Here is a 55,820-nt window from a genome sequence, read left to right as displayed (position 1 = left end):
TTCCACGTCACCGTCGACCCGCCACAGGAGTTCAGCGTCGACATCTACCGCATCGGCCACTACAGCGGTGACGGCGCCAGCAAGATCACCACGAGCCCCCGGCTCTCCGGCATCGTGCAGCCCCCGCCGCTCACCGCCGACCGGACGGTCTCCTGCCATCACTGGTGGCTGTCCTGGCGCTTGCAGATCCCGTCGTTCTGGAGCATCGGCGCGTACGTCGCCGTCCTGACCACCGTCGACGGCTACCGCTCCCACGTCCCCTTCACCGTGCGCAACGACCAGACCGCCGACCTGCTCCTGCTGCTCCCGGACGTGACCTGGCAGGCGTACAACCTGTATCCGGAGGACGGCCGCACCGGCGCCAGCCTCTACCACGCCTGGGACGAGCACGGCCGGCTGCTCGGCGAGGCCGACGCCGCCACGACCGTCTCCTTCGACCGTCCCTACGCCGGCGCCGGCCTCCCCCTGCACGTCGGCCACGCCTACGACTTCATTCGCTGGGCCGAGCGCTACGGCTACGACCTCGCCTACGCCGACGCCCGCGACCTGCACGCCGGACGCGTCGACCCCACCCGCTACCGGGGCCTGGTCTTCCCGGGCCACGACGAGTACTGGTCGCCGCAGATGCGCCGCACCACCGAGCGCGCCCGAGAACACGGCACCTCGCTGGTCTTCCTCTCCGCCAACACCATGTACTGGCAGGTGGAGTTGGGCCCCTCCCCGTCCGGCGTCCCCGACCGGCTGCTGACCTGCCGCAAACGCCGTGGTCCTGGCAAGCCCGCCCTGTGGCGCGAGATCGACCGTCCCGAACAGCAGCTCATCGGCATCCAGTACGCGGGCCGCGTACCCGAACCGCACCCGCTGGTCGTCCGCAACGCCGACCACTGGCTGTGGGAGGCGACCGGCGCCCACGAGGGCGACGAGATCGCGGGCATGGTCGCGGGAGAGGCGGACCGCTACTTCCCGCGCACCCCGCTGCCCGACCACCAGGCCCGCATCCTGCTCGCCCACTCCCCGTACCCGGACAGCGAGGGCGTCCCCCGCCACCAGGAGACCTCGCTGTACCGCGCTCCGTCCGGCGCCCTCGTCTTCGCGTCCGGCACGTTCGCCTGGTCCCCGGCGCTCGACCGGCCCGGCCACGTGGACACTCGTATCCAGCGGGCCACCGCCAATCTCCTCGACCGCATCTGCAAACACGACTGAGGAAGCCCGCCGCCCCGCACGCCGGACATCCCCAGGCACTTCCAGCCACCACAAGCGCGCCAGGCACCCCGGGCACGCCAGCCACCCAAGCACGCCAGGCACCCCGGGCACTCCCGGTCGCCCCCTGTCGAAGCCGCTCGTCCCATACGGGAGAATCGAGCCACTGAGACAAAACCACGGGGAGGAACCGTGTCCGGATTCGTCGAAAAGCCCGAGCCCCTTCAGGTGCCGGGTCTGGTGCATCTGCACACCGGCAAGGTGCGCGATCTGTACCAGAACGAGGCGGGCGACCTCGTGATGGTCGCCAGCGACCGCATCTCCGCCTACGACTGGGTTCTCCCCACCGAGATCCCCGACAAGGGCCGTACGCTCACCCGGCTCTCGCTGTGGTGGTTCGACCAGCTCGCCGAACTGGCGCCCAACCACGTGCTGAGCACCGAACTCCCGCCCGGCGCCCCCGCCGACTGGGCCGGCCGCACCCTGATCTGCAAGTCCCTCCGGATGGCCCCGGTCGAGTGCGTCGCCCGCGGCTATCTGACCGGCTCGGGCCTGGTCGAGTACAACGAGTCCCGCACCGTCTGCGGCCTCGCCCTCCCCGAGGGCCTCGTCGACGGCTCGGAACTCCCCTCGCCGATCTTCACCCCGGCCACCAAGGCCGCCGTCGGCGACCACGACGAGAACGTCTCCTACGAGGAGGTCGCCCGCCAGGTCGGCGCCGACACCGCCGCCGAACTGCGCCAGGCCACCCTCGCCATCTACGGCCGCGCCCGCGACATCGCCCGTGAGCGGGGCATCATCCTCGCGGACACCAAGTTCGAGTTCGGCTACGACGGGGACACCCTCGTCCTCGCCGACGAGGTGCTCACCCCGGACTCCTCCCGCTTCTGGCCCGCCGACTCCTGGGAGCCGGGCCGCGCGCAGCCGTCCTTCGACAAGCAGTACGTCCGCGACTGGCTGACCTCCCCGGAGTCCGGCTGGGACCGCAAGAGCGAGCAGCCGCCGCCGGCTCTCCCCGAGCACGTCGTGGAAGCCACCCGCGCCAAGTACATCGAGGCCTACGAACGCCTCACCGGCACAAGCTGGACCTGACATACGAAGAAGCCACACGAAGAAGCCCCCGACCTGAGGTCGGGGGCTTCTTTCGCTGAGCGGACGACGAGGCTCGAACTCGCGACCTCAACCTTGGCAAGGTTGCGCTCTACCAACTGAGCTACGTCCGCACTGCGCCGTGGCGCGACAGCTACTATACCCAACCTCTCCGGCGCGCGAGACGCACTGCCGCATGACAGTTCTCCGCCCCCAGCTTCGCCGCGGCCGACGACAGATAGTTCCGCACAGTCCCCTGCGACAGTGCCGCCCGCTCCGCGATCTCCGCCACGGGCGCCCCGTCGGCGGCCAATTCGAGCACCTCGGCCTCCCGGACGGTCAGCGGCGAGTCCCCGGCGGAGATCGCGTCGGCCGCCAACTCCGGGTCCACATAACGGTTTCCCGCATGCACCGTGCGGATGATCTCCGCGAGCCGCTGCGCACTGACCGTCTTCGGCACGAACCCCCGCACACCCGCCGCCAGCGCCCGCTTCAGATGCCCGGGTCTGCCATGACTCGTCACGATCAGCACCTGGCAGCCCGGCAGTTCGGCCCGCAGTGATGTGGCCACCCTCACACCGTCCGCCCCCGGCATCTGAAGATCCAGGACCGCGACATCCGGCACATGGGCCCGGGCCATCGCCAGCGCCTCCGGTCCGCTCGCCGCCTCGGCGACCACCACGAGGTCGTCCTCCAGCCCGAGCAACGCGGCCAGCGCCCCTCGGATCAGATGCTCATCATCGGCCAGCAACAACCGCACCGGAGCCGCGCCCACCGACTCCGCCTCGGCCAAAGCCGCCGCCGACGTCACCTCCGACGGGGGCGGAAGGGGCGATGGGGATGCGGGCGGGTACGTGAGCTGGGACGGGGGCGGAGGCGGCGATGCGGGTACCGCCGCCGGCACATCCTCGGGTACGGACGTCACGGCGCGGCCTCCCCCACCTGACCCGGCACGGACGCGACGGGCGGGTCAACACCGCTCGGCACGGACGCGGCCGACCGGTCATGACTGCTCGGCGCAGGCGCAGGCGCAGGCGCAGGCGCAGACGCAACCGGCCGGCCCTGACTTCCCGGCACGGACGACACCGACCGGCCCCGACTTCCCGACCGGCCCTGACTTCCCGGCACGGACGACACCGGCCGGTCATGACTGACGGGCGGGGATGACACCGGCCCGGCATGAAGCGGGACCTCCGCCGTCAGGCGGAAGAGCCCACCGCTCGCCCCGGCCCGCAGCACCCCGTCCACCTCGTCCAGCCGCTCCCGCAGCCCCACCAGCCCGGACCCGCCGCGCGGTTGAGCGTCCTCGCCGGCGTGGGGGAACGAGCCCTCCGTGTCCGGTGCTCCGTCGTTCTCGACCGTCAGTGTCACCAGGCCGTCCGCCACCCGCAGGGACACCGCGCAGTTCTCGGCATCTCCGTGGCGCAGGACGTTCGTCGTCGCCTCCCGTACGACCCACGCGAGCGCCGACTGCACCGGTACCGGCAGTTCCGCGTCCGCGCCGGTGACCGAGCAGTCGATGCCGGCCGCCGTCAACACCCCCTGTGCGCCGGAGAGTTCGACTCTCAGGTCGGCCTCGCGGTACCCCCGTACGACGGCGCGCACCTCGCGCTGGGACTCCCGGGCTATCCGCTGCACCTCCGTCATCTGGTCCACGGCCTGGGGCCGGCCGCGGCGGGCCAGTTGCACGGCCAGCTCGCTCTTGAGCGCGATGACCGCGAGGTTGCGGCCCATCACGTCGTGGAGGTCGCGGCCGAAGCGCAGCCGTTCCTCCGCGACGGCGAGGCGGGCGCGGGTCTCGCGGGCCGCGTCGAGTTCATAGACGGCGTTCAGCAGCCAGACCGAGAAGGCGGCGGTGAAGGTGAGGAACCCGGCGGTCAGCAGGACCGCGACGGCGGTGATCAGCGCGGCGGGGCCGGGAAAGCCGAGCGGGAAGGAGAGCGCTCCGGCCCCCGCGGCGGCGCCGACCACGGCGGAGGTCATCCGCCGCCGGTCCCGGGTGCCGAGGGCGAGCGTGCCCGTGCCGAACGCTATGACGCCGATGAAGAGCGAGGACGCCACCCGCAGCTCGTCGTCGGTCGCCGGCTGCCAGGCGGTGCCGGACAGGGCGACCGCCGCGAACGCCACCACGGCGGTACCCACGCCCAGCGCGAGCATCATCCGGCCGGGCTGCTCGCGGGTGCCGCGCGTCCAGTCCAACGACTGGGACGCGGTCACCGCGCAGAGCACGGCGTGCGCGCAGACCAGCAGGAACAGCGGCCAGGCCAGGGCCGCCGAGACGTTGCCGAAGATCGGCAGACCGAACGTGGCGACCTCGATCAGGGCGAAGAAGTGGAACGACCAGCGCGTGTACGTCTCGACCTTGGCCGGTGTGCTCTTGCCGTGCCACCAGCCGGTCGGCTTCTTCATGCCGGCCCCCGTGTCCGTGGTCATCGTCGTGGCTCCCAGCGGAACCATCGCCGTACAGCAAACACCGCGATCGCGGCCCAGGCCACCGCCGTGACGAGGGCGCCCAGGGTGTCGTGCGCGGAGAGGTGCCCGCTCCAGCCGCCGCGTATCAGGGTGATCACCGGGGTCAGCGGCAGCAGCTCGCAGAACGACGCCAGCCCGTCGGGCAGCATCTCCAGCGGGATGAAGGTCCCGGAACCGGCCAGGGACAGTAGCGTCAGCGGCATAGCGGCGACCTGGGCGCCCTCGATGCTTCTGCTGAAGCTCGCGGTGACGGCCGCGAGCGCCGGCCAGGTGACGAAGCCCAACAGCAGCCCCAGCAGGACGAGATGGGGCGCCCGGGGTGCCCCGATGCCGAGGGTCGGCAGGCAGGCGCCGGTGAGGATCAGGCACTGGGCGAGGCCTATCGCCATCGAGGGCAGGGCGGCGCCGAGGAGGATCTCCACGTCCCGTGGCTCGCCCGTGCGCAGCCGCTTGAGGACCAGCTCCTCGCGGCGGGCCGCGTACACACTCACCAGCGAGCTGTAGACCGCGAAGAGCAGGGCGAACCCGATCGAGGCGGGGAGCAGGATCGACCCGACGCTGAGTCCGGTGCCCTTCAGATCCATCTGGTCGATGGTCGAGCGGAGGCTGAAGGGCATGACCAGCGGCACGAACACCGCCGCCGCGAGCGTCGCCTTCGTACGGCCGAGCAGGGTCAGCTCGGCGCGGGCCAGCGCTCCCATCCGTCCCACCGCCGTGGTCCGGGCCGGCTCCGCGCCCGCCATGACCGCTGTGCCGCTCATGCCGCCGCCCCCTTCGTCCGGGTGCGGGCGCCCGCACCCGCCGGCTCCTGCCGGTGTCCGCCGTGTGCCTGTGCCTCCCGCGCTATGCGCAGGAACGCCTCCTCCAGTGAGGCCGAGCGCACATCGAGTCCCCGCAGCTCGACCCGCGCCCGCTCCGCCCACACCAGCAGGGCGGTCGCCGTCCGCTGCGGCTCGTTCGTCCGGAGTCTGATCATCCGTCCCGCCGTCTCGTGGCCGCTCACGCCGAGTTCGGCCAGTGGGGGCAGGTCGCCCGGGAAGTAGCCCTCGGGCAGTTCGAAGGAGATGCGCGACGGCTGGGCCGCGGTGACCTCGGCCGGTGTGCCGAGGGCGGCGACGCGGCCTTCGTGGAGGATCGCCAGCCGGTCGGCGAGGCCCTCCGCCTCTTCCAGATAGTGGGTGGTCAGCAGGACGGTGGTTCCCGAGTCGCGCAGCTCGCGGACCAACTCCCAGGTGCTCTGGCGGCCTTCCACGTCGAGACCGGTGGTGGGTTCGTCGAGGAAGAGGACTTCGGGGCGGCCGAGGAGCGCGAGCGCGAGGTCCAGGCGCCGCTTCTCGCCGCCGGACAACTGCTTGACCCGCACCCCGCTCCGGCGGGTGAGGCCGACCAGGTCCAGCGCCTCCCCGAGGGGCCGCGCGCCGCTGGTGCAGCCGGCCCACATGCGCAGGGTCTCCGCGACCGTCAGCTCGGAGGGGAAGCCGCCCTCCTGGAGCATCACGCCGATCCGGGGGCGCACGGACGCCTGCTCCCGGTAAGGATCGCGTCCGAGGACCCGCACCCGTCCGCCGGCCGGGGGTGCGAGGCCCTCGATCAGCTCGACGGTGGATGTCTTGCCCGCGCCGTTCGTCCCCAGGAGGGCGAACAGCTCGCCGCGGGCCACCGAGAAGGTGACGCCGCGCACCGCCTCGAAGTCTCCGTCCTCGCCCCCGTACACCCGGCGCAGGTCGGTGACTTCGATCACGTCATCATGCCCGTTCGCGTTCATGCCTTCAGCCTCCCCGCGGACCCGGCACGCGAGCAGTGCGCAGTGTCATCACTCCTCATGACAAATGTCAGATGACAGAGGAAGAGATCCGGGGAAGAAGCGGGCGATCCAGGGGGGGGCGGGGCGGGAGGAGTGTTTCGGCGCACACGCCGAAGGCCCCGGGCACACGGCGAAGGCCCCGGTCGACTGACCGGGGCCTTCGCTTCTGAGCGGACGACCAGGTTCGAACTGGCGACCTCAACCTTGGCAAGGTTGCGCTCTACCAACTGAGCTACGTCCGCATTGCCTCCGACCGGCTTCCACCGATCGGCGCGAGCACCACCCTACCTGATCGACAACCGTGATCGGTAAGAGGTGCGGAGCGGGTGACAGGAATTGCACACTGCGCCTTCCCCCTGGAAGGGGGATGTTCTACTACTGAACTACACCCGCACGACTTCGGGGTTTCGGCTTTCGGCCTTGCCCCTCGGCGTGTTCCAGACTCTAGCTGATCAGCGGGGGGTCAGCGCAAGTCGGTTGTCCGCGGGGTCCGGTGGCGGGCCCGCGTGGGTGCCCCCGGGGCGGGGGCCGCCGCTTCAGTGGGCCTCGGCGAACGCCTCGTAGACCTTCTTGGGGATGCGGCCGCGCGGCGGGACGTCCAGCTTGTTGGAGCGGGCCCAGGCGCGTACGGCGGCGGGGTCGGGGGTCAGCGCGGTGTGCGTGTAGGCCTTCCCGGACCTCGACTGCTTGCGGCCGGCCTCGACGTAGGGCGCGAGCACCTTACGCAGTTTCTTCGCATTGGCTGGATTGAGGTCGATCTCGTACGACTTGCCGTCGAGTCCGAAGGCGATCGTCTCCGCCGCTTCCGAGCCGTCGATGTCGTCAAAGAGAGTGACCACGACACGCTGCGCCACGAATATCGGTCCCTTCGCGCGACAGCTCTGCGATCAACGGTCATGACGTGCGCAGACGTCACGGAGTTGTCGGGGAGATGTCGACTGTCCGGCTGTTATTGGGCAAAGTATCGGCTAATGCCATTTCCTTTGTACAGTGCCCGGCATTGCATTGTGAAGCCCGACTAAATCCTTCCGCGTGTCCGGAGGCAATGGGCTCCCGTCGTTCTTCTGCGGTTTTTCCCAGGATTTTCCGCCGGAGACGCCTTGTCGATGCGGGATCGTGATCGGGGTCACGTAGGATTCTACGAATCTACGCGAGTAGAAATTTTGTACGGGTAGTCTGAAGGGACCTGCTCAGCACCACACACCGGGAGTGCCAGTGGCACGCGTCGTAGTCGACGTCATGCTCAAGCCGGAGATCCTCGACCCCCAGGGCCAGGCGGTGCAGCGTGCACTGCCGCGCCTCGGTTTCGAAGGCGTCTCCGACGTACGTCAGGGAAAGCGATTCGAACTGGAAGTGGACGGACCGGTGGACGACGCCGCGCTCGCCCGCATCCACGAACTCGCGGAATCCTTCCTCGCCAACACCGTGATCGAGGACTTCACCGTCAAGGTCGAGGAAGTCGCGGAGGCCGGAAAGTGACCGCTCGTATTGGAGTCGTCACCTTTCCGGGCAGCCTCGACGACCGCGACACGCAGCGCGCGATCCGGCTGGCGGGTGCCGAACCCGTCGCTCTCTGGCACAAGGACAAGGACCTCAAGCAGGTCGACGCCGTGGTGCTGCCCGGCGGTTTCTCGTACGGCGACTATCTGCGGGCCGGTGCCATCTCGCGCTTCTCGCCGGTGATGGAGACCGTCATCGAGCAGGCGAAGTCCGGAATGCCGGTTCTCGGCATCTGCAACGGCTTCCAGGTCCTCACCGAGGCGCACCTCCTTCCCGGCGCGATGCTCGGCAACAACCACCTCCACTTCATCTGCCGCGACCAGAAGCTGCGGGTGGAGAACGCGGAGACCGCTTGGACCGCCGACTACGCGTCCGGCCAGGAGATCCACATCCCGCTGAAGAACATGGACGGGCGGTACGTCGCCGACGCGCGCACCCTCGACATGCTGGAGGCCGAGGGCCGGGTCGCGTTCCGCTACCTGGACGTCAACCCGAACGGCTCGCTGCGCGACATCGCCGGCATCACGAACGAGGCGGGCAACGTCGTCGGTCTGATGCCGCACCCGGAGCACGCCGTCGAGCCGCTCGTCGGCTCCGGCCGCACCGACGGCCTCCCCTTCTTCACCTCGATCCTCAAGAAGCTGGTCAACGCATGAGCCGCACGCCTCTGGACACGGTCGAGAACGCGGCCGCGACCCCCGACGTCGAGCTGCCCTGGGCCGAACTGGGCCTGAAGAAGGACGAGTACGAGCGGGTGGTGGAGATCCTCGGCCGCCGCCCGACCGGCGCCGAACTCGCCATGTACTCCGTCATGTGGTCCGAGCACTGCTCCTACAAGTCCTCCAAGGTCCACCTCCGCCAGTTCGGCGAGAAGGCCCCCCAGTCCGACGCGCTGCTCGTCGGCATCGGTGAGAACGCCGGCGTCGTCGACGTCGGCCAGGGCTACGCGGTCACCTTCAAGGTCGAGTCGCACAACCACCCGTCCTACGTCGAGCCCTACCAGGGCGCGGCCACCGGCGTCGGCGGCATCGTCCGCGACATCATCGCGATGGGCGCCCGCCCGGTCGCCGTCGTGGACCCGCTGCGCTTCGGCGCCGCCGGCCACCCCGACACCAAGCGCGTACTGCCGGGCGTCGTCGCGGGCATCGGCGGCTACGGCAACTGCCTGGGCCTGCCCAACATCGGCGGCGAGGTCGTCTTCGACGCCTGCTACCAGGGCAACCCGCTGGTCAACGCCGGTGCCATCGGCGTCATGCGGCACGAGGACATCCACCTCGCGAAGGCGTCCGGGGCCGGCAACAAGGTCATCCTGTACGGGGCCCGCACGGGCGGTGACGGCATCGGCGGCGCGTCGATCCTCGCCTCGGAGACCTTCGACGACGCCAAGCCCTCGAAGCGCCCCGCCGTCCAGGTCGGCGACCCCTTCCAGGAGAAGCTCCTCATCGAGTGCACCCTGGAGGCCTTCGCCGAGAAGCTCGTCGTCGGCATCCAGGACCTCGGCGCCGCCGGACTGTCCTGCGCCACCAGCGAGCTGGCCTCCAACGGCTCCGGCGGTATGCGGGTCACCCTGGACGACGTACCGCTGCGCGACTCCACGCTCTCGCCCGAGGAAATCCTCATGAGCGAGTCGCAGGAACGCATGTGCGCGGTCGTCGAGCCGGAGAAGGTCGACCGGTTCCTGGAGATCTGCGACAAGTGGGACGTCATCGCCACCGTCATCGGTGAGGTCACCGACGGCGACCGGCTGGAGATCTTCTGGCACGGCGGCAAGATCGTCGACGTCGACCCGCGCACGGTCGCGCACGACGGCCCGGTCTACGAACGCCCCTACGCCCGCCCCTCCTGGCAGGACGCGCTCCAGGCCGACGACGCGGGCAAGCTGCCCCGCCCCGCGACGAGCGCCGAGCTGAAGGAGCAGGTCCTGCGGCTCGTCTCCTCCCCGAACCAGGCCTCCAAGTCCTGGATCACCTCCCAGTACGACCACTTCGTGCAGGGCAACACCGTGCTGGCGCAGCCCGAGGACTCGGGCATGATCCGCATCGACGAGGAGACCGGGCTCGGTGTCGCCATCGCGACCGACGGCAACGGCCGCTACGCCAAGCTCGACCCGTACGCCGGCGCGCAGCTCGCGCTCGCCGAGGCGTACCGGAACGTCGCGACCACCGGTGCCAAGCCGCTCGCCGTCTCCGACTGCCTGAACTTCGGCTCGCCCGAGGACCCGGCGGTCATGTGGCAGTTCGCCGAGGCGATCCGCGGACTGGCCGACGCCTGCCTGCAGTTGGGCACTCCGGTGACCGGCGGCAACGTCTCGCTGTACAACCAGACCGGCGAGGCCGCCATCCACCCGACGCCCGTGGTGGCCGTGCTGGGCGTCATCGACGACGTCGCCCGCCGCACGCCGGTCGCCTTCCAGGAAGAGGGCCAGCTTCTCTACCTGCTCGGCGAGACCCGTGAGGAGTTCGGCGGCTCGGCCTGGTCCCAGGTTGTCCACGACCACCTGGGCGGTCTGCCCCCGCGGGTCGACCTGGAGCGCGAGCGGCTGCTCGCCGAGATCCTCATCTCCGCCTCGCGCGACGGGATGATCGACTCCGCGCACGACCTGTCCGACGGCGGTCTCATCCAGGCCGTGGTCGAGTCGGCGCTCCAGGGCGGCAAGGGGGCTCGGCTGATCGTCCCCGACGGTCTCGACGCGTTCACCTTCCTCTTCTCGGAGTCGGCGGGCCGCGCGGTCGTCGCCGTCCCGCGCTCCGAGGAGCTGCGCTTCAACGACATGTGCGGTGCCCGGGGTCTGCCCGTCACCCGTATCGGTGTCGTCGACGGTGACGCGGTCGACGTGCAGGGCGAGTTCGCGCTCTCCCTGGCCGAACTGCGCACGGCGCACGAGGACACGATCCCGGCGCTGTTCAAGTAGCCGGCCGATCCGCGCGAAGGCCCCGTCCGGAGTCCGGGCGGGGCCTTCGCCTGTCCGGCCCTGCGATGCCGCGCCGCACACCGGCCGCCGGGGGCTTGACCGGCCCCTGGCCTCCTGGTCCGCGGCGCCGCGCTCAGGCCGTGGCGGGCTGCTCCTCCCGGGGCTGCCCGGGTATGGAGCCGGTGCCGGGCCGACCGCCGCCGGACCCCGGCAGCCGCAGCGCCAGCGCCACGCCGACCGCCAGGAGCGCGGCGGCTCCCCAGAAGACCATGTCCATCGCGGAGACGAAGGCGCGCACCCCGTCGGTGTGGGCCTGTCCGGTGAGGCGGGCGAGGGAGCCGATGTCGCCGCCGGGTCCGTCGGCCGCGTACAGGCGGGCGAGGACGGTGCCGAAGACCGCGGTGCCGAGGGCGCTGCCCAGGGTCTGGAAGAAGCGGACGCCCGTGGTGGCGATGCCCAGTTGGCTGCGCGGTGCCGCGTCCTGTACGAGCAGGACGAGCTGGCCCACGAGCTGCCCGAACCCGGCGCCGAACAGCAGGAGTTCGGCGCGGATCAGCCAGAGGGAGGTGTCGGGGCCGATGCCGGACAGGGCGACGAAGGCGAGCAGGGTGGTGACCGTGCCGCTGATGGTGAAGGTGCGGGCCGACCAGCCGCGCTCGGTGAGGCGCCCGGAGAGGATGCCGACGGCTGTCATGCCGGCCGCCATGGGCAGCAGGTAGAGGCCGGCGGCGGAGGCGCCGATGCCCCGGGCCACCTGGAGATAGACCAGCACGTAGTAGATGGCGCACATCATCGAGGCGCCGACGATGCCCTGGATGGCGAAGCCGAGGCGCAGCTCCGGAACCCTGAACAGGGAGAGCGGCAGCACCGGTTCGGGCGCCCGGGTCTGGCGCCACAGGAACAGGGCGAGCGTCGCCGCGGAGGTGAGCAGCAGCCCCATGACGACGGGGGAGGTCCACGCGTACTCCTTGCCGCCCCAGTCGGTGACCAGCAGCAGGGAGCCGGCGAACGCGGCGGCCAGGGCGGCGCCCGCGTAGTCGATCGGGCGGCGGACGGGGCGCTCGGGGAGCTTGAGGACGAAGGCGGACGCGATCAGTACGGCGACGCCGATCGGCAGGTTGACGTAGAAGATCCAGCGCCAGCTCGCGTGGTCCGCGAGCAGGCCGCCCAGCCATGGGCCGACGGCCATGCCGCCGCCGGCGACGACCCCGCCCAGATTGCCCGCCTTGCCTCCGTCCTTCTCGCCGGGGCCCTTGAGGTGCGCGATCACCACCATGGTCACGCTCATCAGACCGCCGCCGCCGAGGCCCTGTACCGCGCGGGCCGCGATGAGCTGGCCCATCGACTGGGCGGCACCGCACAGCGCGGAGCCGACCAGGAAGGTGGCGACGGCGCCGGTGAAGACCCGCTTGGGGCCGAGGACGTCGCACAGCTTCCCGTAGAGCGGGAGCATCGCGGCGGAGGCCAGCGCGAACGAGCTGACCAGCCACGGGATCTTGTCGACACCGTGCTCCGGGTCGAGGTCGCGGACGATCGGGACGGTCGCCGCCGAGACGATCTGGAGGTCGAGGATGGCCAGCACGATCGTGACGAGGCAGACCAGGAAGCCGAGGGAGCGCTGCCGGTCCGTCATGCCGGGTCCGGGGCCCTCCGGCCGCCCGGCAGACGGAGGCGCCGGGACGCCGGTCTCAGCCCCGGCCCTCTCGGTCCCGGCCCCTTGCGTAGAGCCCCCCTGGGTCCCGGTCCCTTGCGTAGAGCCCCCCTGGCTCCCAGCCCCTTGCCCAGCGGCCCCCTCGGTCCCGGCGTCGGCCGGCTTGCCCTGCGCTGTTGTGGACATGCGTGACTCCCCCTCGACAGCGGCGGGTTCGGGCCCGCCGGTTGCGTTGGCACCACCATGCCCGAGATTTGTGTATCCGGTCAATGTTTTCTCCCGGATCAAATTTCATCCTGGTACAGTCATGACATGGCGGAGACGATGGGACTGCGGGAGCGCAAGAAGCGGCAGACGGCCATGCGGATATGGCAGACCGCCGTGGAGCTGTTCGTGGAGCGCGGGTTCGACGCCGTCTCCGTCGCGGAGATCGCCGAAGCCGCAGAGGTCTCCAAGATGACGGTGTTCAACTACTTCGGGACCAAGGAGGATTTGGTCTTCCGCCCCATGGAGGAGCACTTCGGGGACGCCGCCCGCGCGGTCCGCGAGCGCGACCGCGGAGAGTCCGCCGTGGACGCGGTGCGCCGCCAGTTCCTGGAGATGATCGAGGCCCGCGACCCGGCGATCGGGCTGAACCCGGAGCCGTTCGCCCGCACGTTGCGCACCCTCGTGGTCGAGACGCCCGCCCTGCGTGAGCGCGCTCTCATCGCCTCCCACCGGGGTGAGGAGGAGCTGATCAGGACCCTCGCCGAGGAGAGCGACGACCCCGTGCTCGCGGCCATCGCCGCGGCCCAACTGATGAGCGCCCGGAACGCGCTGATCGAGGCTCACCACCGCCGTATCAACGAGGGCGAGAGCCCCGAGTCGGTCGCCGAGGACGCCGCCGACCAGGCCAACCGCGCCTTCGACCTGATCGAGAGAGGCCTCGGCGGCTACGCGGTCCGGGAGTAGCCGCCGGCAACCGCCTCCCGCCCCGGCCGGACAGCCCTTCCCACGCGGGCTCGGAACCCCTCCCGCCCCGACCGGGAGAAACCCCGCTCCCCGGGCGCACCCGCCCGCCCCGCCCGGGAGAAACCCCGCCCACCCGGGCGCACCCTCCCGCCCCAGCCGGGAGAACCCCACGCCCCCGGGGGCGCACCCGCCCGCCGCCCCGACCGAAATCACCACCCGCCCCGACCGAAATCACCACCCGCCCCGACCGAAATCACCACCCGCCCCGACCGAAATCACCACCCGCCCCGACCGGAACAGCTTCCCGCCCCGACCGGAACCACCACCCACCCCCCGACCCCTCCCCGAAACCCCTCCCACCCCCCGAAATCCCCCCACCCCCTCCACCACCCCACCCCCCGGTCCTAGGGTGAGATTCATGCCCCCCGCCAAGAAGCGCGCCCGTGTCTACGACTCCGTCAAGATCCGCGCGGCCGTCCTCGCCCAGTTCGGGAACGTGCGCGACGGCGTACGCGCCCTCGGTGACGAGCGGTTGGCGCTGCCCACGCACCTCGGCGGCTGGACCGTGCGGGACCTCGCGGCGCACGTCACCTCGGCCGTCGAGAGCGTCAGCCGCGCCCTCGACCGGCCCGAACCCACCGCCCGGGAACTGTCGCCGCTCGACTGGCCGTTCGCCACCGCCGCCCGGGCCGCCGACATCGCCGACGACACCCGGGACCTCGCCGCGCGGACCCCCGACCTCGACGCGCTCTATGCCGACGCCGGGCGGCGGATCGCCGAACGCCTGGCCACCGCCACGGACGGCAGGCTGCTCGCCACACGCACCGGCGCGATGACCCTCGCCGACTACCTCGTCACCCGGACCGTCGAACTCGTCGTGCACACCGACGACCTGAACCGCGCGGTCCCCGGTCTCGACATCCCGTACGACCGCCAGGCCCTCGCCGCGTGCACCCGCCTCCTCGCCGACGCGCTCGCCGTGAAGGCGCCCGGCGCGTCCACGGAGGTGCGGGTTCCGCCGTACGCCGTCGTGCAGTGCGTGCAGGGGCCCCGGCACACCCGTGGCACCCCGCCGAACGTGGTGGAGACGGACCCGCTGACCTGGATCCGGCTCGCCACCGGACGTACGGAGTGGAAGACGGCGCTCGACGAGGCCAAGGTCAGCGCCAGCGGCGAACGAGCCGACCTCGCCGCCCTGCTGCCCCTCATGGGCTGAACCCCGGGCCCCCGACCCCCCCGGGGTACCCGGCCCCAAAAAAAGGGAACCCCGACCCCCACCTCTCCCGTCCCATCCCCATGGACAAGCAGCGAACGACCCTCGGTGTCCTGACCCTGCTTCCCCTCGCCGTGGCCTGCGGTGCCCAGACGGCGGGGAGCGGTTCCGTCGCGGCGGGGCCGCCGGTGACCGGGGTCCACTGGTCGGTCGACAGCCTCACCGTGGACGGAGAGACCGCGAAGGCACCGCCCGGCGCCTATCTGAAGATCGGCGAGGACGGCCGCGTCAGCGGCAGCCTCGGCTGCAACGGCTTCGGCTCGAAGGCCACCTTCAAGGGCGACCGGGTCACCTTCGGCACGCTCCGGACCACCGAGATGGGCTGCGCGAAGGGCCCCGCCCGCTTCGAACGGGACCTCGGCCGCACGATCACCGCCCAGGACACGTTCACCGCGAAGACCCGCGGCGACCGGCTCACCCTCACCGCCGACAGCGGCGACCGGGTCAGCCTCACGAAGGAACGGGACGCGCCCCTGCGCGGCACGAAGTGGACGGTCACCGCGCTCGGCGACAAGAACGCGGCCCATTCCCTCCCGAAGGGGACGGACGCGTACTTCGTCCTCGGCGAGAACGGCACCCTCGGCGGCCGTCTCGGCTGCAACCACGTCTCCGCCCGTGCCACCGTCCGCGACGGACATATCACCCTCGGACCGGCCCGGACCACCCGCATGATGTGCGACCGCTCACTCATGAGGACCGAGAAGACCCTGCTGGAGCTATTCGACGGGCGCGTCTCGTACACGGTGGATCACCGTGGCGCCACGCTGACCAGCGGAAACGGCACAACCGTGCACGCGGTGGCCGCCCAGTGATCCATTCGGGTCCGGTATCCCCAATTCGGACCAGTGGTCGATCTCGCCTACACTCGGTGCCGTGCCACGTGGTGACGGTCGACTCAATCATGATCTGCTCCCCGGTGAGAAAGGCCCCCAGGACGCTTGCGGCGTCTTCGGTGTCTGGGCTCCGGGCGAAGAGGTCGCCAAGCTCACTTACTTCGGGCTCTACGCCCTCCAGCATCGGGGTCAGGAATCCGCGGGAATCGCGGTCAGCAACGGCTCCCAGATCCTCGTCTTCAAGGACATGGGCCTCGTGTCCCAGGTCTTCGACGAGACCTCTCTCGGTTCGCTCCAGGGTCATATCGCGGTCGGTCACGCCCGCTACTCGACCACCGGCGCCTCCGTGTGGGAGAACGCCCAGCCGACGTTCCGTGCCACCGCGCACGGCTCCATCGCGCTCGGCCACAACGGCAACCTGGTCAACACGGCGCAGCTCGCCGAGATGGTCGCCGACCTGCCCAAGCAGGAGGGCCGCACCACCCGGGTGGCGGCCACCAACGACACCGACCTGCTCACCGCGCTCCTCGCGGCCCAGGTCGACGAGGACGGCAAGCCGCTGACCGTCGAGGAGGCCTCCGCGAAGGTCCTCCCGCAGGTCAAGGGCGCCTTCAGCCTCGTCTTCATGAACGAGCACACGCTCTACGCCGCCCGTGACCCGCAGGGCATCCGCCCGCTGGTCCTCGGCCGGCTGGAGCGCGGCTGGGTGGTGGCCTCCGAGTCCGCCGCCCTGGACATCTGCGGCGCCAGCTATGTGCGCGAGATCGAGCCGGGCGAGTTCGTCGCCATCGACGAGAACGGCCTGCGCAGCTCCCGATTCGCGGAAGCGAAGCCCAAGGGCTGTGTCTTCGAGTACGTGTACCTGGCCCGCCCGGACACGGACATCGCCGGCCGGAACGTGTACCTCTCGCGTGTCGAGATGGGCCGCAAGCTCGCCAAGGAAGCGCCGGTCGAGGCCGACCTGGTGATAGCGACCCCGGAGTCGGGCACGCCCGCCGCGATCGGTTACGCGGAGGCATCCGGCATCCCGTTCGGCGCCGGCCTGGTCAAGAACGCGTACGTCGGCCGGACCTTCATCCAGCCCTCGCAGACCATCCGCCAGCTCGGCATCCGGCTCAAGCTCAACCCCCTCAAGGAAGTCATCAAGGGCAAGCGTCTGGTCGTCGTCGACGACTCGATCGTGCGCGGCAACACCCAGCGCGCCCTGGTCCGCATGCTCCGCGAGGCGGGCGCGGCCGAGGTCCACATCCGGATCTCCTCGCCGCCCGTGAAGTGGCCCTGCTTCTTCGGCATCGACTTCGCGACCCGCGCCGAGCTGATCGCCAACGGCATGACCATCGAGGAGATCGGCACCTCGCTCGGCGCCGACTCCCTGTCGTACATCTCCATCGACGGCATGATCGAGGCCACGACCATCGACAAGCCGAACCTGTGCCGCGCCTGCTTCGACGGCGAGTACCCGATGGAGCTGCCCGACCCCGAGCTGCTCGGCAAGCAGCTCCTGGAGACCGAGCTGGCCGCGGGTCCCGCAGCCACGGCCGCGGCTGACGCCATCCGTCGCCCGTAAGTGCCGCAGAGCCCCGTTTCACCAACCCGAAAGATCCCAGGCGATGTCTTCTGTGTCTGATCAGTCACCTCCGGCCACGGGCAGTGCCTCCGGTGCCTCCTACGCGGCCGCCGGCGTCGACATCGAGGCCGGCGACCGCGCCGTGGAGCTGATGAAGGAGTGGGTGAAGAAGACGCGGCGCCCCGAGGTCCTCGGCGGCCTCGGCGGATTCGCCGGCCTCTTCGACGCCTCCGCCCTCAAGCGGTTCGAGCGCCCGCTGCTCGCCTCGGCCACCGACGGCGTGGGCACCAAGGTCGACGTGGCCCGCCGGCTCGGCGTGTACGACACCATCGGCCACGACCTGGTCGCCATGGTCATGGACGACATCGTCGTGTGCGGTGCCGAGCCGCTCTTCATGACCGACTACATCTGCGTGGGCAAGGTCCACCCCGAACGGGTGGCGGCCATCGTGAAGGGCATCGCCGAGGGCTGTGTCCTCGCGGGCTGTGCCCTGGTGGGCGGCGAGACGGCCGAGCACCCCGGTCTGCTCGGCCCGGACGACTTCGACGTCGCCGGCGCCGGTACGGGCGTGGTCGAGGCCGACCGGCTGCTCGGCCCGGACCGCATCCGGACGGGTGACGCGGTGATCGCCATGGCGGCCTCCGGTCTTCACTCGAACGGGTACTCGCTGGTCCGGCACGTCCTGCTCGACCGGGCGAAGCTCGGCCTGGAGCAGCACATCGAGGAGTTCGGCCGCACGCTCGGCGAGGAGCTGCTGGAACCCACCAAGATCTACTCGCTGGACTGTCTGGCGCTCACCCGGACCACCGAGGTGCACGCGTTCAGCCACATCACCGGCGGCGGCCTGGCGGCCAACCTGGCCCGGGTGATCCCGGACGGCCTGCACGCGGTCGTCGACCGGGAGACCTGGACCCCGGCCCCGGTCTTCGACCTGGTCGGCCGGACGGGTGACGTCGAGCGCCTGGAGCTGGAGAAGACGCTGAACATGGGCGTCGGCATGATGGCGATCGTCCCCGAGGAGTCCGCCGAGGTCGCCCTCGCCACCCTCGCGGACCGCGGGGTGGACGCCTGGATCGCCGGTGAGATCACCGAGCGCGGCGACCACGCGACGGGCGCGGAGCTGATCGGCGACTACGCGAAGTAGACGCGAGGCCAGATGAAGCAGACGCGGTGCCCCGGGGCGGTGAAAGGCCCCGGGGCAGCACGAAACCCGGTCCGGCGCTGAGGCCCCGGACCGGGTGAAGTGCAGTCACTACGAGAAATCCGCCAGGCGGGAGCCACCGGAAAAACGCTTCAGGAGACCCGCTGAGAAGATCGCGGAAACTGCGAGGGACGCTGGTGCGTCAAGCGCCGCGACGTTGCGACTGAGGACCGGACTGGTCGTCGTCGTCCTCATCGTCGTCGTTGTAGAGATCCGCGTACTGCGCGTACGGGTCGTCTTCCTCGTCGTCGTCCTCGAACGGCTCGCCATTCGGCGGCTGGCTCGAAGTCGAAGCGCCCAGCTCATTGGCCAGACGCGAGAGGTCAGTCCCGCCGCTGCTGTACTTCAGCTGGCGGGCGACCTTCGTCTGCTTGGCCTTTGCCCGGCCGCGCCCCATGGCTCGACCCCCTCGGATACGGGGCTCGACGGCCCCAGAGTCTTGACACGCGTTCATGATCTGGAACGGACTCTCCATGGAGAGACCGGTCCGTAGGGCTTCCACGGTACCTGAGCCCGCGCCCATACGGTACGTCGCCCGCACCACGCGCCCTTGTCCCGAACCGGCGAAGAGCCCCGTCCTCGCTGGTCAACCGCGATTTTAACCTCTTCTTGGCGCCCGACCCGCCGACAGACGTGAGAGTTGTCTCCCCGACAGCCGTCGGCGGGTCCCTGACAAGCACTTATGGCTCCGGAAAGGTCCCCGGAACCGGCCCGGAAAGGGGTCAGCGGGGGCGTGCCTCCGCCATCCGCTGCTCGGCGATCCGGTCGGCTGCGGCGGCCGGCGGAATACCGTCTTCCTTCGCACGTGCGAATATAGCCAGCGTGGTGTCGAAGATCTTCGCCGCCTTGGCCTTGCACCGGTCGAAGTCGAAGCCGCGCAGCTCGTCGGCGACCTGGATGACACCGCCCGCGTTCACCACGTAGTCGGGGGCGTAGAGGATGCCGCGGTCGGCGAGATCCTTCTCCACGCCCGGGTGCGCGAGCTGGTTGTTGGCCGCCCCGCACACCACCCGCGCGGTCAGCGCCGGCACGGTCTCGTCGTCGAGCGCGCCGCCCAGCGCGCACGGCGCGTAGATGTCCAGGCCCTCGGTGCGGATCAGCGTCGCGGTGTCGGCGACGGCCGTGACGCCGGCCGGGTGCTGGTCCAGGATCCGCCGTACGGATTCGGCCCGCACGTCCGTGATCACGACCTCGGCGCCGTCCGCCCGCAGGTGGTCGACCAGGTGGTGGCCCACCTTGCCGACGCCCGCGACGCCGACCTTGCGGCCGCGCAGGGTCGGATCGCCCCACAGGTGCTGCGCGGAGGCGCGCATGCCCTGGAACACGCCGAAGGCGGTGAGCACCGACGAGTCGCCCGCGCCGCCGTTCTCCGGGGAGCGCCCGGTCGTCCAGCGGCACTCGCGCGCCACGACGTCCATGTCGGCCACATAGGTGCCGACGTCGCAGGCCGTGACGTACCGGCCGCCGAGCGAGGCGACGAACCGGCCGTAGGCGAGGAGCAGCTCCTCGGTCTTGATCTGCTCGGGGTCCCCGATGATCACGGCCTTGCCGCCGCCGTGGTCGAGACCGGCCAGGGCGTTCTTGTACGACATCCCGCGGGCGAGGTTGAGCGCGTCGGCGACGGCCTCGGCCTCGTTCGCGTACGGGTAGAAGCGCGTGCCGCCGAGGGCCGGGCCCAGGGCGGTGGAGTGGAGGGCGATGACGGCCTTCAGGCCGCTGGCGCGGTCCTGGCAGAGCACGACTTGCTCATGACCGCCCTGGTCCGAGTGGAACAGGGTGTGCAGTACATCAGCAGGCGCGCCGGTTACGTCGGTCACTGTGGTGACTCCCAGGTAATGAGCGGCGGTTGGGTGCGGGGCCCGTGCGGATGGCGGGCTCCGTGGGCATGAGAGTAGGGCCTGCGCCGACCCGCCTTCGGCGCAGTGTTCAGGATCACCCACCGACGGGGTACGGCCATGGTTCGATTTGCATAGATTTCTCTTCAGGTCGTGAGCGGTTCTCGCTGGTTTTCCCGGTGGTCGTCGGGGGAGGGAGCAGGCGTGCCCAAGGTGTCCGCGGTGATCGTGCCGTACGCGTCGTATCTGCGTGTGTACGAGCCGCTCGCCGCATTCCCGGAGCCGGAGCGCGGCCACTGGGCGCGCTACGCCCGGCGCACCGAGCGCCCCTCCTACCAGGACGAACTGCGCCGCTCGCTGGCCGACTTGCTGCCCACCCCGCCGGTGCCCGTGCCGGTGCACGAGAGCGCCGACGCGTTCGTGGCCGAGGTGGACGGGGAGGCCTGTGTCTGCCCCTGGCGCACCCGGCTGCGCGGCTGGCAGGCGCTGGACGGGATCGGCGAGGAACTGCCCGCTTCGGTCCTCGACGCGGTGCTGCCGCCGCTGGTGCGCCGTCAGGCCGCCCTCGACTACGAGCGCTGGCTGGCCCGCAACCCCGACGCCCGCCCGTGGATCCGCACCTCGACCTGGCAGGTGCCGCTGAACTGGTTCGTGCTCGTCTCCGAGGAGGAGCGGGAGTACGACAAGGGGGCGGGCCCGGGGGGCGCCGCGCCGCGGCTGCGCTACCGGACGCCGATGGTGCAGGCCCGCCGGCGCACGGCACGGGCGCTGCGCACGCTCCGGGACGCCCTGGACGAGGGGCCGCTGATCGACGGCCTGGTGGACGTGGGGCGCTGGCTGGAGGAGTTCCATCCGCGGTCCCTTGTCGAGCTGGACTACGGCGGCCTGGTGCACGCGCTGCCGGCCGGGCATCTGGAGGACGACCACTCGGCCGCGGACGTCGCCGAGGGCATCGAGGCGCTGCGCACCGGGGACGGGGCGAAGGCGGGCGAGGCGTACGGGCGGCTGGTGGAGCGCTGGCGGACGGTCAGGGACCGCCGCTCGGCGAACTGACCGAACCGGTCAAGCGGGATACTTCGGGATCGTTCATCCCAAAGGGCTGTTCCGGTGGATTCGGGTGGGACGGGAGGGACTCCTGCGCCCGTCGGCCGGTGTGATCTGCTTCTCACAGGAACGGTCTCGAACTCGCGTATGGTCCTCACACGCTGAAGAACCCTCACTCCAGGACGTAGGTCCCGATACGGGCTTATGCGTCAACGGGTGCCAAGCGTGATGGATGGCACTTACCTGGCTCTTGCATCGCTTGCCCCTCCTCGTGCCAAAATAGGACAAGGAGTCCGGGGGAGGGCTCCGTCCGCCCACGTATGGGTGGAATCTCAGCATTGCACGCTATGGGGGGTCTGATGACTCCTGACGCCACTGTGACTGATCGTCACAGTGGCGTGACTGTCCGCTATGGCATGGTCCATCGGCTTCCGTCGCTGATGAACACCTGGGAGGGCAATTCCATCGGTTTGGCCGACGCGGCTGGACGGATGGTGTAGTTGTAGTGCCGAGGACAAGCCGTTCGTCCTATAACCGACTCGACTCGCGTCCGCCATTTCGGGCAACGCGGGTCAAGGTGCAGAATTTAGAGGAAAGAACCGAGAAGGTTCGGTTCTCCCGAGGAGGCCGCTCATGACCGCTCGCACCCCTGATGCCGAGCCGCTGCTGACCCCGGCTGAGGTCGCCACGATGTTCCGCGTCGACCCCAAGACGGTCACGCGGTGGGCGAAGGCCGGCAAGCTTACGTCCATCCGCACGCTCGGCGGACACCGCCGTTACCGCGAGGCTGAGGTCCGCGCACTGCTCGCGGGCATCCCGCAGCAGCGCAGCGAGGCCTGAACCACCGCATAACCGGACAACCCGCCGGACCCCCCAATCCGCCGAAGCGTCCGAACCACAGCTCCAAGCGACGCGGGTTCTGCCCCAACAGGGCCCACGCCCCGGCTTTTTCACCATCTGAACAGGGTGCGTCGTAGATCGCGCTGGACTCCGCCGGGTCCAGCGCGATCTTTTTTGTGCGCTCGGCGGGCCCCCGCGACCGGCCGGTGAGCGGCCTTGTCGGAGTCTGGGGGCGGGTGTCGGATCGGCTGTGAACAGCCTCGACGACAGGTGCAATTGCACATATTAAATTGACTCGTTGTAGGAGGGGGGTAAGTTCCGCACTTCTGAAAACCTATGCGGTGACTCCCGTCACATGCCAGAGTCCTTGTCGCGTACGAGCCTTCTGCGCTAGTGGAGTTGGGGCCGCTCGTGCCTGCTCCACCGTCAAGCCTCGCACCGCCGCGCGCTCTTGGCCGGAGGCGTTGGTCACCCGGCCGGGGGGCTTTCGTCCTCCGGGGCGCTCTCGGGGTCCCGCGCGCCGGCCGGAGCGGGTTCCATGGCCAGCCGCAGGAGGCGATGACAGACCGGGCAGTGCCGCGTCAGATGGCGGTAGCCGGAGGCAGCCGCCAGATGGGCTCGGAGCAGGGCACGGGTCTCGTGCCGGGCGGACACCGCCATACGCACCTCCAGGGGCCGGCAGGGCGCGCGAGCCCTGACTTCCGGAGTACCCGGTGGAATGTGACGCCGTCAAGGAGCGGGGGCGCGTCCTGGGGGCGGCCGTTGGGGCACCGGCGGGCGCACACGGGGCGGTGACCGGAGCAAAGCGCGGGGCGGCGATCCCTGCGCCCGGAGACTGGCGCGCGGAGTCGGGAGCCCGGAGCCCGGCGGGCGGAGTCCGGCACACGGGATGCGGCGCGCGGTGAGAGGCGTGCGGCGAGAGGTGATCCGCGCGGTGCAACGCGGAAGGCCCGGAGCCGAAGCTCCGGGCCTTCTCTACTGCGGTCCTGACGGGATTTGAACCCGCGGCCTCCACCTTGACAGGGTGGCGAGCACTCCAAACTGCTCCACAGGACCAGGTTTCGCAGCCACTTGTTCGTGCGCTGTGCTGCGAAAAGAGACTGTACAGGAGGGTGGGCCCACGGTCGAACTCACCCCGCGTACAGGCTCCGTCACGGCGCCGCGGCGTCGATCGCCTTCACGATCCGCTTGTCGGAGACCGGGTACGCGGTGCCGAGCGCGTGGGCGAAGTAGCTGACCCGCAGCTCCTCGATCATCCAGCGGATGTCCCGGACCGAGGAGGGCACCGGCCGGCCCTGCGGCAACTGCTCCAGCAGCCAGGCGTACTCGTCCTGCATCTCGTGGACCTTCTCCATGCGGGTGGTGTCCCGCTGGACGTTGGTCGGCATCTGCTGGAGCCGGCGGTCGGCGGCCACCAGGTAGCGCATCAGGTCGGGCAGCCGCCGCAGCCCGGTCGCCGTGACGAAACCGGGCTTCACAAGGGCGTCCAACTGCGTGCGGACGTCCGTGAGGTTGGCGAGCAGGGTCGGGCTCCTGACGCCCTTCAGGCGCCGCTCACAGGCCTGCCAGGCGGCGAGCACCTGCTCCACCTGCCCGACGGCGCGCACGGTGGTGTCGACGATCTCGGCGCGCACCTTGTCGTACAGCTTCCGGTACGACTCCTCGTCCCAGGCCGGGCCGCCGAAGTCGCCGATCAGCTTGTCCGCGGCGGCCATGGCGCAGTCGTCGAAGAGTGCCTGGACCGAGCCGTGCGGGTTCGCGGACAGGGCGAGCTTCTGGGCGTTGGTGAGCTTGTCGGAGGCGAACTTGCCCGGGTTCACCGGGATGTTCCGCAGGATCAGCCGGCGGGTGCCCTTCCACATGGCCTCGGCCTGCTCGGCCTCCGTGTCGAAGAGGCGCACCGAGACGGTGTTGGCGGCCGGGCCGTCGTCCACCAGCGCGGGGTAGGCCTTCACCGGCTGGCCGGCCCGGCGGGTCTCGAAGAGGCGGCTGAGCGAGCCGATCGTCCAGTCCGTCAGCCCCGAGCGCTCCACGGACTCGCCGCCCGAGCGCTCCGCGGTCGCCGCGGCGGCCTGCGAGATGGCCTTGCGCGCCTTGGGCCGCAGCCGGACCTTCAGGGCCTCCAGGTCCTTGTCCTCGGCGAGCTTGCGGCGCCGTTCGTCGACGATCCGGAAGGTGATCCGCAGATGGTCGGGCAGCCGCGACCAGTCGAAGTCGTCCGCCGTCAACGGCACTCCGACCATCCGCTTCAGCTCGCGCGCCATGGTCTGGGTCAGCGGCTCCTGGAGCGGTACCGCGCGCTCCAGGAACTTCCGCGCGAAGTTCGGGGCGGGCACGTAGTTGCGCCGGATCGGCTTCGGGAGGGAGCGGATCAGCTCCGTGACCACCTCCTCGCGCAGGCCCGGGATCTGCCAGTCGAAGCCCTCGTCGGTGACCTGGTTGAGGACCTGGAGGGGGATGTGGACGGTCACGCCGTCCGCGTCAGCCCCCGGCTCGAACTGGTAGGTCACCCGGAACTTCAGCGGCCCCTGCCGCCAGGAGTCCGGATAGTCGTCCTTGGTGACCTGTCCGGCGCGGTCGTTGATGAGCATCGACCGCTCGAAGTCGAGGAGTTCGGGCTCTCTGCCTTCGACGGTTCGCTTGTGCTTCCACCAGGAGTCGAAGTGCGCCCCGGACACGACGTGTTCGGGCACCCGCTGGTCGTAGAAGTCGTAGAGCGTCTCGTCGTCCACCAGGATGTCGCGGCGGCGGGCGCGGTGCTCCAGCTCCTCGACCTCGGTGAGCAGCTTGCGGTTGTCGGCGAAGAACTTGTGGTGGGTGCGCCAGTCGCCCTCGACCAGCGCGTGGCGGATGAACAGCTCGCGGCTGACCTCCGGGTCGATCCGCCCGTAGTTCACCTTCCGCTGCGCCACGATCGGCACGCCGTACAGCGTGACCTTCTCGTACGCCATCACGGCGGCCTGGTCCTTCTCCCAGTGCGGTTCGCTGTACGTCCGCTTGAGGAGGTGGCCGGCCAGCGGCTCGATCCACTCGGGCTCGATACGGGCGTTGACGCGCGCCCACAGCCGGGAGGTCTCGACCAGCTCGGCGGACATCACGAAGCGCGGGGGCTTCTTGAAGAGCGCCGAGCCGGGGAAGATCGCGAACTTGGCGTTGCGCGCGCCCAGGTACTCGTTCTTGCCCGAGCCGCGCCCGCTCTCGCCGCCGGTCTCCTTCACGTCCTTCATGCCGACGTGCGAGAGCAGTCCGGCGAGCAGCGAGACGTGGACGCTCTGTTCGGGGGCGTCCTCCTCGTTGAGGTGGATGCCCATCTGCTTGGCGACGGTGCGGAGCTGGCTGTAGATGTCCTGCCATTCGCGGATGCGCAGGAAGTTCAGGTACTCCTGCTTGCACATCCGGCGGAAGGCGGACGAGCCGCGCTCCTTCTGCTGCTCGCGCAGATAGCGCCACAGGTTGAGGAAGGCGAGGAAGTCGGAGGTCTCGTCCTTGAAGCGGGCGTGCTGCTGGTCGGCCTGCGCCTGCTTCTCGGAGGGCCGCTCGCGCGGGTCCTGGATGGAGAGCGCGGCGGCGATCACCATGACCTCGCGGGCGCAGCCGTTCTTGTCGGCCTCCAGGACCATCCGGGCGAGCCGGGGGTCGACGGGCAACTGGGCGAGCTTGCGGCCGGTCGGCGTGAGCCGCTTGCGGACGTCCTTCTCGGCCGGGTCCAGCGCGTTCAGTTCCTGGAGGAGCTGCACGCCGTCGCGGATGTTGCGGTGGTCCGGCGGGTCGATGAAGGGGAACTTCTCGATGTCGCCGAGACCGGCCGCGGTCATCTGGAGGATGACGGAGGCGAGGTTCGTGCGGAGGATCTCGGCGTCGGTGAACTCCGGCCGGGACAGGAAGTCGTCCTCGGAGTACAGCCGGATGCAGATGCCGTCGGACGTACGGCCGCAGCGGCCCTTGCGCTGGTTGGCGCTGGCCTGCGAGACCGGCTCGATGGGCAGTCGCTGCACCTTGGTGCGGTGGCTGTAGCGGGAGATGCGCGCGGTGCCCGGGTCGATGACGTACTTGATGCCCGGGACGGTGAGCGAGGTCTCGGCGACGTTGGTCGCCAGAACGATCCTGCGGCCGGTGTGCGGCTGGAAGACGCGGTGCTGCTCGGCGTGCGAGAGCCGGGCGTAGAGCGGCAGCACCTCGGTGAAGCGGTAGTTCTTCTTCTCCAGCGCGTCGGCCGTGTCGCGGATCTCGCGCTCGCCGGAGAGAAAGACGAGGATGTCGCCCTTGCCCTCGGCCTGGAGTTCCTCGACGGCGTCGCAGATCGCGGTGATCTGGTCGCGGTCGGTGTCCTCGGAGTCCTCTTCGAGGAGCGGCCGGTAGCGCACTTCGACGGGGTAGGTCCGGCCGCTCACCTCGACGATCGGGGCGTCCCCGAAGTGCCGGGAGAAGCGCTCGGGGTCGATGGTCGCGGAGGTGATGACGACCTTGAGGTCGGGGCGCTTGGGCAGGAGCTGGGCGAGGTAGCCGAGCAGGAAGTCGATGTTGAGGGACCGCTCGTGCGCCTCGTCGATGATGATCGTGTCGTAGGCGCGCAGCTCGCGGTCGGTCTGGATCTCGGCGAGCAGGATGCCGTCCGTCATCAGCTTGACGAATGTGGCGTCCGGGTTGACCTGGTCGGTGAAGCGGACCTTCCAGCCGACGGCCTCGCCGAGCGGGGTGTCCAGCTCGTCGGCGACCCGCTCGGCGACGGTCCGGGCGGCGATCCGGCGGGGCTGGGTGTGCCCGATCATGCCGCGCACGCCCCGGCCCAGCTCCATGCAGATCTTCGGGATCTGGGTGGTCTTGCCGGAGCCGGTCTCACCGGCCACGATCACGACCTGGTGATCACGGATGGCGTCCGCGATCGCGTCCTTCTTCTGGCTGACCGGGAGCTGCTCGGGGTAGGTGATGGCGGGCACGCGGGCGCGCCGCTCGGCCATCCGGGTCTCGCCCTTGGCGATCTCCGCCTCGATCTCGGCGAAGACGGCGGAGCGGGCCTCGGGCTTGCGGATCTTGCGCGCGCCTTCGAGTCTGCGCCCGAGCCGGTGCGCGTCGCGCAGGGACAGCTCGGCCAGACGGGGGGCGAGATCGCCGAGGGCGGGGGCAGGGTGCGTAGACATACGCGGTCCAGGATCTCACCTCGGCGAAATTCCTGGCGAACGCTTTTGCAGGGCCGGCCGCGCCCGGCGCACGAAGAAGGCCCCGATCCGGGGATCGGGGCCTCTGCTGTGGCTGGGGCCGGGGTCGAACCGGCGACCTATCGCTTTTCAGGCGATCGCTCGTACCAACTGAGCTACCCAGCCACGAGGTTTCCGGGGAAACCTCAGCGGTCCTGACGGGATTTGAACCCGCGGCCTCCACCTTGACAGGGTGGCGAGCACTCCAAACTGCTCCACAGGACCAAGCTGTTGTGTGCGAAACAGGCGAACCAAGTGTCGCACACGGTGTTGCGTGCCCCCAACGGGATTCGAACCCGTGCTACCGCCTTGAAAGGGCGGCGTCCTAGGCCGCTAGACGATGAGGGCTATCGGCCCGCCTGGGCGCTTCGCAGCGCGTCGGGGACGTGAGAAGCATATGGGATGGCGGGAGGTATCGCCAAAACGGTTTACGGAGCCGTCCCGGTGGGGCTCGGGGAGGGGGTCGGCGGGGTGGTCGCGCCGGGTTGGTTCTCCTTCGGCAGATGGCGGCTGACCTCGGCGGTCGTGAGGCCGAGACCGCCCAGCTTGATCTCGTCCCAGGCCTGGAGGTGCCGGGTGTCCCGGTCGAAGTAGAGGACCGAGGCCTCGATCGGGTCCGGGTACTTCCCCTCGACCGCGCGCAGTCCGCTGCCGCCGGTCGAGCCCTCCACGCGCAGCCGGGTGCCGTACTTCATGACCTCCATCTCCTCGTGGTGCAGATGGCCGGAGAGCACGAGCGGCACCTCGCCGTCCGTCCCGCGCGCGGCGGCGGGTTCGTGGACGATCGCGACGTCCGCCGGGGTGCCCGCGGCCCGCTGGTCGCGCAGCGCCGAGGCGAGGCGGGCGCCCGCGAGGTCCTCCGCCGCGTCGCCGCCGGGGGCGACCGCGCGGTCCGGGGTGAACTGCGGGTCGCCGATGCCCGCGAAGCGCAGCCCGGCGACGGAGACGGCCCGGCCGTCGTCCAGGACGTGCACGTTCTTCATGCGTTCCAGGTAGCGCTGGGTCAGGCGCGAGTCGTGGTTGCCGCGCACCCAGACGTACGGCGCGCCCAGGTCGGGGATCGGGTCCAGGAAGCCGTTCTCGGCGGCCGTCCCGTGGTCCATGGTGTCGCCGGAGTCCACGATCACGTTGATCGAGTACTGCTTCACGAGCGAGGCGATGATCTTCCAGCTCGCCGGGTTGAGGTGGATGTCGGAGACGTGCAGGACCCGGATCGTGCTCGGGTCGGGCTCGTAGGCGGGCAGGGTGGACGTCACGTCGTAGAGCTTCGTCACGTTCGTCACCAGGCGCGCCAACTCCTTCTGGTAGACGTCGAACTCGCTGACGATGTTGCGGGCGTTGCCGACCAGCGAGGGCGCGGAGGACAGCAGGCCGGAGTACCTCGGCTCCAGCACCGACTTGGGGTTCCAGGTGGCGAAGGCGGTGGCGCCGGAGGCGGCCAGCAGGGCGAGGGCGAGGCCGCCGGCGGCCAGGGCCCGGCGCGGGCGGCGGTAGACGCACAGGCCGAGCGCGGTGGCGCCGACGACCACGGCTATGCAAGATCGGACGGCCAGGTCGACCGTGCCGGCCTCGACGTCCCGGGCGACCTCGTCCTGGAGGCCGGAGAGCCGTTCCGGATGGTCCACGAGGGCCTGCGCGCGTTCCGGGTCGAGCTGGTCCACGTCCACGTCCAGCCGCAGCGGGGCCTCGTGGCTGCGCAGTTCCAGCGCGCCGAGCGGCGAGACGTTGATCTTGGTGCCGCCGGTGAGGGAGGGGCGCAGGGTCATGGTGGTGTCCATGGGGCCGACGGGCACGCGCACGTTCCCCACGACCAGCAGCCCGAGCCAGCCGCCGAGCAGCACCACACAGAGCAGCCCCAGGGCACGGACGTACGGGTTCGGCCGCGCGGCCAGCTCGGGCACGGCGCGCCCGCGGCGGGCGGGGCGGCGGCGCAGGGTGCGCAGCGACCGGCGGGCGCGGTCGGCGGTGCGGCGGGCGAGGGCGGTTGCGGCGGAGGGGGCGCGGACCATTGGTCGCGTATGCCCAAGGGTGGGGGCGGATATGCGGGGGCCGGTGCGGAGGCCGGTCGTTCCCGGGGGTGCCTGTTCCTGAGGTGGTGGCCGGGGATCGGCGGGCGGTCCTCGGGGGTGGGCACCCGGATGGGGTGTCCGGGCGCTCGGCCGCCGGATCAGGCCGGTCAGCCCCAGCCCAGTTCGTGCAGGCGTTCGTCGTCGATGCCGAAGTGGTGGGCGATCTCGTGGATGACGGTCACCGCGACCTCGTGGACCACCTCGTCCGGGGTCTCGCACATGCGCAGGGTGGGGCCCATGTAGATCGAGATGCGGTCGGGGAGCACCCCGGCGTACCACTCGCCGCGGTCGGTGAGCGGGGTTCCTTCGTAGAGGCCGAGCAGTTCGGGGTCGTCGGCGGGGGGCTCGTCCTCCACGAACACGGCGACGTTGTCCATCACCCGGGTCAGCTCGGGCGGGATCTTGTCGAGGGCCTGGCTCACCAGCTCTTCGAAGGTTTCGCGCGTCATCTCCAGCACAGGGCCATTGTCGGGGACGGGGCGGCCGAAGGCTTGGGGTCCGGAGGGTCGAATCGGGGTCGAGCCGGGGTCGAATCGGGGCCGAATCGGGGGCGAGTCGGAGTCGAACCGGGGTCGAGTCGGAGTCGCACCGGGCTTGACCGGGCGGGGTGGGTGCGGCGTGTGCCGGGATGTGTCGGCGTGCGTCGGGATGTGTCGGCGTGTGTCGGACTGGGCCCGCCCCGGTTCGCGGTGGCCGTCGGGCGGACCGCGCCCCGACCCCGTATGACACCCCGTCAGCGGCGGAAAACGCCTCCCGGGCCAGTCGCCGGGCCCGGTCGGGTGCCGGGACGCGTGTCCTCTTGCGGGCGGCGGGAGTTGGGCAGGGGGAACTCCCGTTCCTTCCCCGCGCTCCCGGCTCGCCCGAGCGGGGGACGCCCCCTACGGAGGTGGCCGCCCGTGCGCGCCTTGTACGTACCCGTCCGTCTGGCCGCCACGGTCATGGCCGTCGCAGCCGCCGCAGGCTGCATGAGCGTGGGCAACGACGGGGACGACCGGCCGGGCCCCTCGCACTCGGCGGGGCGGCGGGCCGGCGAGGCGCCGGACGGCGGGACCTCGATGGGCGGCGGCGCGATCGGGTCGCACGGCGGGAAGGGCGGCAAGGACGGCAAGGAGTCGCCGGAGCCGGGCGAGTCGGAGTCGGACGACGCCTCGCCCTCGGCCTCCGCGTCGAAGGGCGGCAAGCCCTCCGCGAAGGCGACGGACAAGGGCGGCGGCGGCCCGTCCGCGGACCCCGTGCAGCCGGGTGAGCCGGCGCCCACGCGGACGACGGCGGAACCCACGCCCGAACCGCCGTCCGAGCCGACGCCCCCGCCGTCCGATCCGGACTCCGCCGAGCCCTCGTCGTCGGCGCACGAGCAGCCGGCGACGCAGCTCGTGCAGCGGGAGCCGGCACCCGAGGCCGGCGCACCCGTCTAGACCGGGTGGATCCTGCCCCGTCGAAGGGGCGCTGACCTGGGCGTATGGGGTCGAGTTTGCCTTCAGGGGTGGAGGGTGCGTATGGTGGTAGATCGTTTGATCCCATTTGCCCGGCGCCGCCAAAGAGAGCGCCGCGTGGCGCGTACTCTCCCTTGCCGTGGCCGGACCGCATAGAGGCGGTCGATTGCGACTTCACGGAGTTTGGGCGCGTGCCGAAGAACTCCGGAAGGTTCGCATTTCGCATGTCTGTTTCCAGTACTGATCACGTCGTCGTGCCCGAGAACGACCAGAACGACACCGTGACCGAGATCGTCGAGGCCGTCGAGACCACCGAGTCCGCCGCCCCCGAGATCACCTTCGAGTCCCTCGGCCTGCCCGAGGGTGTCGTCCGCAAGCTCGCGCAGAACGGCGTGACCACCCCCTTCCCGATCCAGGCCGCGACCATCCCGGACGCCCTGGCCGGCAAGGACATCCTCGGCCGTGGCCGCACCGGCTCCGGCAAGACCCTCTCCTTCGGTCTGCCGACCCTGGCGCAGCTCGCCGGCGGCCACACCGAGAAGAAGAAGCCGCGCGCCGTCATCCTCACGCCGACCCGTGAGCTGGCCATGCAGGTCGCCGACGCGCTGCAGCCCTACGGTGACGTCCTCGGCCTGAAGATGAAGGTCGTCTGCGGCGGTACGTCGATGGGCAACCAGATCTACGCCCTGGAGCGCGGCGTCGACGTCCTCGTCGCCACCCCGGGCCGGCTGCGCGACATCATCAACCGCGGCGCCTGCTCGCTGGAGAACACCCAGATCGCCGTCCTCGACGAGGCCGACCAGATGTCGGACCTGGGCTTCCTGCCCGAGGTCACCGAGCTGCTCGACCAGATCCCGGCCGGCGGCCAGCGCATGCTGTTCTCCGCCACGATGGAGAACGAGATCTCCACGCTGGTCAAGCGCTACCTGACCAACCCGGTCACGCACGAGGTCGACAGCGCCCAGGGCAACGTCACGACGATGTCGCACCACATCCTCATCGTGAAGCCCAAGGACAAGGCGCCGGTCACCGCCGCGATCGCCTCCCGCAAGGGCCGCACGATCATCTTCGTCCGCACCCAGCTCGGCGCCGACCGCATCGCGGAGCAGCTCCGCGACGCCGGTGTGAAGGCCGACGCGCTGCACGGCGGTATGACGCAGGGCGCCCGCACCCGGACGCTCGCCGACTTCAAGGACGGTTACGTCAACGCGCTCGTCGCGACCGACGTCGCCGCCCGCGGTATCCACGTCGACGGCATCGACCTGGTCCTCAACGTGGACCCGGCCGGCGACCACAAGGACTACCTGCACCGCTCCGGCCGTACGGCCCGCGCCGGCCGCTCCGGCACCGTCGTGTCGCTGTCGCTGCCGCACCAGCGCCGGCAGATCTTCCGGCTGATGGAGGACGCGGGCGTCGACGCCGCGCGTCACATCATCAACTCCGGTACGGCCTTCGAGCCCGAGGTCGCCGAGATCACCGGCGCCCGCTCGATGACCGAGGTCCAGGCCCAGTCCGCGGGCGACGCCGCCCAGCAGGCCGAGCGTGAGGTCACCCAGCTCACCAAGGAGCTGGAGCGCGCGCAGCGCCGCGCCGCCGAGCTGCGCGGCGAGGCCGACCGGCTGGTCGCCCGTGCCGCCCGCGAGCGCGGCGAGGACCCGGAGGTGGCCGTCGCCGCCGCCGAGGCCGCCGAGCAGGCCGTCGTCGCCGAGGCCCCGGCCGCCGAGTCCGTGACCGCCGAGGCTCCGGCCGAGCGTCCCGCGTACGAGCCGCGGCAGCGCCGTGACGAGCGGGGCAACTACGAGCGCCGCGACAACGACCGTGGCGGTTTCCGCCGGGACGACAACCGTGGTGGCGGCTTCAACCGCGACGACCGCGGTGGCCGTTCCTTCGAGCGTCGTGACGACAGCCGTGGTGGCGGTGACCGCGGCGGGTTCCGTCGCGACAACGACCGTGGTGGCTTCCGTCGCGACGACAACCGTGGCGGTGGCTTTAACCGTGACGACCGTGGCGGCCGTTCCTTCGAGCGTCGTGACGACAACCGGGGTGGCGGCTTCCGCCGTGACAACGACCGCCGGGACGACAACCGTGGCGGTGGCTTCAACCGCGATGACCGTGGCGGCCGTTCTTTCGAGCGCCGTGACGACAACCGGGGTGGCGGCTTCCGCCGTGACAACGACCGTGGTGGCTTCCGCCGGGACGACAACCGTGGTGGCGGCTTCAACCGCGATGACCGTGGCGGCCGTTCCTTCGAGCGCCGTGACGAGCGTGGCGGCCACCGGGGCAGCGACCGTCCCTTCAACCGCGACCGCCAGGGCGACCGCCCCTCGGGCGGCGGCTTCCGCTCCGGCCACGACCGTCCGACCGGCCGCCGTGACGACCACCGCACGACCGGCACCGGCACCGGAACGGGTTCGTTCCGCCGCGACGACAAGCCGCGCTGGAAGCGCAACGGCTGAGCTGACGCCGGAGGCCGGCGCTGACGTCCTGCACGGAAGCCCGGCACCGGCGGCCGGTACCCAAGTCCGGTACCGACGCCGATGACACGAAGGGCCCGTACGACTCCGGTCGTACGGGCCCTTCGGCGTACGGGCCGCTCGTCGTGACGCCCCGCTCGTCGTGACGCTCGGCGTGATCCCCCGCTCCGCGTGACGCCCCGCTCGGCGTGATCCCCTGCTCCGCGTGATGCCCCGCTCGGCGTGATGTCCAGGCCGCCGTGGCCCCCCGACCGGCGGAGGGCCGTTTCCGGCCAACTTGGTGTCCCGCGCCGCGCATGTCGCGCCTCCGGCGCGGGAATCGCTGGGGGCATGACAAATGACGCGAGGGGCAGTGGGCTGTCGGACGAGGAACGGCTTGCCCAGCTCGGCTACACGCAGGTGCTCGCCCGCCGTATGTCGGCGTTCTCGAACTACGCGGTCTCCTTCACGATCATCTCGGTCCTGTCGGGCTGTCTGACGCTGTATCTGTTCGGCATGAACACCGGCGGGCCCGCCGTGATCACCTGGGGGTGGGTCGCGGTCGGTCTGATGACGCTGTTCGTCGGACTGGCCATGGCCGAGATCTGTTCGGCCTATCCGACCTCCGCCGGACTGTACTTCTGGGCCCACCGGCTCGCCCCGGCGCGCAGCGCGGCGGCCTGGGCGTGGTTCACGGGCTGGTTCAACGTCCTCGGCCAGGTCGCCGTGACCGCCGGCATCGACTTCGGCGCCGCGTCCTTCCTCGGCGCCTACCTGAACCTCCAGTTCGACTTCGAGGTGACTCCGGGCCGTACGGTTCTGCTGTTCGCCGCGATCCTGATCCTGCACGGGCTGCTCAACACGTTCGGCGTGGGCATCGTCGCCCTGCTCAACAGCATCAGCGTGTGGTGGCACGTGATCGGGGTCGCCGTCATCGTCGGCGCGCTGACCTTCGTACCGGACCAGCACCAGTCGGCGGACTTCGTGTTCACCGAGTTCGTCAACAACACGGGCTGGGGCAGCGGGGTCTACGTCGTCCTCATCGGACTGCTCATGGCCCAGTACACGTTCACCGGGTACGACGCCTCCGCCCACATGACGGAGGAGACCCACGACGCGTCCACGGCCGGCCCGAAGGGCATCGTCCGCTCCATCTGGACCTCCTGGATCGCCGGCTTCGTCCTGCTCCTCGGCTTCACCTTCGCCATCCAGTCGTACGACAAGGAGCTGAACTCGGCGACCGGCGCGCCCCCGGCGCAGATCCTGCTCGACGCGGTCGGCGCGACCTCCGGGAAGCTGCTGCTGCTGGTCGTGATCGGCGCGCAGCTCTTCTGCGGGATGGCCTCGGTGACGGCCAACAGCCGTATGATCTACGCCTTTTCGCGGGACGGCGCGCTGCCCTTCTCCAACGTCTGGCACACGGTCAACCCGCGGACGCGCACGCCCGTCGCGGCGGTCTGGCTGGCCGCGCTCGGCGCGCTCGTGCTCGGCCTGCCGTACCTGATCAACTACACGGCCTACGCGGCCGTGACGTCGATCGCGGTCATCGGCCTCTATGTCGCCTACGTCATCCCGACGTTCCTGCGTGTGCGCAAGGGCGAGGACTTCCAGCGCGGGCCCTGGCACCTGGGGCGGTGGTCGCGGCTGATCGGCGTGATCGCGGTGGGCTGGGTGGTCGTCATCACGATCCTGTTCATGCTGCCGCAGGTGTCCCCGGTCACCTGGGAGACGTTCAACTACGCGCCGATCGCGGTCCTCGTCGTCCTCGGCTTCGCCGCGACCTGGTGGCTGGCGTCGGCCCGCCACTGGTTCCTGAACCCGAGCCACGAACGCAACATCGCCCGCGAGGCGGCGCGCAGGGGTGCGCCCGAACCGGTCGATCCCTGACGTTGTACGCGTCCGGCGCGGCCGGGTCACCGATACCCGATCGGAGTCCCGGCCGCGTCCGGCTATGCTCGGGGATGCGCCGGCACGGTCCGGTGCACCGCACCGCCGTGAGCGGGCGCGGGGACCCTTAGCTCAATTGGCAGAGCAGTGGACTTTTAATCCATTGGTTGTGGGTTCGAGTCCCACAGGGTCTACGGAAGGGCCCCCAGCTCAGAGGCGATCTGAGCTGGGGGCCCTACTCGTTTCGTGGTGTCTCATGCCGTCCTGCTGGCCCGCTGCTGGCCCGAAGGGCAAGCGGACATGAGCGAGGGCGGCCACCCGGTGGGTGACCGCCCTGCTCTGCCTCCGCGTCCTCTCCGGGGTCGAGGTGGCCCCAACGCATCGGCAGCTTGATGGCGAGTGATCGCGTGATGCCCGGGCAGGTGCATGATCACGCAATGCCGAACCTGTTGGGCAGACTTTTTGATCTTACCGTCCGACGGTGTCTCAGTGCCCGACGGACCGAACGAAGACGACGAGTGGATCGCCACGCGTCGCCACGCGATCGGCGCCCGCATCCGCGAGGAACGGCTCCGTCAGAACCGCACCCAGGAGTGGCTACACCTGGAGGCCGGTATCAACCGGTGGACGCTCCAGCGGATCGAGGCCGGCGAAGACTCCCGCATCTCGACGCTGCTGCGCATCGCCCGCGTCCTTGACGTCGACCTGGCCGACCTCGTTCGTTGAACGGCCGCCCCTGCGGGGGCAGGGGCGGCCAACCCGGGCCCGGCACACCGCCGCGCCGGGACCGGGAGTCTCACCTCTGCCGGGTGCCGCGGCCCTGCTGCACGGTCGGCTGGTCCGCCCGCCGGCACCCGTCCCGGTGCACGGGGACCGTGACCGGCGGGCCGGACGCCCTGTCCACGCCGCGCGTCTCGGCCGGCTCGCCCTGCCGGATTGGCTGATCGCAGCGCGCGCACATCATCGGCGTCCGCCCTTCCCGGCCGGGCGGCGCCCGAGGCCGCCGCCGTGACACGAGCAGCCGCATCGGATCGTCATCAGGGGCGCCTCCCACGCGGGTGCGCCCGGGCGCCGCACGTCTCCGGGTCCGTCACACATCGCGTGCTCGGCGAGCCGGCACTCGGGGGTCTTCTCGGCCGCCTTCACGACAGCTCCGACAGCGGGACGAGGCCGCGCTGTTCCCGGCAGGGGGCGCACGCGTACAGGGCGACGGGCGGCGCACTGTTCCGCTCGATCGCGTCGACCAGGACCGCAGTCTCCGAAGGGCCCTTGTGCCAGTCACACCAGCGAGCCCGATCCCGGGGGGTGGTCGCCGAGTCGTCGGTCTGCGTATCGTCGGCCATGTCGACTCCTGTTAGTCGTCCAAGCCCGGGGCCGTTCGCGCGGTCGCCGGGGTTCACGACCACCCTTCGCCCCGGCGCACGCCTTGCCATCCCACCGACGGGTATCCCCCTGATGGGTAGGGCCGCCGGTGCCGCCTCGATCGGGGGATCCTGTGCCGGTGATCCAGCCGCCAACAGCCCTGCCATCTGCCGTCCTTGAGACGGCTCAGATGCGGCACGCGCTCGCCGCCCACGACTTCGGGACGGTCTTCCGGCTGGCCCGCGAAGAGGCGGGGATCAGCTATCAGCGGATTGCTGCCGAGTGCGGGATCAAGCCCGAACGGGTCGGCTCCCTCGCGCGCGGCCGGGGCCGGGTCGAGAGCTACGAGAAGATCGCGACCATCGCAGACGCGCTCCGCGTGCCCGGGCACATGGTCGGCCTCGCGCCCCGCCCCTGGGAAGCCGCCACCGACACGGCCGTCGTCCCCCGCCGCGGCGTGCTCCAGGCGGCGGGCGCCGTCGGTCTCGCGGCCAGCCTGCCCGACATCCTGGCCCCGGCCGGTCCACGGCGGATCGGGCCCGAAGCCATCGCCCACCTTCGCGAGCGCACCGCGCGGCTCCGGCGCCTCGATGACATCCTCGGCGGCGGCGACACGTACCGGGTGTACAGCGCCGAGTACCAGGCGACGAAAGGGATCCTGCGGACCGGTACCTACAGCGACGCCGTCCTCCGCGAGCTGCTTGCCCTGCTGGCCGAGCAAGCGCAGCAGGCGGGATGGGCGGCATTCGACGGCGGCCGGGAGCGGGAGGCCGTAGCCCTGTACCGCGAGAGCCGGTCCACCGCCGAGGAGGCGGGCGCCGGCGACCTGGCCCGCAACGCCCTGGCGTTCCTGGCGTACCAGGCGGGCCCTACCGACGCGCAGGCGGCGGCGACGATAGCGGCACACTCCTGCGAGGCCATCACCGAGCAGACGCCGGCCACAGTCCGGGCCCTGCTCTGGGAGCGGTACGCGTGGGCGCTGGCCGTCGCCGGGGACGCCTCCGGTACGGACCAGGCTCTGCACACTGCGGGCGCGGCCCTCGACTCGGCGGACGCGGACGAGCCGCAACCGGACTGGTCGGCATGGGTCGGGCGGGCAGAGCTGGACATCATGGCGGGCCGTTGCTGGACGGAACTCCGTCGGCCGCTCCGCGCGGTGCCGCACCTCACCCGCGGCCTCTCCGGGTTCGATGACGCGCATGCCCGGGACAAGGCCCTGTATCTGACCTGGCTTGCCGAGGCGTATGCGACGGCGGGCGAGGTCGAGGAGGCCGTCGCGGTGGCCGCCCGTGCTGTCGACCTGGCCGACGGGGTGGCGTCGGCCAGGCCCCGTCGCCGCATCGAGCACGTGGTGTCCCGCCTCGCCCTCGACCACGGGTCCGTGCCCGCGGTCGCCGAACTTGTCGGGCGCACGGCCTAGTCGGCGAGCGTCCGCTCGATCCACGCCAGGTAGGGAACCGTGCCGGTCTCGATCGCGGTGGCGACGACCTCCGGGTTATCCCACGGGTGATGCGCGAGCAGGTGCGCCTCCAGTTTCGGGTACCGGGCGTCGGTCGTTTTGAGGAGCAGCTGGTACTCCTCGCCGGTGCCGAACTCTCCGACATGCCAGAACACGCTGGTGACGGGGCCTACGATCTGGGCGCCCGCTGCGAGGCGGGCGCGGACAGCGGACTCGGCTAGGGCGACGGCCTGGTCGCGGGTGGCGGTGGCGGTGGACACGGTCAGGAAGTTAGCCATCCCGCCAGGCTACAGATCTGGCGTAGCCCACCGCTGGACGCACGAAAGCGCCCCCGCCCTCCCGAAGGAGAGCGGGGGCCGCGTGGCTAGTCGATGGAGTACGGGACCAGCTCCCGAGGGATCTCCTCGGGCACCTCTTTGGCGGCGGCCAGGCGCCGGTTCGCCCGTCGGATGATCCGCATCGCCATGCGCAGCAGGCGCTCCAGGTAGCTCACCTTCTCCTTCTGCTGCTCAACGATCGCCGTGAGGTGGTCCACCTTCTCTTCGAGGACAGAGAACCTTCTCCAGATCTCTGGCGAGACCTTCAGCTCTCCCTCGTCCGGCTCGTCCGCCGGCCTTTCCAGCGCGGGCCGCTCCTGTACAGGCCGGTCTCGTGGTGTGGAGATCCGCGCCACCAGAACGGACCCGACCAGGCCGAGCACGGCGATGATGACTGTCGTGATCGAGCCCTCAGCGCCCATGCGACCGCCCCCTCGAAAGCACGGCGACGACCGTCACGAGGAACACGAGGGCGGCGTAGACGGGTACGGCCGCCCATGCCACCTCGTAGTCCCCGGTGAGCGCCGTCGCGGTGAAGCTGAGCGCCCAGTAGGCGGGCGGCAGGGAGACCGCAGCGAACCCCCAGGTATCCCGCCCCGGACGCAACGCCCCGGCGACGATGCCGAGGACGCCGCAGCCGATCCACACCCCGCCCCACGCCTCGATGCACATGATGCGGATCAGCGGCGCAGTCCCGGAAATAACGGCGGTCCGGGTGGTCAGGATCAGCCCGAGCCCGTAGACGCTCCACAGGATGCCGAGCCCTGCGAGCGTGACGCCGCGCCATTCCAGATGGCGCCACACCCGGAGCAGCGCGGCCCGCATCAGACGCCCTTGGCCAGCGAGGCGCTGTTCTTCGTGCCGAACGCGCGGGCGATCATGCCCTTGAGGAGCGTTCCGGCCGCGGCGATTCCGGCCGCGCCCATCGTCTGCCAGAAGCTCGCGTGGAACATGTCGGCCGGGCCAGCGGCTACCGCGACGCCACCGGCGGCGACGACCGCCGTGGAGAGGACGCGCTCGGCGAGGTCTCGGCCGTAGGTCGTCGCGGTCTTGACGACGGTCTCGACGTCGCCGGGCAGGGTGTAGTCGGACATGGTGATTCCCTTCAGACGGGCTGCGCGAGCGAGCGGCAGCCGATGACGGTCCCGGTGGAGTTGCGGACCTCGCGGTAGGGGACGAGCAGGTCGTTCCGCCGGTCCGCGAGGGCGAGGGCGACGACGAGAGAGACGATGTACTGGTAGCCGTCCCGCTTCGGCGGGAGGTTCTGGGCGTGCCCGAACTCGACCAGCACGGGCCACATGCCGCTGCTCACTTCGAACATGGCCAGCCGCGCGGGTGTCGTCTCGGGAGGGATGACCTCACGCAGGTACGGTTCGAGGTCATCGCTGCCGTCCTCACGCTCGCTCGCGTAGAGGCGGATCGGATGCGGCGTCAGGTTGAGGATCATGCGTCTACCTCAGACGTTGGGGACCTTGAGCACGGACCACGACTTCGGGCCGGGCGGCCACGTGGCGGCGGCGCCCGTGTAACCGAGCGACCGCTGGAACGCCTCGTAGGCGTTGACATCGGCCTGCCCGAGCTTCGGGCCGGGGCCGACCGCGTAGTAGCGGCCGAAGCCGCGGGCAACGAGCCGCTTGCCCATCGCAGTGAAGATCGGCGAGGACTTCCCGAGGGCGGCCTTGCCCTTGCTCAGGAAGAACACGCTGCCGGGGAACGGCTCGTAGACGGGCTTCGACGGTGCGGGCGCCCCGGGGCCCGGTTCGGTGCCGGCCGGGCGAGGTGCTCCCTTTCCCACCCACGCGTACAGCGGGCCGCCGGGGCACTCGGTGGCGTAGCCGTCGCGGTGGCCCTTGATCTCGGTTCCGGCGCCGTGCGCGCGCAGCAGCTCGATGCCGTCGCGGATCGCGCCGAGCATCTCGTCCGTCGGCTCGGTCAGGCCCTTGTCGCCGACCAGGCCGACGATGGCGTAGTGCGCCTGGTTGAGCGGCTGGTTGCCGTTCGCGCCGGTGCGGTGCCCGAGCCCGCGGCCTTCCAGCAGGTAGCCGTGCGGGCAGGCCCCGTAGTTGTAGGCGATGTCCGAGTAGCCCTCCTTCACGTTGGCCAGGTGGCTCTTGCGGATGGCTTTCCACTCGGCGATGCACGCCGCGTGGTCGGTGAGGAGGCTGGTCGAGACCGTGGTGCCCTCGTAGTGGATTTTCGTGCCCTTGGTCGAGGCCTGCACCGGGGCGGCCGTGGCAGGCCAGCCGAGGGCCGTGCGGGTGACCAGCTTCATCGTGTGTGCTCCTTGGCCACGGCCTGGTCGCCGGCCACGTGGTCGGCGATGGAGGCGGCGCCGGCGATCCAGCCGCCCTGGACGGTCTCGCCGAGGTCCTCCCAGGCGAGCATCGGGCGGCCGTCGTGGGTCCGTCCGCCGACGGCCTCGCTGTAGGCGAGGTAGTTGAGCTGTCCGAGTTCGCTCGGGGAGTGCGGTGCCATGGGTCCTCCAGGCATGAGAAAGGCCCCGGCCATCTGGCGCGGGGCGGACGGTGTGGGGGGGTGGGTCAGGAGACGAGGGGTTCCTCGGTCTCCGGTGGCGGCGGGGCGTCCTCGGCGGGTGTCTCGCCGGAGGGGGAGGGGAGGTCCGTCGGTGCGGCCACGGGCATCAGGGGCCCGGTGGGGAACGGCTCGACGGGGGGCCGGCCGTCGGTGGGAGTGGACATCGGCGCTCCGTCAGCTCTGGAGTTGGTAGGCGGAGTACAGCGAGGCTCGCAGGGCGCCCGTGCCGCTGGTGCGGCGGCCCTGGACGGCGATGTCGACCTGCTGCATGTGGTCGTAGCTGTCGAGGGAGTACGGGCCGAGGGTGACGAAGCCGACGCTGAACGACACGTTGCTGCTGGCGCGGACGGTGCCGCCCACGGTCAGCTCGATGGTGCCGACGGCACCGGAGGTGTCCATGGACACCTGCATGACGATGACGATCCGCGGCAGCTGTTTGTAGAACCTGCCCTGCCACAGCTTCGTTGTGGTGGTTCCGGAGGTGCGGGGCCAGTAGTCCCAACTGCCCTCGTAGGCTGGGCCGATGGGCACGGGAAGGTACGGGCGGGCGAGGCCTGCGCCCGAGTTGGTGTCCTCGGCGAGGATGGTGTTCGCGCTGCGGTCGTAGAAACTCCAGGCCTGCGTCTCGAAACCGCTTGGCGGGTACGAGTAGCAGCCCATGAAGATCGAGCCGTCCTCGCGGCGGAGCTGCACGGCCTGCTGCGGTGTGCCGTCGCCGTGGTTCCAGGACGTGTCGCCGATTTTGCCGATGTCGACCATGCGGACCTTGCCGGGGGTGTCCATCGCCAGCCTGCCGCCGTTGACGACGCGGAGCCCGCCGGCGCCGACGGAGGCGTTCTCCAGGCGGCGCGCGGCCCGCAGTTCGCGTACCTGCCGCTTCAGTTCGGCGATGTCGCGGGCCATCTGCTGGGGGCCGCCGGGGATCTGGTCGCCGGGGGTGGGCATCGGTCAGTCCTCCTGTACGAGGATCGGGCGGACGCGGTCGGCGCCCGGTTCCAGTTCCCACGACCAGGCGCGGGCGATGACCTCGGTCCCGGCCGGGTGCCGGGGCGAGGAGTCGATGACGATGCGGACGCTGTCGCCGATGCCCCAGTCCCGGCCGAGCCGCGGAGCCTGCGAGGCCACCGCCTCGACCGTCCACACCTGGGAGCCGGTCTTCATGAGCGCGAGCGCCTGGGTGGCGTGCCCGGTGAGCTGGTTGGGGTCGGTGACGCCGGATGCCGGGGTGAACCGGTACACGTAGCGGGGCCAGCCGGCCGCCTCCAGGTCGGTGGCGATCTGCGACTGGCTGGACAGGCGGGCGGCGCCCTCGCCCTCGCCGCGGGCGCAGGTGACGGTGGCGCCCTTGCCGGTCTCGTAGGACTCGCCGAGCGTGTACGAGCTGATGCAGCCGGGGAAGTCGAACACGGCCTCGGGCTGGGGAGCCTGGGTGCCGATGGCCGGCCGGACACGGACGGGGAGCACGAACCCGGTGTGCGCGGCGTCCGACCAGGCCACGTCGACGGTCCACTCGGGCCCCCCGTCGAGGCCCATCACCTCCTGGAGGGCGGACAGGCACGTCCGGTCGTCGCCGTCGAGGGCCGCGTAGTCCATGAGGACGCCGGTGCTGGGGGCGTCCATCACGAACGGGGGCCCCTGGGACAGCGGGGAGGTCATCAGCGAGGTGATGACGGCGGCCTGGTCCTGCTGGATCTGGGACTGGTCCCCGGTGTACCGGCGGTCGAGGTATGCCTCCGGTGTGGCGGCGCCGAGCTGCGCGGTCCACGCGGAGCCCGCGTCCCGGGTCAGCGTCGTCCCGGCCCAGACGGGCAGGTCGGTGAGCTTGTCGACGCCGACCAGGAGGCTGCGGCCCGGGTCGGTCGCGGCGATCCAGTCGCGGCCGGCGCCTGCCAGGCTCAGTTCGAACGTGGTCGAGGTCGCCGTGCCGAGCCGTTTGGACAGGGGCCCGGTGGGCTTGAGGGCGGGCAGGTCTTCGATGATCTGCCCGCTCTTCAGGTCACAGCCGTACCAGGCGAGTTCGACGGGCCGGGCGGTATCCGGCTGGCCGAGGGCGGCGAAGGTCTCGATGCTCACGACAGCGGATACCTGATGCCCTTGAGGGCGAACCAGGTGGTCTCGGTGACGCCGGCGGTGGCGCCGACGAGCGCGATCGTGCCGTCCTGGTTGAAGTCGATCTTGACCGAGTGGACGACTGAGGCGTCACCGGCCGCGATCGAGGTGGCATTCCTCGCGATGACGAACGACGCGCGAGCAGTAGGCCGGAACGCTGCCCCCAGCGCAGCGTTCAGGATGTTCGCCACCTGGGAGCCCGCGGTGCGCTGTGCGGCGCCGTCCCACTCCATGTAGTCGGTGCCCCGGTCGTTGTATTTCCGGTACCGGACCGGCCCGTTCAGGTTGCCGTTGGTGGTCAGGTCACCGGTCGTATAGTTCGCCGCCAGGGTGGGCGTGGTCCAGCCGACCGTCTCCACTTTCGCCATCGTCTCCCAGGCGGAGCCGTTCCAGCGGCGGAGGTTGGTCTGGTCGTCGTAGAACTGGCCGACGTAGGGCGAGGGCGGGGCGCTCGACTGAAGCGGCAGGATGCCGCCGGCGGCAACGGTGTACGGCCGGACGGCGTTGGACACGGTGGGCGATCCGCCGCCGGACGCGGGCACGCTGATCGTGGCGAGCGGCATGTAGATGACCGTGCCGACAGGGACCGGGGCGGCCGGGGTCGAGGACGGAGTGCCCGCGAGGTAGACGACATCCGCCTGGTTCAGGCCGGATCCGTCCACGCTGTTGCACCAGACCCGCAGATAGACGAGGTCGATGCGGGGCAGCGTGGCGTGGGCCGCGGTGAGGGTGAGCGTGCTGATGGACGTCATGGACGCCCGGAAGAGACCCTCCCCCGCGTAGTAGACCAGGGCGATGCCGGACCCGACGGAGATCGTGCTGCCGGAGAGCGTGACGTTCAGTCCGCCGGATCCCGGGACCACACCCGACCTGGCCCCCAACGCGTTTCCGTTGTGCATGGTCAGGATGGAGTCGCCGCGCCGCAGGTAGTACCCGCTGACGCCGACACCGTCGATCCATGTGGGGTTGACCGCTACCACTGCGGCCCTCCTTTCAGATCCATGCGGAGCGCCAGAGGGCCGTCAGCGTCGCGCTGGAGTTGTAGTACAGGGCGTCGAACCGGACCGAGATCTGCGAGTTGGCGGGGATGATCGGCCAGCCGGTCGGGGTGGCCATGAAGCGCCGGCGGGACACGTCGCCGTTGAGGATCACGCTGTGCGCGTCGGTGTTGATGACGAGCTGCTCGCCGACGCCGAGGGACTGCGAGTAGGTCAGGAAACGCGTCGAGCCGTCGGGCATCTGGGCGAGGATCTTGGGGCTGTCCACGGGCCCATTGATGACGAAGACGGGCCGGGTCTCGAACGAGCCGACGTTCTCCGCGTCGATGACGCCGGACACGCTGGTCGAGACGATGGTGACGGGCGGGGTGACCGGCGGCGTGAGACCGCCCGTCGTGACCGGCAGTTTGGCGGTGTCGCTCTGGAGATCGACCCCGTACCGGCGCGGGTCGGGGGCCGTGACCATCAGCGAGTACGAGGCGACCCGGTCGGTGATGTACTTCATGACGAGCTTGCCGGACCGCCTGACGAGCGCCTGTTTCGGCGTGGACTCCCACACCACCATCAGGGTGTCGGTGAGCGCGACGGCGGACCGCAGCCGTTCCATCGCGTCATCGAGCGTGGCCCGGTCCGGGGTCTCGATGACCCCGGAGGCCGTCATGGGACGCTCGCCGAGGTAGACCGGGCTGGCCCACGCTCCGTGGTCCGCCTCGCGCTGCTGCATCTCGCTGCGGACCTCGGGCGAGTCCCAGCCGTCCAGGTCCATCAGGCGCCAGGCGACGCCCGAGGTGTCCACGCTGCCGAGCGGGACCGGGCCGAGGTCGACCCTGAGCCCGCCCAGGTCCTGCCCCGCTACGTAGCTCACGCGCTGCCCCCCTTTCCTGTGTCAGCCGATCAGGGACATGTGCCGGGCGACGTCCATGGCCTGCTCCGCGCTCGACTGCTTCGCGCCGTTCAGGTGGACCTCGTAGTGGTTGGTCACCGACCCGCCCCCGGCGGACGGCGCCGCGTAGCTGCGCCCGTATCGGGCGGCCGGGGTGAGCTGGTAGCCCATCGCCGCGGCCGTCTTGGCGAGCAGGGCCCGCGAGCGGCTCGTCCCGTCGTGTGGGATCCACGACTCGGGTACGCCGGCCTCGCCGCCGAGGACGAGCGCGGGCCGGCTCAGGATGCCGCCCCGCGCCATCGCGACCGGCCCGCCCTGCCCGGACCACTGCGCCAGGAACGCGGACTTGTACGCGGCGGGCAGGGCGTTGATCTGCGCCATCATCCGGGGCACGAGGGCCTTGATGGTGGCGGTGTCCAGCCCGGCGGCGATCAGGTCCGCGTACCCGCGCCCGGGTGCCGAGCGCAGCGTCGACAGCAGGACCAGGCTGTTCGCCAGGTCCTCGCCGGTGAGCGCCTTCTGAGCGCCCTTCACGGCCTTGTCCGCGCTGGCCGCGTCCTTGGTCGAGCCGGCCGCCTGGTGCGCGAGCGTCATGGCGCTGGAGTCGCCCTGCGCGGCGAGCGCCTGGGCCAGGTCACCGAACCCCTGCGCGGCCAGCTTCTGGAGGTCGGCCGCGAACTGCTGGGACTCCTTGGTCGAGCCGCTGAGCTGCTTGGTGAAGTCCGCCAGCGTCGCCTTCGCGAGGTCGCCGGTCTTCTCCAATTTCGCGACGATGGACTTGAACTGCTTGTCGCTGGCGCCGGCGAGCGCGTTGACGAGGGCGTAGCCCTCCTCGCCCATGCCCTCCAGCATCGCTTGCAGCTCTTTGCCGCCGCGCTGGCCCACCTTGGCCAGGCTCTTGCGCCACTTCTCGGTGGCGGCCACGCTCTCGTTGAGCTGGGTCTCGTAGGCCTTCAGGCTGAAGGTCTTCGGGGCCTTCGCTCCCTTCTTCAGGCCCAGCTCCTTGTCGGCCGCGTAGACGTCCGCCCGCTCCTTCTTCACGGTCGAGTCCGCGGACTTCTTCGCCTTCTTCGCCTTGTCGACGCGCTCCTCGGCGGCCCGGAGCTGAGCGGCCGTGTGGTGGCCGTGCCGCACCTTGGAGAGGTTCTTCTCGGCGGCCTTCAGGTTGTCGGCGGCCTTCTTCTGGTCCTTGAGCGCCCGGTTGAGGTCGTCCCAGGCCTTCTTCAGGTCCTCGATCTCGCCGTCGTACCGCCGCTTCGCGTCCGACGGCCCGCCGAGGACCGCGGCCCCGGTCGGCGTGTACGTGAAGCCGTCGATGCCGCCGTTGGCGAACCACTGGACGTTGCCGCCGAGCCGCTTGACGGTCTCCGCGGCGATCTGCCGGGAGCGGGGCCGCTTGCCGGGCGCGAGCGGAATGTAGGCCTCGTCCCCGGCCTCGTCCTCCGCCCAGACGCGCCAGGATCCCTTCTTGGCGATCTGCGCTACGTGGTTCTCCCGCAGGCCGCCGTCGGCGTAGAAGGAGAGCAGGCCTCCGCGGGCGTTCTTGGTGATGCCCGGGATGCTCGGCCCTCGCTGGACCTTCTTGTAGTACTCGGTCGTGTAGACGCCGATGCCGACGGTCTTGCCCGACACGTTGTTGATGGCACCCTGGATGATGGACAGCGAGTCCTTGGGGGCCTTGGTCGGGATGGTGATGGTGACCTGCTTGCCCTTGGTGTTCTTGATCTTGAACCCGAGGTCTTCGAGCCGGTCGCGTGCTTCCTTGGTGAGGGCCCCCATGGTGATGGTCCGGCCCTTGGTGCCGGCCACCTTCTTCTTGACGGCCTCCAGGTCCGCCAGGGCGCCCGCCGTCTTCGCGTCGATCTTCGTGGGCACGCTCGCCGGGAGGTTCAGGTAGGCGGCGGCGAGCTTGTCCACGGCGTCCTTGCTGAACCCCTTGGCCCGCAGGTCCTCCTTGAGCAGGGCGATGTCCTTCTCCAGGACCTTCTGTCCTGCCTCCTGGCTGCCCTTCTCGTCGGCGACGGCCTTGGCGTGCTCCATCGCTGCTTTCGCCGCGTCCAGGAACGCTGACTTGACCTTGCGGCCCCCCTCCGTCGTGACGTCGAGGGAGTGGCCGTTCTCCTTCACAGCCCCGTTCAGGTCGGCCAGGCTCTGGCGGAAGCTGATCTCACCCTCGGCGGCCGTGATCGCGGCCCCGTTGAGGGTGGCCAGCGCATCCGACAGCTTCTCCGCTGCGGAGCGCTGGTCCTGCAACTCGTCGGCCGTGATGCCGGCCTGCTCGCCGAGCTTGGTCTGTGCCTCGGCGCTCAGCTTGCTCTGCGTGTCCGTGGACGCGAGAGCGTCGGTGTATCCCGGCAGCAGAGTCAGCAGCTTCTCTGTGGACGTGCCCTGGGCCTCGGCCTCGTTCGAGAGCTTCGCGAACGCCTCGGCGGCCGTGTCCGCGGCACCGCCGGACACGAGACCGGAGAGCGCTTCATCGACGCTCTTGATCCTGTCCCGCGCGTCCTGGAGAGCGATGTCCGTCTCCCCGATGCCCTCGGTCAGGCCGAAGGTCAGCGAGTTGACGATGTCGGTGGTGCGGTTCTGGCCGGACGGGTGGGCCACACGCTGCACGGCTTTGCCGAAGCCGTCCAGGTTCTTCCCGAAGACGCGGGCGGCCTCGCCGCCGGCCTGGCCGCTCTTGGCCAGCTCGACGAGGGAGTTCGCCATCTTCGAGACGGACGGCGGGGCGTCCGCGAACTCGGCCTTGATCTTCTGCGCTGCGAAAGAGATCAGCTCCAGGCCCGCCACCACGGCGCCGACCTGGCCGAGCCGCAGCAGGGTCGTGCGGGTGCGGGCGGCGGTCACGCCCATAGACGCGAGGGCCGCCCTGGTCGCCGCGATCCGCGGCAGCATGAGCAGCAGTCCGGCGCCCGCGAGCGCGACCGCGCCGCCGATGCCCGTGAACAGCGTGATGGCCTGCTGGAGTTCAGGCGGGAGCCCGTTGTACGCGTTCACCACGCGGGTGATCCACTGCGCCATGTCCCGCAGCGCACCGTTGGCCGCCGAGCCGCCCTCGATGAGCGCAACCTCGATCGCGCCGCGGAGCCGCTCCAGGTCTCCGATCAGGTTGTCCGTCTGGACCGCGGCCATCCGCCCGGCGGCCCCCTGGTCGTTCACCGACTTCACGTACTTGTCGATGCCGTCCGAGCCCAGCTCGTACAGGATCGTCGCCGAACGGACAGCGTCCGCCCCGAAGATCGTCGCCATGGCCGAGTTGCGGGCCTCGGGCGTGAGCTTGGAGAACGAGGTCTTCATCCGGCCGGCCAGCTCGGACAGGCCCACGAACTTGCCCGTGCTGTCGTAGGCGGAGAATCCGATCTTGTCCATCGCCGCCTGCGCCTCGTCCGACTGCGGGACGAGCCGCTGCAACATCACCTTCAGCGAGGTACCGGCGTCCGATCCGATCAGAGCATGGTCGGCGAACGCGCTCAGCGTGCCGACGGTGTCCTCAAGCGAGAGGCCGGTCTGGTGGGCGAGCAGGCCGCCCATGCGCAGCGACATGCCCAGGCCGTGCACGTCGCTCGCGCTCTTGTTCGCGCTGGCTGAGAGGACATCGGCGATGTGGACGACGTCCTTACCTGCCAGCCCGAAGGTGTTCATGGTCTGGGCGGCCACGACTGCCGACTCGGACAGGTCCAGCTGCCCGGACGCCGCCAGGGCCAGCGAGCCCTTCAGCGCGCCGCCGGTGATGTTCGCGACGGAGACACCGGCGCGCGCCAGCTCCGCCTCGGCATCCGCGGCCTCCGTCGCCGTGTACGCAGTGGTCTTGCCCGCGTCGAGCGCGGCGGCCCGCAACTGCGCCATCTGCTTGGTGTTCGCGCCGGTCACCGCGCGCACGTTGCTAAGCGCCTTGTCGAACTTCGCGGCGGACGCGGCGGCGATCGCGAAACCCGTGACCATGGCAGTGCCCACCGCAGCGCCGGCGCCCGCGAGACGAGAGGTATCGCGGGCGGCCGTGCGCATGCCGCGCGTGTAGCTGCTGATGTCGGCGCGCAGCCGGACGGTGACGGTACGCGTGGCCACGGCTCACCTCCGTTCGATCTGGACGTGGAGGCCGTCGGTCGAGCCGTTGTTGTCCTGGTGGGACTTGACGGTCTTGGCCGAGGTGGCGCAGGCGTGACACAGCATCAGCCGGGCCTTGTAGGCGTATTCGTTGTCCGGGCTGGTGGCTTCGCTCCAGGGCTGGCGGCAGTCCGGGCAGCAGTCCGCCTCGACCTCGGCGAGGGCCTGGGCCCACGCCCGGTCCTCCGGAAGCCACAGCGGCTCGCCCTCGGCGACCACGCGACCCAGGAAGACCGAGCGGGGCACCCCCCAGGCCCGAGCGGTCTCTAGCTCTCGCCGCCAAGGCCCGCCAACAGTGCGGAGGCGGCGAGCGAGAAAGGGATGACCTCGGCCGAGTTGTGGACGTCCCAGGCCGCGTCGAACAGCCGCTTGATTTCACCCTGGTTGAGGGTCTCGAACAGCTCCCCGGCCTGCTCCTGGGTCATCACCGGGTCGATGGACGACGCGGCGATCAGGGCCTTGGGGAAGTCGGCGTTGAACAGCTCGTTGCCGTTGTCGCCCGGGTGGGCGGCGAGGAGATCGCTGTACGCCTTGTCGCCGATGTACCGCAGCGTGAACGGCACTTCGGCCTCGCGGATCTGCTCGCGCACGGCCTTGAGCTGCTCGGCCAGCGTCCGGGCCGGGTGCACCTCGGTGAGGTCGGCGGGTTCCCAGTCCTCGGAGGTCTTGGAGATCTCCTCGGCGAGGGCCTCCGCCTGTCCGGCCAGGTCGCCCCGGATGCACACGCGGATCGTGCGCTCGCGCGGCTTGGCCTGCTTGAGAATGTCGGCGATGTTCTGGCCGCTCATCAGGCGGCCACCGTGGCGTCCGTGGCCGCCGCGTCGGTGACCTTGATCGGAGAGATGAACTTCATCACTTCGTTCGCGGCCGGGCTCACGTTCTGGCGCTCTCCGCAGATCACGGGGTAGGCCTCGACGGGCTGTCCGGCCGCCCACGCGGTCTCGTAGTCGATGCCGCGGCGCACGAGGAGGACACCGGTCACGCCGTACTTCAGCGTCGTGTACGGGGCGTCCTCCAGCGGCGTCGAGCCGCGCTTGAACGTCAGCTCGGTCTCATACCCGACCCGGCCGACGGTCTTGGTGTCGGTCTTCGAGGCGAGCGAGCCGGTGTCGACGTCCGCCGTGGACGGGTCGATCTTGAGCCCGTCGGGGGTGATGCGCTTGGTGTAGTCGGCGGCGGCGTTGCACTCGGCGACCGTGGGGGCGTTGAGGTTGGCGATCGACGGCGCCCACGCCACGCGGGTCTTGCCGTCAGAGATCAGGTCGGACACGGGCCCTCCCAGGGCATGAAAAAGGCCCTGGCCAAGGCGCAGGGCAAGCGGATGATTTGCGGGCGGGTCAGATGCGCAGCGCAGCCACGGTGACCGTGGAAGTGGCGGAGTAGCCGACGGCGACCAGGCCGTCGACCGGCGACGCGAGCAGGTCCGCCGGCAGCGGACCGATCATCCGGTCACCGGAGGCCGGGACCGTGACCGTGAGGTTCGCGACGGACTGGCCGCGCACGGACCCGGTGGCCGTCAGTGTCACGGTTACCGGGCTGGCGCTGCCGTTCTTGACGTGCAGGAAAATGCGCTCACCGGCGCCAACCTTGTCGCCGCCCGCCGACGCGTTGGCGTAGCTGGGGCCGAGGCCCGCCAGGGAGATGGTCTGGGGGGTGAGGTTTGCCATGGGGCACTCCGATCATTCGAGGGTGGACTGAAGCCGGTACTGCACCGGCACGAAGAACAGCGGCGGCGTCACATCGTCGTCGCGCTGGACGGGCGGCCCGCCGAGGTCCTCCGGCCGCCAGGACACCCGGCCCTCGACGGCCAGCTCGGCGGCGAGGGCCCGGCGCACTCTCCCAGCGACCCACAGGGCCCGCTCGACGTCGGAGCCCACGCACGTCACCTGCACGGTGGCGGTGAAGTCGCTGCGGTCGTCGGCGAGCGAGGACCGCACGGACACTCCGGGATCCGGGTAGAGGACGGCGAACTTGTCCGGCGGCGACCATCCGGACGTGGTCGGGGTGCCGCCCACGTAGACGGTCAGGCCCGCGCCGGTGAGCGCGGCCTGGACCGCGTCGAGGTGTGGCAGGACGTCGGGCACCGGGGCCGGCATCAGATGTCCCAGGCCAGAACGCGCTCCATGACGAGCGCCATCTGCGCCTCGAAGCGCGGCTCTTCGGCGTCCGCCGCCCGCCCGCCGTCCCGGTGCGGCGGGTTCTTCACCGAGCCGTACTCCAGCAGGTTGCCGAGCGCGCCCTGCGCGCCGCCCTTGTCCGGGCCGATGGTCGCCATGATGACGTCGCGCCCGTAGGCGGCCACGTCGAACCCGATCGTGCCCGGGTAGGCCGGGGCGTGCTTCGGCGCCGACACGCGGGCGTTCGCCCGCCAGTCCCGCTTGATGTTCACGGCGCCGCGGACCACCACCGCGCGGGCGTCCCGGCGGGCGCGCGGGATGCTGCGGGCCAGGTGGCGCTCCAGGCGCCGCACGTCGGACATGTCGAATCGGCTGTCCATCAGGATCGGTCCTCCGTACTGATCCGCCAGGCCGTGGCCTGGTCGCCGTACTGCGTACCGGTCACCCAGAGCACGAGGCCGACCATCCGCGCGTCGCGCGAGGCCAGCACTTTGATGCGCATGCCGGGCAGGACGCGCATCCCGTCGGGCAGCGGCGCGTCCCACGGCAGGGACACCTCGTACTCAAGGAGCCGGATCTCACGCTCCCCGGCCTGGGTGTCCTCGCCGGACGCCTGAGCGACCGACTTCACCCGCCCCTTGCCCTCGTACAGCGTGGTCTGGGCACCCGGCACGGTGTTGCCCGTGGTCCGGTCGAAGACGTCGGCGGCCTGCGCGTACAGGCGGACCGTGTCCCGCATGCGGGCGTTCGCCGCCGCGCGGCCGGCGGCCAGGGTGCTGTCGATGTTCACGACGTCACGCCCCAGCCGGACACCCCGAAGGCCTGCCGGATGGTGTCCTGCTCACCCTGCATCAGGGAGGCGCGGGCGTCCGTGAGGGTCTCGGAGTAGTCGTCGATCGCACGCTGCTTGACCAGCTCAGGGTTGGTCAGCACGCGTTTGACGGCGTCGCAGGCCACGGACACGGCGACCTGGTACGCGACGTCGTCAGTGTCGACGCCGTGCGAGTACGTCACCGCCCACGGCCCCACCCAGAGGCCGCCGTCGCAGCGGATGAGCTGCTCGCCGCCGTCCCACCTCCAGGCCGTGGAGGCGAGTCCGGCGACCGCGGTGACGTCCCGGACGGGACGCTGCGGCAGCTTGAGCACCGCCGTGCCCGTGCCGCGCAGCGTCATCGTGTCGTTGTCGACGCGGCTGATCTGCTGGTACCCGGCCGTCATCCGGATGAGGTTGGAGGCGTCGGCCAGCAGCCGGTCGGCCTGGGACTGCTCCACGGCCTCCAGGTCGCGGCCCAGGCGGGCGACGAGATCCGCCGACGTGGCGAACGGCCCCAGCGCCACCGTGATCAGCCCCCGTACTTCTTGATCAGCTCGGCCTTCGTCATCTTCTCGACCTCGGCGGCCTCGTCGCTGTCCTTGGCCTGCCCGGCGGCGTACTCCCGCCAGACGGCGGCCGGCTCGGACTGCGGCGGGCGGCCCGTGCCCTGCTGCGTCCTGTCGGCCTCGGGCTGCTCCGTCTCGGCGGGCGGGGCGGTGGGGACGTGCCCGCCGCCGGGCAGGCCCGGCGCGTACACGTCGGGCCCGTGCGGGTTGGCCTCGCCCGCGCCCACCGGCGGCCGGAAGTCGCCCGGCCTCGGGTCGACGGCGGCGTCCCGGGCGGGGGCGCCGATCTGCACGGTGGACACGTCGCGCGGGTCGGGCACCTTCGGCGTGTTCGGCTCGGGCGGCTCGCTGTCGATGCCGTATCCGGCCGAGCGGCAGTAGTCGATGACGGCGGGGTCGTCCGAGTGGCCCTCGCCGTCCTGGAACATGACCCCGGCCGGGCCGGGCCCGCTGTAGCCGGGGACGGGTGTGGTGATGCGTGCCATGTCAGGGATCTCCGATCAGCGCACGAGCAGGTTGCGGAAGACGGCCGCGCTCTTCGTGGCCTTGAGGACGACGGCGGCCGGGCCCAGTTCGACCTCGCCCGTCTTGACGGCGCCGGCCGTGGTGAAATCGGGGAGCCACGTCTGGACCAGCGGGGCATCGGCCATGGACACGCCGTGGAAGCCGTCGAGGCCGAAGCGCACCGCGTAGATGTCGCTGTAGTTGCCTGCGACGGTCGCCACCGTCTTGGACGTGGTCGGGATGACAGGGTTGTTCGAGCCGGCCTTGTTGCCCAGGTCGATGAACGGGATGCCCCGGTAGGTCTCGACCTGCGAGCCGAAGTCGGCCGAGGTCGACCGGTCGAAGTAGCCGGCGCGGCGGGCCAGGGAGCGGATGCGGGCGATCGAGTCGATGTTGCCGAGGATCGCGTCCGGGTTGCCGTCGAGCAGCGCGAGCCACGCGTCGAGGGCGTCGAGCGCGTCGTTGGCCTTGCCGAGGTCGGACCCGATCGTGACGCCCCGCCAGTCCGTCGACACGCCTACGCCGACCTCGGTGGCCGAGGAGGTGAGGCTCTTGGACAGGCCGTCGAAACCATTCACGTCGACCGCCGAGTCACCGTTGATCACGGCGTCGTTGAACTTCGCGTTCGTCGCCTTGATCTTCTGCTTCATCTGAAGCGAGGTTTCCGCCGCGCGGGCGACCCGGTTCAGGACGCGGTCGACCTGGAAGCTGCCCCCGAGCGGCTTGAGGTCGACGCTGTACCGCTGCTTGGTGACCTCGGCGGGCGTGTACTCGCTGTTGATCGCACGGAAAGCCGCGTCGGCCTGCGTGACCAGCCGGGTGTAGCCGTAGGTCAGGGTGGCTCCGGCCCCGGCCTGGTTGACGACGTTCTCGAAGGTCAGGGTCTGGAGGATGTAGTTGTTCTTGGCGAACTCATCGATCACGTTCACGTCGATGTCGTCCGTCGCGTTCAGCTTCGCCTGAGCGAGCGTTACGGGCATGGAGGGCTCCTAGGGGTCAGCCGCCGGACTTCCCGGCGAACTTCGCCGCGATCGCCTCGTCCAGCGAGGCTGCGGCCTTCTTCGTCTTCTTGCGGGCTCCGCCGTCGGCGTCGCCCTGGAACCGCCGGCCCTTGTCGCCCGTCGCGGGCGCGGCCAGGTAGGGGTCGGACTCCAGCAGGTCATCGATCAGCTCGCTGATCGCGTCCTTGTCGGGCCGGCCCTTGTCGTCCTTGGGGATGTCGGCGAGGTCCTCGCCGAGCAGCGCGGCTACCCGGGACGGATTGGCCAGGCGGCCGGCCGCCGACGCGATCGCCGCGGCCTCGACCCGCTCCGTCCACACCTCGGCGCGGGCATCCGCGCGGGCCTGCTCGCGGATCGCCTCGGCGTCGTCCTGGTCGCGGTCCTTGCCGTCCTTCGCGGACGCCTTGCGGCCCGACCCGTCGCCGTCGCCCCGCTCGCGCAGCTGGGCCTTCAGCCGGCGGTTCTCCCGCCGCACCTCGCGCAGGGCCTTGAGGCCCTTCTCGCCCAGCTTGGCCTCGTCGTCCTGGTCGCCGTCTTTATCGTCGGCGTCTCCGTCGTCCCCGTCGGAGTCGTCGTCATCAGCGTCGTCCCCGCCCGCGTCCCCGTCTCCGTCGCCACCACCCTCGGAGTCGCCACCGTCGGCGTAGCAGGTGAACGGGTCCGAGTAGGGGTGAGCCCAGCCGGGTGCGCCGGTCGCGGCGGCCAGCAGGCGAATACGGGTGTGCTTGAGCATCGCGCTCTCCAGGGTCAGCGGGCGGCGTCGCGCCGCACGCGGGGTCATTGCAGGTAGCCGAAGCGCCGCAGCATGCGGACCGCTTCGTCCCGGCTCTGTGCGAGCCGGTAGATCTCGTCCGGCATCAGCCGGGGGGTGCGCAACTCGAAGCGCGGCAGACCGCGGCGTGCCTCGATCCGGTCGCGCGCGAAGCGGGTCCCGGTGCGCGCCTCGGTCCGGGCCCGCTCCAGGCGGTAGAACGCTCCGCGCCTCGTTGCGCCTTCGGTGGTGGCCAGCACGCGGCGGCCGTAGGCGGTCATCGTCTGCATGCCGCGACGGGCGTTGACGATCTGCGCCATGTCGGCGCCCTCGCGGATCGCTCGGGCGCCGGCCTCACCGAACACCCTGTTCTGTTCCGCGCGGGACAGGCTGCCGAAGTAGGCCCGCGGGTCGAGGAATCCGGCGGCCCCGCCCCCGGGTCGAGTGGTCGGAGTGAAGCTGTCCGACCCGAGCCGTCCCCGGTGCTGGTTGCGGGCGATCAGGGTCGTCGGCAGGTGGATGCAGTCGCAGCGCGGGTGCCGCTGGAAGCCGCGGTTCCAGCCGTACTCCTTGCCCGCCAAGATGATGCATCGCCCGCAGGCTGGTGGCTGCACGACGCGGACGTAGCCCTGAATCGTGCGCCGTCCCGCCATCGCGGCCCCCGTCGCGCCCCGCCCCGCATCGGCGACCTGCGTACCGGTGATCCGCAGCGCGGACGCGAGCGAACCGCGGAAGGCGTCATCCGGGCTCTGCCCGGCCGCCAGGCGCACCTTCCAGTCGATGACCGGCTGGTAGAGCAGGGAGATCAGCGGGCGCCCGTCCGAGGCGATGCCCGCCAGCGCGCCGGGCACCAGGCGGGCGCCGGCGGCGTCGGCACCCTCGGCGGCCAGCACGTCGTCCAGGTACGGATCGGCGAGCGCGGCGGCCTTGGTCTGGGCCTCGGTGACGGCGGTCACCAGTTGCGGCGCGAGGTCCTCCCACGAGCCGGAGATGTCGCCGCGGTCGATCTGCCGCCACAGCGTCCGGACCCGAGCAGCTGCACGGCGTGCGATGGCCTGCTGGCGGCCGTAGGTGACGAGCGCGATCTCTTTG

At 70.8% G+C, this 55,820-nt stretch carries 55 protein-coding genes and 8 tRNA genes (2 of these 63 cut by a window edge); 18 read left to right on the top strand and 45 right to left on the bottom strand.

What is annotated here, in order from left to right; genetic code table 11:
* Positions 1-1,203, top strand: the 3' portion of a protein-coding gene (locus AB0912_RS00580) for a N,N-dimethylformamidase beta subunit family domain-containing protein (protein ID WP_366695225.1). 327 nt of this gene lie to the left of the window's left edge; only the last 1,203 of its 1,530 coding nucleotides appear in the window; its start codon lies beyond the left edge, outside the window; its stop codon occupies positions 1,201-1,203.
* 189 nt (positions 1,204-1,392) lie between these two features.
* On the top strand, positions 1,393-2,292 hold the full coding sequence (locus AB0912_RS00575; RefSeq protein ID WP_366695223.1) for a phosphoribosylaminoimidazolesuccinocarboxamide synthase: 900 nt from the start codon (positions 1,393-1,395) through the stop codon (positions 2,290-2,292).
* A 58-nt stretch (positions 2,293-2,350) separates the two neighbouring features.
* Here AB0912_RS00575 and AB0912_RS00570 read toward each other — a convergent pair.
* The 8 genes from AB0912_RS00570 to AB0912_RS00535 all read right to left on the bottom strand — a co-directional run bounded on the left by AB0912_RS00570 (position 2,351) and on the right by AB0912_RS00535 (position 7,419).
* Positions 2,351-2,423, bottom strand: a tRNA-Gly gene (locus AB0912_RS00570).
* A gap of 23 nt (positions 2,424-2,446) precedes the next feature.
* Positions 2,447-3,064 carry a response regulator transcription factor gene (locus AB0912_RS00565; protein ID WP_366695671.1) on the bottom strand — a complete coding sequence of 206 codons (618 nt, stop codon included), beginning with the start codon at positions 3,062-3,064 and terminating at the stop codon, positions 2,447-2,449.
* A gap of 146 nt (positions 3,065-3,210) precedes the next feature.
* Complete coding sequence (locus AB0912_RS00560) at positions 3,211-4,698, bottom strand: sensor histidine kinase (RefSeq protein ID WP_366695669.1); 1,488 nt, start codon at positions 4,696-4,698, stop codon at positions 3,211-3,213.
* Positions 4,699-4,718: 20 nt separating this feature from the next.
* Positions 4,719-5,522 carry an ABC transporter permease gene (locus tag AB0912_RS00555; protein ID WP_366695221.1) on the bottom strand — a complete coding sequence of 268 codons (804 nt, stop codon included), beginning with the start codon at positions 5,520-5,522 and terminating at the stop codon, positions 4,719-4,721.
* Positions 5,519-6,526: an ABC transporter ATP-binding protein gene (locus AB0912_RS00550; RefSeq protein ID WP_366695219.1), complete on the bottom strand. Its 1,008-nt coding sequence runs from the start codon at positions 6,524-6,526 to the stop codon at positions 5,519-5,521. The genes AB0912_RS00555 and AB0912_RS00550 overlap by 4 nt, the downstream gene beginning before the upstream one ends.
* 208 nt (positions 6,527-6,734) lie before the next feature.
* Positions 6,735-6,807 (bottom strand) — tRNA-Gly (locus AB0912_RS00545).
* 79 nt (positions 6,808-6,886) lie between these two features.
* Positions 6,887-6,958 (bottom strand) — tRNA-Gly (locus AB0912_RS00540).
* 143 nt (positions 6,959-7,101) lie between these two features.
* Complete coding sequence (locus AB0912_RS00535) at positions 7,102-7,419, bottom strand: Lsr2 family protein (RefSeq protein ID WP_366695217.1); 318 nt, start codon at positions 7,417-7,419, stop codon at positions 7,102-7,104.
* Positions 7,420-7,780: 361 nt separating this feature from the next.
* On the opposite strand from AB0912_RS00535, the gene purS reads away from it, so the two are divergent.
* From purS to purL, 3 genes are read left to right on the top strand one after another with little or no spacing between them, the layout of a single operon-like run.
* Positions 7,781-8,044 (top strand): phosphoribosylformylglycinamidine synthase subunit PurS, encoded by a 264-nt coding sequence (purS, locus tag AB0912_RS00530; RefSeq protein WP_005482678.1) that lies wholly within the window; start codon positions 7,781-7,783, stop codon positions 8,042-8,044.
* The gene (gene purQ, locus AB0912_RS00525; protein ID WP_366695215.1) at positions 8,041-8,721 is read left to right on the top strand and encodes a phosphoribosylformylglycinamidine synthase subunit PurQ; all 681 of its coding nucleotides are present in this window, start codon (positions 8,041-8,043) and stop codon (positions 8,719-8,721) included. The genes purS and purQ overlap by 4 nt, the downstream gene beginning before the upstream one ends.
* Entirely contained in the window at positions 8,718-10,976 is a 2,259-nt protein-coding gene (purL, locus tag AB0912_RS00520; RefSeq protein ID WP_366695213.1) for a phosphoribosylformylglycinamidine synthase subunit PurL, read from the top strand. The genes purQ and purL overlap by 4 nt, the downstream gene beginning before the upstream one ends.
* 133 nt (positions 10,977-11,109) lie before the next feature.
* On the opposite strand, the gene AB0912_RS00515 is transcribed toward purL, so the two are convergent.
* Positions 11,110-12,609: an MFS transporter gene (locus tag AB0912_RS00515; protein WP_366695211.1), complete on the bottom strand. Its 1,500-nt coding sequence runs from the start codon at positions 12,607-12,609 to the stop codon at positions 11,110-11,112.
* A gap of 330 nt (positions 12,610-12,939) precedes the next feature.
* Here AB0912_RS00515 and AB0912_RS00510 point away from each other — a divergent pair, with 330 nt between their 5' ends.
* The 5 genes from AB0912_RS00510 to purM all read left to right on the top strand — a co-directional run bounded on the left by AB0912_RS00510 (position 12,940) and on the right by purM (position 18,395).
* The gene (locus AB0912_RS00510; RefSeq protein ID WP_366695209.1) at positions 12,940-13,578 is read left to right on the top strand and encodes a helix-turn-helix domain-containing protein; all 639 of its coding nucleotides are present in this window, start codon (positions 12,940-12,942) and stop codon (positions 13,576-13,578) included.
* A gap of 418 nt (positions 13,579-13,996) precedes the next feature.
* On the top strand, positions 13,997-14,794 hold the full coding sequence (locus tag AB0912_RS00505; protein ID WP_366695207.1) for a sterol carrier family protein: 798 nt from the start codon (positions 13,997-13,999) through the stop codon (positions 14,792-14,794).
* 80 nt (positions 14,795-14,874) lie between these two features.
* On the top strand, positions 14,875-15,663 hold the full coding sequence (locus tag AB0912_RS00500) for an META domain-containing protein (protein WP_366695205.1): 789 nt from the start codon (positions 14,875-14,877) through the stop codon (positions 15,661-15,663).
* A gap of 61 nt (positions 15,664-15,724) precedes the next feature.
* Complete coding sequence (gene purF / locus AB0912_RS00495) at positions 15,725-17,251, top strand: amidophosphoribosyltransferase (protein ID WP_366695203.1); 1,527 nt, start codon at positions 15,725-15,727, stop codon at positions 17,249-17,251.
* 43 nt (positions 17,252-17,294) lie between these two features.
* Positions 17,295-18,395, top strand: coding sequence for a phosphoribosylformylglycinamidine cyclo-ligase (purM, locus tag AB0912_RS00490; protein ID WP_366695201.1), 1,101 nt, complete (start codon positions 17,295-17,297; stop codon positions 18,393-18,395).
* 199 nt (positions 18,396-18,594) lie between these two features.
* Here the strand turns inward: purM and AB0912_RS00485 are convergent, their stop codons facing one another.
* Together AB0912_RS00485 and AB0912_RS00480 are read right to left on the bottom strand one after the other, a co-directional pair.
* Positions 18,595-18,849: a DUF3073 domain-containing protein gene (locus AB0912_RS00485; RefSeq protein WP_164369483.1), complete on the bottom strand. Its 255-nt coding sequence runs from the start codon at positions 18,847-18,849 to the stop codon at positions 18,595-18,597.
* A 325-nt stretch (positions 18,850-19,174) separates the two neighbouring features.
* Positions 19,175-20,269, bottom strand: coding sequence for a Glu/Leu/Phe/Val dehydrogenase dimerization domain-containing protein (locus AB0912_RS00480; protein WP_366695199.1), 1,095 nt, complete (start codon positions 20,267-20,269; stop codon positions 19,175-19,177).
* Positions 20,270-20,491: 222 nt separating this feature from the next.
* Between AB0912_RS00480 and AB0912_RS00475 the strand changes: the two genes are divergently transcribed.
* Entirely contained in the window at positions 20,492-21,340 is an 849-nt protein-coding gene (locus tag AB0912_RS00475) for a hypothetical protein (RefSeq protein ID WP_366695197.1), read from the top strand.
* Positions 21,341-21,964: 624 nt separating this feature from the next.
* Positions 21,965-22,171, top strand: a complete 207-nt coding sequence (gene bldC, locus AB0912_RS00470; RefSeq protein ID WP_003949541.1) for a developmental transcriptional regulator BldC — start codon at positions 21,965-21,967, stop codon at positions 22,169-22,171.
* A gap of 468 nt (positions 22,172-22,639) precedes the next feature.
* Here the strand turns inward: bldC and AB0912_RS00465 are convergent, their stop codons facing one another.
* The 8 genes from AB0912_RS00465 to AB0912_RS00430 form a co-directional block, all read right to left on the bottom strand.
* The gene (locus tag AB0912_RS00465) at positions 22,640-22,831 is read right to left on the bottom strand and encodes a DUF6274 family protein (protein ID WP_366695195.1); all 192 of its coding nucleotides are present in this window, start codon (positions 22,829-22,831) and stop codon (positions 22,640-22,642) included.
* Positions 22,832-23,152: 321 nt separating this feature from the next.
* Positions 23,153-23,227, bottom strand: a tRNA-Asp gene (locus tag AB0912_RS00460).
* A 95-nt stretch (positions 23,228-23,322) separates the two neighbouring features.
* Positions 23,323-27,309 carry an ATP-dependent RNA helicase HrpA gene (gene hrpA, locus AB0912_RS00455; RefSeq protein WP_366695193.1) on the bottom strand — a complete coding sequence of 1,329 codons (3,987 nt, stop codon included), beginning with the start codon at positions 27,307-27,309 and terminating at the stop codon, positions 23,323-23,325.
* A gap of 109 nt (positions 27,310-27,418) precedes the next feature.
* A tRNA-Phe gene (locus AB0912_RS00450) sits at positions 27,419-27,492 on the bottom strand.
* Positions 27,493-27,516: 24 nt separating this feature from the next.
* Positions 27,517-27,591: transfer RNA gene (locus AB0912_RS00445), tRNA-Asp, on the bottom strand.
* Positions 27,592-27,641: 50 nt separating this feature from the next.
* Positions 27,642-27,714, bottom strand: a tRNA-Glu gene (locus tag AB0912_RS00440).
* 80 nt (positions 27,715-27,794) lie between these two features.
* Positions 27,795-29,375 carry a metallophosphoesterase gene (locus tag AB0912_RS00435; protein WP_366695191.1) on the bottom strand — a complete coding sequence of 527 codons (1,581 nt, stop codon included), beginning with the start codon at positions 29,373-29,375 and terminating at the stop codon, positions 27,795-27,797.
* A 167-nt stretch (positions 29,376-29,542) separates the two neighbouring features.
* Positions 29,543-29,893, bottom strand: coding sequence for a metallopeptidase family protein (locus AB0912_RS00430; RefSeq protein WP_366695189.1), 351 nt, complete (start codon positions 29,891-29,893; stop codon positions 29,543-29,545).
* A gap of 438 nt (positions 29,894-30,331) precedes the next feature.
* Here AB0912_RS00430 and AB0912_RS00425 point away from each other — a divergent pair, with 438 nt between their 5' ends.
* The 5 genes from AB0912_RS00425 to AB0912_RS00405 all read left to right on the top strand — a co-directional run bounded on the left by AB0912_RS00425 (position 30,332) and on the right by AB0912_RS00405 (position 35,934).
* Positions 30,332-30,850: a hypothetical protein gene (locus AB0912_RS00425; RefSeq protein ID WP_366695187.1), complete on the top strand. Its 519-nt coding sequence runs from the start codon at positions 30,332-30,334 to the stop codon at positions 30,848-30,850.
* Between the two features lie 242 nt (positions 30,851-31,092).
* The gene (locus AB0912_RS00420; RefSeq protein WP_366695185.1) at positions 31,093-33,324 is read left to right on the top strand and encodes a DEAD/DEAH box helicase; all 2,232 of its coding nucleotides are present in this window, start codon (positions 31,093-31,095) and stop codon (positions 33,322-33,324) included.
* Positions 33,325-33,672: 348 nt separating this feature from the next.
* Entirely contained in the window at positions 33,673-35,208 is a 1,536-nt protein-coding gene (locus AB0912_RS00415) for an amino acid permease (protein WP_366695183.1), read from the top strand.
* A gap of 121 nt (positions 35,209-35,329) precedes the next feature.
* Positions 35,330-35,402: transfer RNA gene (locus AB0912_RS00410), tRNA-Lys, on the top strand.
* 295 nt (positions 35,403-35,697) lie between these two features.
* Positions 35,698-35,934 carry a helix-turn-helix transcriptional regulator gene (locus AB0912_RS00405; protein WP_366695182.1) on the top strand — a complete coding sequence of 79 codons (237 nt, stop codon included), beginning with the start codon at positions 35,698-35,700 and terminating at the stop codon, positions 35,932-35,934.
* A 416-nt stretch (positions 35,935-36,350) separates the two neighbouring features.
* Here the strand turns inward: AB0912_RS00405 and AB0912_RS00400 are convergent, their stop codons facing one another.
* On the bottom strand, positions 36,351-36,551 hold the full coding sequence (locus tag AB0912_RS00400; RefSeq protein WP_366695180.1) for a hypothetical protein: 201 nt from the start codon (positions 36,549-36,551) through the stop codon (positions 36,351-36,353).
* A 158-nt stretch (positions 36,552-36,709) separates the two neighbouring features.
* Between AB0912_RS00400 and AB0912_RS00395 the strand changes: the two genes are divergently transcribed.
* Entirely contained in the window at positions 36,710-37,990 is a 1,281-nt protein-coding gene (locus AB0912_RS00395) for a helix-turn-helix domain-containing protein (RefSeq protein ID WP_366695178.1), read from the top strand.
* Here AB0912_RS00395 and cutA read toward each other — a convergent pair.
* From cutA to AB0912_RS00270, 25 genes are all read right to left on the bottom strand, one after another.
* Positions 37,987-38,307, bottom strand: a complete 321-nt coding sequence (gene cutA / locus AB0912_RS00390; RefSeq protein WP_366695176.1) for a divalent-cation tolerance protein CutA — start codon at positions 38,305-38,307, stop codon at positions 37,987-37,989. The genes AB0912_RS00395 and cutA overlap by 4 nt on opposite strands.
* Positions 38,308-38,393: 86 nt before the next feature.
* Positions 38,394-38,768, bottom strand: a complete 375-nt coding sequence (locus AB0912_RS00385; RefSeq protein ID WP_366695174.1) for a hypothetical protein — start codon at positions 38,766-38,768, stop codon at positions 38,394-38,396.
* On the bottom strand, positions 38,758-39,171 hold the full coding sequence (locus tag AB0912_RS00380; RefSeq protein ID WP_366695172.1) for a hypothetical protein: 414 nt from the start codon (positions 39,169-39,171) through the stop codon (positions 38,758-38,760). Before AB0912_RS00380 ends, AB0912_RS00385 begins: the two co-directional genes overlap by 11 nt.
* A complete protein-coding gene (locus AB0912_RS00375) occupies positions 39,171-39,440 on the bottom strand; it encodes a hypothetical protein (RefSeq protein ID WP_366695171.1) in 270 nt (89 codons plus the stop codon). The genes AB0912_RS00380 and AB0912_RS00375 overlap by 1 nt, the downstream gene beginning before the upstream one ends.
* Before the next feature lie 11 nt (positions 39,441-39,451).
* Positions 39,452-39,793 carry a hypothetical protein gene (locus tag AB0912_RS00370; protein WP_366695169.1) on the bottom strand — a complete coding sequence of 114 codons (342 nt, stop codon included), beginning with the start codon at positions 39,791-39,793 and terminating at the stop codon, positions 39,452-39,454.
* Positions 39,794-39,802: 9 nt separating this feature from the next.
* Complete coding sequence (locus AB0912_RS00365) at positions 39,803-40,618, bottom strand: peptidoglycan-binding protein (RefSeq protein ID WP_366695167.1); 816 nt, start codon at positions 40,616-40,618, stop codon at positions 39,803-39,805.
* Positions 40,615-40,821 carry a hypothetical protein gene (locus tag AB0912_RS00360; RefSeq protein ID WP_366695165.1) on the bottom strand — a complete coding sequence of 69 codons (207 nt, stop codon included), beginning with the start codon at positions 40,819-40,821 and terminating at the stop codon, positions 40,615-40,617. Before AB0912_RS00360 ends, AB0912_RS00365 begins: the two co-directional genes overlap by 4 nt.
* Positions 40,822-40,886: 65 nt before the next feature.
* A complete protein-coding gene (locus AB0912_RS00355; protein ID WP_366695163.1) occupies positions 40,887-41,045 on the bottom strand; it encodes a hypothetical protein in 159 nt (52 codons plus the stop codon).
* A gap of 10 nt (positions 41,046-41,055) precedes the next feature.
* A complete protein-coding gene (locus AB0912_RS00350; protein ID WP_366695161.1) occupies positions 41,056-41,826 on the bottom strand; it encodes a hypothetical protein in 771 nt (256 codons plus the stop codon).
* A 3-nt stretch (positions 41,827-41,829) separates the two neighbouring features.
* On the bottom strand, positions 41,830-42,954 hold the full coding sequence (locus AB0912_RS00345; RefSeq protein ID WP_366695159.1) for a hypothetical protein: 1,125 nt from the start codon (positions 42,952-42,954) through the stop codon (positions 41,830-41,832).
* Entirely contained in the window at positions 42,951-43,970 is a 1,020-nt protein-coding gene (locus AB0912_RS00340) for a hypothetical protein (protein ID WP_366695157.1), read from the bottom strand. The genes AB0912_RS00345 and AB0912_RS00340 overlap by 4 nt, the downstream gene beginning before the upstream one ends.
* Positions 43,971-43,983: 13 nt before the next feature.
* Positions 43,984-44,853: a hypothetical protein gene (locus AB0912_RS00335; protein ID WP_366695155.1), complete on the bottom strand. Its 870-nt coding sequence runs from the start codon at positions 44,851-44,853 to the stop codon at positions 43,984-43,986.
* 21 nt (positions 44,854-44,874) lie between these two features.
* Positions 44,875-48,936: a phage tail tape measure protein gene (locus AB0912_RS00330; protein ID WP_366695153.1), complete on the bottom strand. Its 4,062-nt coding sequence runs from the start codon at positions 48,934-48,936 to the stop codon at positions 44,875-44,877.
* A 3-nt stretch (positions 48,937-48,939) separates the two neighbouring features.
* On the bottom strand, positions 48,940-49,194 hold the full coding sequence (locus AB0912_RS00325) for a hypothetical protein (RefSeq protein WP_366695152.1): 255 nt from the start codon (positions 49,192-49,194) through the stop codon (positions 48,940-48,942).
* A gap of 47 nt (positions 49,195-49,241) precedes the next feature.
* Positions 49,242-49,763, bottom strand: coding sequence for a hypothetical protein (locus AB0912_RS00320; RefSeq protein WP_366695151.1), 522 nt, complete (start codon positions 49,761-49,763; stop codon positions 49,242-49,244).
* Entirely contained in the window at positions 49,763-50,245 is a 483-nt protein-coding gene (locus AB0912_RS00315; protein ID WP_366695149.1) for a hypothetical protein, read from the bottom strand. The genes AB0912_RS00320 and AB0912_RS00315 overlap by 1 nt, the downstream gene beginning before the upstream one ends.
* A 67-nt stretch (positions 50,246-50,312) precedes the next feature.
* The gene (locus AB0912_RS00310; protein WP_366695147.1) at positions 50,313-50,642 is read right to left on the bottom strand and encodes a hypothetical protein; all 330 of its coding nucleotides are present in this window, start codon (positions 50,640-50,642) and stop codon (positions 50,313-50,315) included.
* 12 nt (positions 50,643-50,654) lie between these two features.
* Positions 50,655-51,071 carry a hypothetical protein gene (locus tag AB0912_RS00305; RefSeq protein WP_366695145.1) on the bottom strand — a complete coding sequence of 139 codons (417 nt, stop codon included), beginning with the start codon at positions 51,069-51,071 and terminating at the stop codon, positions 50,655-50,657.
* Entirely contained in the window at positions 51,071-51,472 is a 402-nt protein-coding gene (locus AB0912_RS00300; RefSeq protein ID WP_366695143.1) for a hypothetical protein, read from the bottom strand. The genes AB0912_RS00305 and AB0912_RS00300 overlap by 1 nt, the downstream gene beginning before the upstream one ends.
* A complete protein-coding gene (locus AB0912_RS00295) occupies positions 51,472-51,882 on the bottom strand; it encodes a DUF6093 family protein (protein ID WP_366695141.1) in 411 nt (136 codons plus the stop codon). The genes AB0912_RS00300 and AB0912_RS00295 overlap by 1 nt, the downstream gene beginning before the upstream one ends.
* Entirely contained in the window at positions 51,879-52,430 is a 552-nt protein-coding gene (locus AB0912_RS00290; RefSeq protein WP_366695139.1) for a hypothetical protein, read from the bottom strand. The genes AB0912_RS00295 and AB0912_RS00290 overlap by 4 nt, the downstream gene beginning before the upstream one ends.
* Before the next feature lie 5 nt (positions 52,431-52,435).
* Positions 52,436-52,957: a hypothetical protein gene (locus tag AB0912_RS00285; RefSeq protein WP_366695138.1), complete on the bottom strand. Its 522-nt coding sequence runs from the start codon at positions 52,955-52,957 to the stop codon at positions 52,436-52,438.
* A gap of 15 nt (positions 52,958-52,972) precedes the next feature.
* On the bottom strand, positions 52,973-53,956 hold the full coding sequence (locus AB0912_RS00280) for a major capsid protein (RefSeq protein WP_366695136.1): 984 nt from the start codon (positions 53,954-53,956) through the stop codon (positions 52,973-52,975).
* Positions 53,957-53,972: 16 nt separating this feature from the next.
* Positions 53,973-54,758 carry a hypothetical protein gene (locus AB0912_RS00275; protein WP_366695134.1) on the bottom strand — a complete coding sequence of 262 codons (786 nt, stop codon included), beginning with the start codon at positions 54,756-54,758 and terminating at the stop codon, positions 53,973-53,975.
* Positions 54,755-55,820 carry the 3' portion of a hypothetical protein gene (locus AB0912_RS00270; RefSeq protein ID WP_366695132.1) on the bottom strand. 17 nt of this gene lie beyond the right edge of the window, so 1,066 of the gene's 1,083 nt are visible here — the last part of the coding sequence; its start codon lies off the right edge, out of view — the gene reads right to left on this strand; the stop codon is at positions 54,755-54,757. The genes AB0912_RS00275 and AB0912_RS00270 overlap by 4 nt, the downstream gene beginning before the upstream one ends.

Origin of the sequence: Streptomyces sp. NPDC007084 (genome assembly GCF_040703595.1) — a bacterium.
Classification (GTDB): domain Bacteria; phylum Actinomycetota; class Actinomycetes; order Streptomycetales; family Streptomycetaceae; genus Streptomyces.
Note: the sequence above shows the minus strand (reverse complement) of the source record. Positions and strands in the feature narration are given on the sequence as shown.

Coding starts and splice junctions, on each gene's coding strand:
- AB0912_RS00310 (WP_366695147.1), bottom strand. CDS start 50,642: ATGGCAAACCTCACCCCCCAGACCATCTCCCTGGCGGGCCTCGGCCCC.
- AB0912_RS00560 (WP_366695669.1), bottom strand. CDS start 4,698: ATGAAGAAGCCGACCGGCTGGTGGCACGGCAAGAGCACACCGGCCAAG.
- AB0912_RS00365 (WP_366695167.1), bottom strand. CDS start 40,618: ATGAAGCTGGTCACCCGCACGGCCCTCGGCTGGCCTGCCACGGCCGCC.
- AB0912_RS00515 (WP_366695211.1), bottom strand. CDS start 12,609: ATGACGGACCGGCAGCGCTCCCTCGGCTTCCTGGTCTGCCTCGTCACG.
- AB0912_RS00285 (WP_366695138.1), bottom strand. CDS start 52,957: ATGGCACGCATCACCACACCCGTCCCCGGCTACAGCGGGCCCGGCCCG.
- AB0912_RS00385 (WP_366695174.1), bottom strand. CDS start 38,768: ATGGGCGCTGAGGGCTCGATCACGACAGTCATCATCGCCGTGCTCGGC.
- AB0912_RS00555 (WP_366695221.1), bottom strand. CDS start 5,522: ATGAGCGGCACAGCGGTCATGGCGGGCGCGGAGCCGGCCCGGACCACG.
- AB0912_RS00400 (WP_366695180.1), bottom strand. CDS start 36,551: ATGGCCGACGATACGCAGACCGACGACTCGGCGACCACCCCCCGGGAT.
- AB0912_RS00435 (WP_366695191.1), bottom strand. CDS start 29,375: ATGGTCCGCGCCCCCTCCGCCGCAACCGCCCTCGCCCGCCGCACCGCC.
- bldC (WP_003949541.1), top strand. CDS start 21,965: ATGACCGCTCGCACCCCTGATGCCGAGCCGCTGCTGACCCCGGCTGAG.
- AB0912_RS00355 (WP_366695163.1), bottom strand. CDS start 41,045: ATGTCCACTCCCACCGACGGCCGGCCCCCCGTCGAGCCGTTCCCCACC.
- AB0912_RS00300 (WP_366695143.1), bottom strand. CDS start 51,472: ATGGACAGCCGATTCGACATGTCCGACGTGCGGCGCCTGGAGCGCCAC.
- AB0912_RS00500 (WP_366695205.1), top strand. CDS start 14,875: ATGGACAAGCAGCGAACGACCCTCGGTGTCCTGACCCTGCTTCCCCTC.
- AB0912_RS00380 (WP_366695172.1), bottom strand. CDS start 39,171: ATGCGGGCCGCGCTGCTCCGGGTGTGGCGCCATCTGGAATGGCGCGGC.
- cutA (WP_366695176.1), bottom strand. CDS start 38,307: ATGGCTAACTTCCTGACCGTGTCCACCGCCACCGCCACCCGCGACCAG.
- AB0912_RS00485 (WP_164369483.1), bottom strand. CDS start 18,849: ATGGGGCGCGGCCGGGCAAAGGCCAAGCAGACGAAGGTCGCCCGCCAG.
- purM (WP_366695201.1), top strand. CDS start 17,295: ATGTCTTCTGTGTCTGATCAGTCACCTCCGGCCACGGGCAGTGCCTCC.
- AB0912_RS00375 (WP_366695171.1), bottom strand. CDS start 39,440: ATGTCCGACTACACCCTGCCCGGCGACGTCGAGACCGTCGTCAAGACC.
- AB0912_RS00505 (WP_366695207.1), top strand. CDS start 13,997: ATGCCCCCCGCCAAGAAGCGCGCCCGTGTCTACGACTCCGTCAAGATC.
- AB0912_RS00275 (WP_366695134.1), bottom strand. CDS start 54,758: ATGACCCCGCGTGCGGCGCGACGCCGCCCGCTGACCCTGGAGAGCGCG.
- AB0912_RS00305 (WP_366695145.1), bottom strand. CDS start 51,071: ATGCCGGCCCCGGTGCCCGACGTCCTGCCACACCTCGACGCGGTCCAG.
- AB0912_RS00465 (WP_366695195.1), bottom strand. CDS start 22,831: ATGGCGGTGTCCGCCCGGCACGAGACCCGTGCCCTGCTCCGAGCCCAT.
- AB0912_RS00350 (WP_366695161.1), bottom strand. CDS start 41,826: ATGCCCACCCCCGGCGACCAGATCCCCGGCGGCCCCCAGCAGATGGCC.
- AB0912_RS00360 (WP_366695165.1), bottom strand. CDS start 40,821: ATGGCACCGCACTCCCCGAGCGAACTCGGACAGCTCAACTACCTCGCC.
- AB0912_RS00415 (WP_366695183.1), top strand. CDS start 33,673: ATGACAAATGACGCGAGGGGCAGTGGGCTGTCGGACGAGGAACGGCTT.
- AB0912_RS00510 (WP_366695209.1), top strand. CDS start 12,940: ATGGCGGAGACGATGGGACTGCGGGAGCGCAAGAAGCGGCAGACGGCC.
- AB0912_RS00280 (WP_366695136.1), bottom strand. CDS start 53,956: ATGCCCGTAACGCTCGCTCAGGCGAAGCTGAACGCGACGGACGACATC.
- hrpA (WP_366695193.1), bottom strand. CDS start 27,309: ATGTCTACGCACCCTGCCCCCGCCCTCGGCGATCTCGCCCCCCGTCTG.
- purL (WP_366695213.1), top strand. CDS start 8,718: ATGAGCCGCACGCCTCTGGACACGGTCGAGAACGCGGCCGCGACCCCC.
- AB0912_RS00370 (WP_366695169.1), bottom strand. CDS start 39,793: ATGATCCTCAACCTGACGCCGCATCCGATCCGCCTCTACGCGAGCGAG.
- AB0912_RS00320 (WP_366695151.1), bottom strand. CDS start 49,763: ATGAGCGGCCAGAACATCGCCGACATTCTCAAGCAGGCCAAGCCGCGC.
- AB0912_RS00420 (WP_366695185.1), top strand. CDS start 31,093: ATGTCTGTTTCCAGTACTGATCACGTCGTCGTGCCCGAGAACGACCAG.
- AB0912_RS00550 (WP_366695219.1), bottom strand. CDS start 6,526: ATGAACGCGAACGGGCATGATGACGTGATCGAAGTCACCGACCTGCGC.